The 57,671-nt window shown below is 35.6% G+C and carries 54 protein-coding genes (1 of these 54 only partly in view); 25 read left to right on the top strand and 29 right to left on the bottom strand.

Going from position 1 to position 57,671, the window contains the following annotated elements; all coding sequences use genetic code 11:
- Positions 1 to 134: 134 nt before the first annotated feature.
- From E1750_RS16155 to E1750_RS16135, 5 genes are all read right to left on the bottom strand, one after another.
- Complete coding sequence (locus E1750_RS16155) at positions 135 to 2,234, bottom strand: VapE domain-containing protein (protein ID WP_133277762.1); 2,100 nt, start codon at positions 2,232 to 2,234, stop codon at positions 135 to 137.
- Between the two features lie 97 nt (positions 2,235 to 2,331).
- Positions 2,332 to 2,613 carry a helix-turn-helix domain-containing protein gene (locus tag E1750_RS16150; protein WP_011964270.1) on the bottom strand — a complete coding sequence of 94 codons (282 nt, stop codon included), beginning with the start codon at positions 2,611 to 2,613 and terminating at the stop codon, positions 2,332 to 2,334.
- An 89-nt stretch (positions 2,614 to 2,702) separates the two neighbouring features.
- On the bottom strand, positions 2,703 to 3,611 hold the full coding sequence (locus tag E1750_RS16145) for a hypothetical protein (protein ID WP_133277761.1): 909 nt from the start codon (positions 3,609 to 3,611) through the stop codon (positions 2,703 to 2,705).
- A gap of 249 nt (positions 3,612 to 3,860) precedes the next feature.
- Positions 3,861 to 5,078, bottom strand: a complete 1,218-nt coding sequence (locus E1750_RS16140) for a site-specific integrase (RefSeq protein ID WP_133277760.1) — start codon at positions 5,076 to 5,078, stop codon at positions 3,861 to 3,863.
- A 298-nt stretch (positions 5,079 to 5,376) separates the two neighbouring features.
- Positions 5,377 to 6,489, bottom strand: a complete 1,113-nt coding sequence (locus E1750_RS16135; protein WP_133277759.1) for a lactonase family protein — start codon at positions 6,487 to 6,489, stop codon at positions 5,377 to 5,379.
- Between the two features lie 139 nt (positions 6,490 to 6,628).
- Here E1750_RS16135 and E1750_RS16130 point away from each other — a divergent pair, with 139 nt between their 5' ends.
- From E1750_RS16130 to E1750_RS16115, 4 genes are all read left to right on the top strand, one after another.
- Positions 6,629 to 8,557: a vWA domain-containing protein gene (locus tag E1750_RS16130; protein WP_133277758.1), complete on the top strand. Its 1,929-nt coding sequence runs from the start codon at positions 6,629 to 6,631 to the stop codon at positions 8,555 to 8,557.
- A gap of 200 nt (positions 8,558 to 8,757) precedes the next feature.
- Positions 8,758 to 10,011: a dihydroorotase gene (locus tag E1750_RS16125; RefSeq protein ID WP_133277757.1), complete on the top strand. Its 1,254-nt coding sequence runs from the start codon at positions 8,758 to 8,760 to the stop codon at positions 10,009 to 10,011.
- Positions 10,012 to 10,126: 115 nt separating this feature from the next.
- Entirely contained in the window at positions 10,127 to 10,456 is a 330-nt protein-coding gene (locus tag E1750_RS16120) for a hypothetical protein (protein ID WP_133277756.1), read from the top strand.
- A gap of 3 nt (positions 10,457 to 10,459) precedes the next feature.
- On the top strand, positions 10,460 to 11,101 hold the full coding sequence (locus E1750_RS16115) for an alpha/beta hydrolase (RefSeq protein WP_133277755.1): 642 nt from the start codon (positions 10,460 to 10,462) through the stop codon (positions 11,099 to 11,101).
- 245 nt (positions 11,102 to 11,346) lie between these two features.
- Here the strand turns inward: E1750_RS16115 and E1750_RS16110 are convergent, their stop codons facing one another.
- The 3 genes from E1750_RS16110 to E1750_RS16100 are packed head-to-tail and all read right to left on the bottom strand — an operon-like array spanning position 11,347 to position 14,115.
- Entirely contained in the window at positions 11,347 to 12,006 is a 660-nt protein-coding gene (locus tag E1750_RS16110; RefSeq protein ID WP_133277754.1) for a tetratricopeptide repeat protein, read from the bottom strand.
- A gap of 30 nt (positions 12,007 to 12,036) precedes the next feature.
- Positions 12,037 to 13,155, bottom strand: coding sequence for a GTP cyclohydrolase (locus E1750_RS16105; protein WP_133277753.1), 1,119 nt, complete (start codon positions 13,153 to 13,155; stop codon positions 12,037 to 12,039).
- Between the two features lie 24 nt (positions 13,156 to 13,179).
- Positions 13,180 to 14,115, bottom strand: a complete 936-nt coding sequence (locus tag E1750_RS16100) for a transporter (protein ID WP_133277752.1) — start codon at positions 14,113 to 14,115, stop codon at positions 13,180 to 13,182.
- Between the two features lie 123 nt (positions 14,116 to 14,238).
- Between E1750_RS16100 and E1750_RS16095 the strand changes: the two genes are divergently transcribed.
- Genes E1750_RS16095 through E1750_RS16075 form a run of 6 tightly spaced genes read left to right on the top strand, consistent with a single transcriptional unit; the run spans position 14,239 to position 20,496 of the window.
- Complete coding sequence (locus E1750_RS16095) at positions 14,239 to 14,520, top strand: DUF4834 family protein (protein WP_133278172.1); 282 nt, start codon at positions 14,239 to 14,241, stop codon at positions 14,518 to 14,520.
- Between the two features lie 44 nt (positions 14,521 to 14,564).
- Complete coding sequence (locus E1750_RS16090; protein WP_133277751.1) at positions 14,565 to 16,979, top strand: YfhO family protein; 2,415 nt, start codon at positions 14,565 to 14,567, stop codon at positions 16,977 to 16,979.
- A 42-nt stretch (positions 16,980 to 17,021) separates the two neighbouring features.
- Positions 17,022 to 17,183, top strand: a complete 162-nt coding sequence (locus E1750_RS17805) for a hypothetical protein (RefSeq protein WP_165698067.1) — start codon at positions 17,022 to 17,024, stop codon at positions 17,181 to 17,183.
- Positions 17,183 to 17,650 carry a DUF6036 family nucleotidyltransferase gene (locus E1750_RS16085; protein ID WP_133277750.1) on the top strand — a complete coding sequence of 156 codons (468 nt, stop codon included), beginning with the start codon at positions 17,183 to 17,185 and terminating at the stop codon, positions 17,648 to 17,650. Before E1750_RS17805 ends, E1750_RS16085 begins: the two co-directional genes overlap by 1 nt.
- Positions 17,647 to 18,984 (top strand): glycosyltransferase family 4 protein, encoded by a 1,338-nt coding sequence (locus E1750_RS16080; protein WP_133277749.1) that lies wholly within the window; start codon positions 17,647 to 17,649, stop codon positions 18,982 to 18,984. Before E1750_RS16085 ends, E1750_RS16080 begins: the two co-directional genes overlap by 4 nt.
- A 15-nt stretch (positions 18,985 to 18,999) precedes the next feature.
- Positions 19,000 to 20,496, top strand: a complete 1,497-nt coding sequence (locus E1750_RS16075; RefSeq protein WP_133277748.1) for a lipopolysaccharide biosynthesis protein — start codon at positions 19,000 to 19,002, stop codon at positions 20,494 to 20,496.
- Between the two features lie 238 nt (positions 20,497 to 20,734).
- Here E1750_RS16075 and E1750_RS16070 read toward each other — a convergent pair whose 3' ends face one another.
- The 3 genes from E1750_RS16070 to E1750_RS16060 all read right to left on the bottom strand — a co-directional run bounded on the left by E1750_RS16070 (position 20,735) and on the right by E1750_RS16060 (position 26,936).
- Positions 20,735 to 23,143 carry an alpha-ketoacid dehydrogenase subunit alpha/beta gene (locus E1750_RS16070; RefSeq protein ID WP_133277747.1) on the bottom strand — a complete coding sequence of 803 codons (2,409 nt, stop codon included), beginning with the start codon at positions 23,141 to 23,143 and terminating at the stop codon, positions 20,735 to 20,737.
- A gap of 194 nt (positions 23,144 to 23,337) precedes the next feature.
- Positions 23,338 to 26,166, bottom strand: a complete 2,829-nt coding sequence (locus E1750_RS16065) for a gluzincin family metallopeptidase (protein ID WP_317126129.1) — start codon at positions 26,164 to 26,166, stop codon at positions 23,338 to 23,340.
- A 41-nt stretch (positions 26,167 to 26,207) separates the two neighbouring features.
- Positions 26,208 to 26,936, bottom strand: coding sequence for an LOG family protein (locus E1750_RS16060; protein ID WP_133277746.1), 729 nt, complete (start codon positions 26,934 to 26,936; stop codon positions 26,208 to 26,210).
- 715 nt (positions 26,937 to 27,651) lie between these two features.
- On the opposite strand from E1750_RS16060, the gene E1750_RS16055 reads away from it, so the two are divergent.
- On the top strand, positions 27,652 to 28,260 hold the full coding sequence (locus tag E1750_RS16055; RefSeq protein WP_133277745.1) for an ankyrin repeat domain-containing protein: 609 nt from the start codon (positions 27,652 to 27,654) through the stop codon (positions 28,258 to 28,260).
- A gap of 101 nt (positions 28,261 to 28,361) precedes the next feature.
- On the opposite strand, the gene uvrA (E1750_RS16050) is transcribed toward E1750_RS16055, so the two are convergent.
- Complete coding sequence (uvrA, locus tag E1750_RS16050) at positions 28,362 to 31,199, bottom strand: excinuclease ABC subunit UvrA (protein ID WP_133277744.1); 2,838 nt, start codon at positions 31,197 to 31,199, stop codon at positions 28,362 to 28,364.
- Positions 31,200 to 31,327: 128 nt separating this feature from the next.
- On the opposite strand from uvrA (E1750_RS16050), the gene E1750_RS16045 reads away from it, so the two are divergent.
- The 3 genes from E1750_RS16045 to E1750_RS16035 are packed head-to-tail and all read left to right on the top strand — an operon-like array spanning position 31,328 to position 32,978.
- Positions 31,328 to 31,789 (top strand): helix-turn-helix transcriptional regulator, encoded by a 462-nt coding sequence (locus E1750_RS16045; protein WP_133277743.1) that lies wholly within the window; start codon positions 31,328 to 31,330, stop codon positions 31,787 to 31,789.
- A 6-nt stretch (positions 31,790 to 31,795) separates the two neighbouring features.
- Positions 31,796 to 32,437: a nucleotidyl transferase AbiEii/AbiGii toxin family protein gene (locus E1750_RS16040; RefSeq protein WP_227873910.1), complete on the top strand. Its 642-nt coding sequence runs from the start codon at positions 31,796 to 31,798 to the stop codon at positions 32,435 to 32,437.
- Between the two features lie 19 nt (positions 32,438 to 32,456).
- Entirely contained in the window at positions 32,457 to 32,978 is a 522-nt protein-coding gene (locus E1750_RS16035) for a hypothetical protein (protein WP_133277742.1), read from the top strand.
- A gap of 71 nt (positions 32,979 to 33,049) precedes the next feature.
- Here E1750_RS16035 and E1750_RS16030 read toward each other — a convergent pair whose 3' ends face one another.
- The 3 genes from E1750_RS16030 to uvrA (E1750_RS16020) all read right to left on the bottom strand — a co-directional run bounded on the left by E1750_RS16030 (position 33,050) and on the right by uvrA (E1750_RS16020) (position 37,532).
- Positions 33,050 to 34,009: a Fic family protein gene (locus E1750_RS16030; RefSeq protein WP_133277741.1), complete on the bottom strand. Its 960-nt coding sequence runs from the start codon at positions 34,007 to 34,009 to the stop codon at positions 33,050 to 33,052.
- A gap of 56 nt (positions 34,010 to 34,065) precedes the next feature.
- On the bottom strand, positions 34,066 to 34,605 hold the full coding sequence (locus E1750_RS16025) for a hypothetical protein (RefSeq protein WP_133277740.1): 540 nt from the start codon (positions 34,603 to 34,605) through the stop codon (positions 34,066 to 34,068).
- A 128-nt stretch (positions 34,606 to 34,733) separates the two neighbouring features.
- Positions 34,734 to 37,532: an excinuclease ABC subunit UvrA gene (gene uvrA, locus E1750_RS16020; protein WP_133277739.1), complete on the bottom strand. Its 2,799-nt coding sequence runs from the start codon at positions 37,530 to 37,532 to the stop codon at positions 34,734 to 34,736.
- A 319-nt stretch (positions 37,533 to 37,851) separates the two neighbouring features.
- Here uvrA (E1750_RS16020) and E1750_RS16015 point away from each other — a divergent pair, with 319 nt between their 5' ends.
- A complete protein-coding gene (locus tag E1750_RS16015; RefSeq protein WP_133277738.1) occupies positions 37,852 to 38,436 on the top strand; it encodes an RNA polymerase sigma factor in 585 nt (194 codons plus the stop codon).
- 209 nt (positions 38,437 to 38,645) lie between these two features.
- On the opposite strand, the gene E1750_RS16010 is transcribed toward E1750_RS16015, so the two are convergent.
- The gene (locus E1750_RS16010; protein ID WP_133277737.1) at positions 38,646 to 39,305 is read right to left on the bottom strand and encodes an endonuclease III domain-containing protein; all 660 of its coding nucleotides are present in this window, start codon (positions 39,303 to 39,305) and stop codon (positions 38,646 to 38,648) included.
- A 92-nt stretch (positions 39,306 to 39,397) separates the two neighbouring features.
- Here E1750_RS16010 and bcp point away from each other — a divergent pair, with 92 nt between their 5' ends.
- Positions 39,398 to 39,850 carry a thioredoxin-dependent thiol peroxidase gene (gene bcp / locus E1750_RS16005; RefSeq protein WP_133277736.1) on the top strand — a complete coding sequence of 151 codons (453 nt, stop codon included), beginning with the start codon at positions 39,398 to 39,400 and terminating at the stop codon, positions 39,848 to 39,850.
- Between the two features lie 76 nt (positions 39,851 to 39,926).
- Here bcp and E1750_RS16000 read toward each other — a convergent pair whose 3' ends face one another.
- Complete coding sequence (locus E1750_RS16000; protein WP_133277735.1) at positions 39,927 to 41,393, bottom strand: TonB-dependent receptor; 1,467 nt, start codon at positions 41,391 to 41,393, stop codon at positions 39,927 to 39,929.
- Positions 41,394 to 41,489: 96 nt separating this feature from the next.
- Between E1750_RS16000 and E1750_RS15995 the strand changes: the two genes are divergently transcribed.
- Both E1750_RS15995 and E1750_RS15990 read left to right on the top strand, forming a co-directional pair.
- Positions 41,490 to 42,257, top strand: a complete 768-nt coding sequence (locus E1750_RS15995; protein WP_133277734.1) for an MBL fold metallo-hydrolase — start codon at positions 41,490 to 41,492, stop codon at positions 42,255 to 42,257.
- Between the two features lie 8 nt (positions 42,258 to 42,265).
- On the top strand, positions 42,266 to 42,766 hold the full coding sequence (locus E1750_RS15990; protein ID WP_133277733.1) for a hypothetical protein: 501 nt from the start codon (positions 42,266 to 42,268) through the stop codon (positions 42,764 to 42,766).
- A 107-nt stretch (positions 42,767 to 42,873) separates the two neighbouring features.
- On the opposite strand, the gene E1750_RS15985 is transcribed toward E1750_RS15990, so the two are convergent.
- Positions 42,874 to 44,136: an aminotransferase class I/II-fold pyridoxal phosphate-dependent enzyme gene (locus E1750_RS15985; protein ID WP_133277732.1), complete on the bottom strand. Its 1,263-nt coding sequence runs from the start codon at positions 44,134 to 44,136 to the stop codon at positions 42,874 to 42,876.
- Positions 44,137 to 44,183: 47 nt separating this feature from the next.
- Positions 44,184 to 44,348: a hypothetical protein gene (locus E1750_RS17800; protein ID WP_165698066.1), complete on the bottom strand. Its 165-nt coding sequence runs from the start codon at positions 44,346 to 44,348 to the stop codon at positions 44,184 to 44,186.
- An 82-nt stretch (positions 44,349 to 44,430) separates the two neighbouring features.
- Here E1750_RS17800 and E1750_RS15980 point away from each other — a divergent pair, with 82 nt between their 5' ends.
- The 4 genes from E1750_RS15980 to E1750_RS15965 all read left to right on the top strand — a co-directional run bounded on the left by E1750_RS15980 (position 44,431) and on the right by E1750_RS15965 (position 49,149).
- Positions 44,431 to 45,258, top strand: coding sequence for an NYN domain-containing protein (locus tag E1750_RS15980; RefSeq protein ID WP_133277731.1), 828 nt, complete (start codon positions 44,431 to 44,433; stop codon positions 45,256 to 45,258).
- A 432-nt stretch (positions 45,259 to 45,690) separates the two neighbouring features.
- Positions 45,691 to 46,263, top strand: a complete 573-nt coding sequence (locus E1750_RS15975; protein WP_133277730.1) for a non-canonical purine NTP diphosphatase — start codon at positions 45,691 to 45,693, stop codon at positions 46,261 to 46,263.
- Between the two features lie 100 nt (positions 46,264 to 46,363).
- Positions 46,364 to 48,295 (top strand): DEAD/DEAH box helicase, encoded by a 1,932-nt coding sequence (locus tag E1750_RS15970; protein ID WP_133277729.1) that lies wholly within the window; start codon positions 46,364 to 46,366, stop codon positions 48,293 to 48,295.
- Positions 48,296 to 48,381: 86 nt separating this feature from the next.
- Positions 48,382 to 49,149 (top strand): carboxypeptidase-like regulatory domain-containing protein, encoded by a 768-nt coding sequence (locus E1750_RS15965; RefSeq protein ID WP_133277728.1) that lies wholly within the window; start codon positions 48,382 to 48,384, stop codon positions 49,147 to 49,149.
- Positions 49,150 to 49,165: 16 nt separating this feature from the next.
- On the opposite strand, the gene E1750_RS15960 is transcribed toward E1750_RS15965, so the two are convergent.
- From E1750_RS15960 to def, 7 genes are all read right to left on the bottom strand, one after another.
- Positions 49,166 to 49,552 carry a hypothetical protein gene (locus tag E1750_RS15960; protein WP_133277727.1) on the bottom strand — a complete coding sequence of 129 codons (387 nt, stop codon included), beginning with the start codon at positions 49,550 to 49,552 and terminating at the stop codon, positions 49,166 to 49,168.
- A gap of 132 nt (positions 49,553 to 49,684) precedes the next feature.
- Positions 49,685 to 50,353 carry a TrmH family RNA methyltransferase gene (locus E1750_RS15955; RefSeq protein WP_133277726.1) on the bottom strand — a complete coding sequence of 223 codons (669 nt, stop codon included), beginning with the start codon at positions 50,351 to 50,353 and terminating at the stop codon, positions 49,685 to 49,687.
- A 135-nt stretch (positions 50,354 to 50,488) separates the two neighbouring features.
- Positions 50,489 to 51,262: a nucleoside triphosphate pyrophosphohydrolase gene (mazG, locus tag E1750_RS15950; RefSeq protein WP_133277725.1), complete on the bottom strand. Its 774-nt coding sequence runs from the start codon at positions 51,260 to 51,262 to the stop codon at positions 50,489 to 50,491.
- Positions 51,262 to 51,582 carry a type II toxin-antitoxin system PemK/MazF family toxin gene (locus E1750_RS15945; RefSeq protein WP_133277724.1) on the bottom strand — a complete coding sequence of 107 codons (321 nt, stop codon included), beginning with the start codon at positions 51,580 to 51,582 and terminating at the stop codon, positions 51,262 to 51,264. Before E1750_RS15945 ends, mazG begins: the two co-directional genes overlap by 1 nt.
- A complete protein-coding gene (locus E1750_RS15940; protein WP_133277723.1) occupies positions 51,576 to 51,827 on the bottom strand; it encodes an AbrB/MazE/SpoVT family DNA-binding domain-containing protein in 252 nt (83 codons plus the stop codon). Before E1750_RS15940 ends, E1750_RS15945 begins: the two co-directional genes overlap by 7 nt.
- Positions 51,828 to 51,947: 120 nt before the next feature.
- Entirely contained in the window at positions 51,948 to 52,433 is a 486-nt protein-coding gene (locus tag E1750_RS15935) for a DUF5606 family protein (RefSeq protein WP_133277722.1), read from the bottom strand.
- Positions 52,434 to 52,496: 63 nt separating this feature from the next.
- Positions 52,497 to 53,084, bottom strand: a complete 588-nt coding sequence (gene def, locus E1750_RS15930) for a peptide deformylase (RefSeq protein ID WP_133277721.1) — start codon at positions 53,082 to 53,084, stop codon at positions 52,497 to 52,499.
- Positions 53,085 to 53,273: 189 nt separating this feature from the next.
- Between def and E1750_RS15925 the strand changes: the two genes are divergently transcribed.
- Positions 53,274 to 55,490, top strand: a complete 2,217-nt coding sequence (locus E1750_RS15925; RefSeq protein WP_133277720.1) for an FUSC family protein — start codon at positions 53,274 to 53,276, stop codon at positions 55,488 to 55,490.
- 2 nt (positions 55,491 to 55,492) lie between these two features.
- Here the strand turns inward: E1750_RS15925 and ruvX are convergent, their stop codons facing one another.
- From ruvX to E1750_RS15910, 3 genes are read right to left on the bottom strand one after another with little or no spacing between them, the layout of a single operon-like run.
- On the bottom strand, positions 55,493 to 55,909 hold the full coding sequence (gene ruvX, locus E1750_RS15920) for a Holliday junction resolvase RuvX (protein ID WP_133277719.1): 417 nt from the start codon (positions 55,907 to 55,909) through the stop codon (positions 55,493 to 55,495).
- A 1-nt stretch (position 55,910) separates the two neighbouring features.
- The gene (locus E1750_RS15915) at positions 55,911 to 56,192 is read right to left on the bottom strand and encodes a type II toxin-antitoxin system RelE/ParE family toxin (protein WP_133277718.1); all 282 of its coding nucleotides are present in this window, start codon (positions 56,190 to 56,192) and stop codon (positions 55,911 to 55,913) included.
- Positions 56,182 to 56,415: a hypothetical protein gene (locus E1750_RS15910; RefSeq protein WP_133277717.1), complete on the bottom strand. Its 234-nt coding sequence runs from the start codon at positions 56,413 to 56,415 to the stop codon at positions 56,182 to 56,184. The genes E1750_RS15915 and E1750_RS15910 overlap by 11 nt, the downstream gene beginning before the upstream one ends.
- A 98-nt stretch (positions 56,416 to 56,513) precedes the next feature.
- Here E1750_RS15910 and E1750_RS15905 point away from each other — a divergent pair, with 98 nt between their 5' ends.
- Together E1750_RS15905 and E1750_RS15900 are read left to right on the top strand one after the other, a co-directional pair.
- Positions 56,514 to 57,329, top strand: a complete 816-nt coding sequence (locus tag E1750_RS15905; protein WP_133277716.1) for a 2,3,4,5-tetrahydropyridine-2,6-dicarboxylate N-succinyltransferase — start codon at positions 56,514 to 56,516, stop codon at positions 57,327 to 57,329.
- Between the two features lie 150 nt (positions 57,330 to 57,479).
- On the top strand, positions 57,480 to 57,671 hold the beginning of the coding sequence (locus E1750_RS15900; RefSeq protein ID WP_133277715.1) for a glycosyltransferase family 9 protein. It continues 870 nt past the right edge of the window; 192 of the gene's 1,062 nt are visible here — the first part of the coding sequence; the start codon lies at positions 57,480 to 57,482; the stop codon falls past the right edge of the window.

Raw genomic sequence — 57,671 nt, 5'->3', positions numbered from 1 at the left:
AAAAATAAAAAAAATAAAAAATGTTTGTGTTGAAAAGTGGTTACACCCCTTACACCCTTTTTTTTGAACAAAGTTTTTCAGGATTAAATTGCAGAAAAAAAGTGGAAACTTTTGATTTCCACTTTGGTTTAAATTTACTTTTGTGTTTCGGATTTTTTGTTGGCTTCATCCACTTCTTCATAGGAAAACTCTCTTAACGCATACACTGGACTGCCTTTCCGCATTAGTTTTACGAAATTGTGTTTTTTCAGTGCCTTTCCAATTTTGTTTATTGTTCCATCATTTAAGTTAATCTTTGCCTTCTCCGCTAATTTAGCCCCAATTTGTGAGGCATTTAGAAATAATGTGGCAATATCTCTATCACAAGGTTCAAACCAGGTTAATAATAATTCTTCTTCTGGGCTGTGTATCTGGTATTGTTCGTTGTTTTCGGTGATGGATTTTATTTCTTCTTGGTCGAACCAAAATCTAAAACCACTTTTGAAAAGGAACAATGCTTGTGAAAATGCCATATTAATATCTACATTGTGTTGGTATTTGATGCCTTCTAATTCAAAACAAAGAAACCTTCTGCTACCTGTACTATCGTTCAAGAACTGTGCTGTATTGACACTTCCGGCAAACGATGCCCTTCGGGGCATTGTTTCGTTGTTGTGTCCGTAAGCTTTTCGCATTCGGATTTGAGTTTTTGTTATGATTTCTTTGAGTGATCCAATTTCAGAACGGTTTAAATTTTCGAGCTCGTCCAAATTAATCAACATACATTCTGAAAGCTGCACCAGAGTATCTTTGTTGTTAGGGTTTATGGTTCCAGAAAATAGATATTCTTTTAAAGGTTTCGGAACGAGTTTCTCCACCCACGTTGTTTTTCCTAAACCTTGTTTGCCACTGAAGACAATTACTGTATGATTTATTACTTTATCATCGAGAACACAACCCACCATAGCAACTAACCATTTTTTAAAACATTGCTGCCAAAGGTCTTGTTTTGTGGTAGTTATTGTATTCGCTAATTCGCTAATATAATCGGTCTTTTCATCATAGGTTGGTAAATTGAAAAAGTAATCTTCAAATGGATTGAACAGCACACAAAAATCAGAATACAATAAATTTCGTAATGAAGATAGGTTTGTTTTAATTCTACCTTTTAAACATTCCCTAAGCATTGAGTTTTCTATAAAATCATTCATCACATTCCATTTCTTTTTGCCGAAATATTGGAACTCTAATTTGCCTGAAACGATATTGTGCCGAAATACATATTTGTTTGATAAAAACAACTCTAAACGGTCAATTTGGGTTGGTTTTGGTTTGTCTTCGTCGTCTTCGTCTTCGGGAGTAGGTGTAGGTTGATGAGTTCCCTCGTTCCTCGGGATGACAATTTTGGACTTTTCATTTTTGCCAAACTCGTGACTATTTCCGTAAGCACTGTTGACAGCTTGTGTTACTTCTTTTTCATCATATCCAAAATCGGTTAAAATATACCCCAAAGCTTCGTTTAAAGCAACTCCTTTTCGGTTTAGGTTACAGGCGAGTTGATGTACAAAGACGTTGCGACTACCATTCACGAATTGCACTTTTTTTTCAGTAAATTTTATGCAATGATTGTAAATCGCTTCGGTGTTGTCGGTTGTCGGTTGTGAGTTGTCGGTTGGAGAAGCTTCGACAAGCTCCGTTTGACAAGATTGCTTCGGTTCGCATTCAAAGACGGTAGCGTTTTCGTTTAGATATAAATTTTCATCCCAGGAATAAAAACATAATCGAGTTACATCTTTGCCTGATTTGTCAATTTCCAGTTTTAAAATAGCCTCGTAATGTGCTTGTATCAATAGAAACGCTTCTTTGTGATTGGCTTTGTCTGAATTGATTTTAACTAGAATTTTTAATCCGTTACCTGATGGACTTATGAAACTGGCATAAGTGAATTCACTTTGATTGGCCAAATGCTTTGCATTTTGCAAATCGGCAGCACTTAATTTGTCTATATCGAGAATGATGCAATTTGAATATTCTGCTAAGAATTCCAATTTTCGTCCTCCAACAAACTTTCCCGAAGGTGTGAATGCTGGAAGTGATTTTTTGGCTTTATTGTAGGCTTCTATTTTGTTTTCGGCAAGTGATTTACGCAAGTAAATGATCCCCGGTCTGTACTTTCCTGTTTTGATTTCTTCTAAAATTGTTGAAATTGTTTTGTGTTCTACAACCTCGTTGAAGTTTTTAAAGACTGTTACCATTTTTTAGGTTTTAAAATTTATTTTCAAGATTAGAAGTTTCCCTTTTGTGATTGGCTTGCAATCACAACTTTCGCAAGTTCCGTTACACTCTTTCATTTTATCTTCCTTTGAAAGATTTGTTGTAATGTTCCGTTAGGAGCTTTTCAACATCAGAAAGTTTGTAATAGATTTTGTTTCCCACTTGACTAAATGAAATTTTACCTTCGTCTCTCCAGGTTTGGGCAGTACGTTTTGAAATTTTCATCAATAATAGGAATTCTTGATTGTCCAGAAAGGTTTCTTTCTTTGGGTCAGCCTTGATAGAAATTTGAGATTGAATAGTGTCTAATTTGCTCATTAGATCTGTGAACTGGTCTTTTGTGAAGATAATTGCATCCATTTTTAAATGTTTTAAATTGTTATGGTGCAAATGTGAGAAGTAGTAAAAAGTCTTTTAGTCCCCACTTGGTCTCCAGGGGACCATTTTGTTTAAAGCAATTTGTCGATGTCCAGTCTTTTATGGGTGTTCGGACGTTTATCCTCTTTGGAAGGTTTGAGGATTGTTTTGACTGTTAGGGGACTTATTTCTTTACCCTCCTTATCCAAGAAGGAATTTACAATCCAATCCGCTAGATCGTTTGTGTTTTCGTCAATATAAGGTTTGCCATCAATAAAAAGTTCGCGATTCAATTGGTAAAACATATCTACTAATTGGTTGAGATTTCCATTGAATTTTAGTTTTTTGTTTGGTATTGGACTGCTTAATTTTAGTTTTTGAGCTTCTTCAATTGCCGCTTGTATTTTTTGTAAGGCATAAATATTCTCTATTTCTTTGGTGCATTGTGCATCATAAAACGGTGTCTTTTGATTGATAAACTCAATATTAGCTTGTTGATATTCAAACATTTCTTTTGTTAACAACAATATTTTTTGATTGTCATCATTGATATTATCCAACTGCTTTTTTAACTCATAAAATGAAAAATGACGGTCTTCACTTTCTGCATTAATGAATTTTTTAGGAGTTTTTACTACTGGTTCTTTTACTCTGGAAGATTGCAGCTCTGTTCGTTTTTTCTCGATTAAAAAATACAATTTATTGTATCTACTCATTGCTGTTTTGGAGCTAAAAAAGGCTTCATTATTGGCTAATAATTTTTCGAGTTTACATATCCATATTTCCGGGTTCTTTACCTGGTTGAATTGATAATCTATAAATGCAGGAAATTGAGATTGTTTGAGTTCTAGAATTTTAGCAATTAAAGCATTGCAATAGTTTTGAATAGTAATTTTGTCCTCAACGATTATATCAAATAAAGGATTTTTGGCCAGAGCCGCAGGCACTGCCAATAATTCTACAAACGGAGCTGTTTGCATATTTTGATCCTTTGAATTCAAATTTTAATATGTTTTTTTTGGTTTTCATTTAGTATTGAAAGGTAATTAAAAGCGGTTTTAAATTGGTTGCTTTTTGGAAGTCCTAGTGTTTTCTACTAGAGTTCGTTTATCACTCGTTTCGAATGCTTTAAAAATTACTTGTTTACTTTGTCGTAAAGTTATAAAATAAAAAAAATCCTTGTTAAAGGATTTTAGTTGAAGTTATTAACAATCGTTTAAGGTCAATAAAATAGGCTATTGACACGTTTTTTAAAAAATATAGTTGTCAACTGCCTTGTCCAATTCTTCGCTGATGATTTTGGCATAAATCTGTGTAGTACTGATTTCTTTATGATCCATCAATTTAGAAACGTGCTCAATTCTCATTCCATTATTTAAAGCATTGGTGGCAAAGCTGTGACGGCTTAAATGAAATGAAAGCGAAAAGGGTAATTTCATTTCTTTTCCAATTTTTCTCAAATAGGTATTACAAAGTACATTTCCGCTTTCGATGATTTTATGCTTGGTTTCTTCGTTTTTGAAATACAATTCTTTGTTCTTGACAATCGGAAAAATAAAATCGTCTTCGAGTGCATTTTCTTTTTGATATTTGGCAAGGATATTCAGGGCAACACTACCCATTTTGAACTGATGCAAGCGAGAAGTTTTTCGGATTACCTTTTTGATTCGGCTTTCCTCAACGTTGAAGTGTTGGTGTTGTAAATCGACCACATCGCTAAAACGCAAACCACCAGCATAAATCGAAAATACAAACATATCACGAGCAATTTCCGAAATAGATCCTGGAGCGAAATTTAAGTTTAATAAACCTTGTATTTGTTCTTTGCTCAAAAAGGAACGAGAGCTGTTATTTCGTGTTAATTTGATTTTGCTGAACGGATACATATGTGGCGGAATAATATCCTCTTTAATCGCTTCTTTGAACATAATTGCCAAGATGATTATCTTTTGGCGTTGTGTGGTATTGGTATTTTTCTTCACATTACTTAAATGACTAATGTAGTCCATTAACACTGAAACAGTAATGTCATCGAAATAAATATCCCGAGTTCCTAAATACTCTTCAAATTTTTTGATATTTCCGTAATATGCTCTATGAGAACTTACAGCAAGGTTTCCTTTGATTTTTTCGCATCTTTTGTAAGCATAATCAAAAAAATTAGGCACTTCTTTTCCTTTGATGGCTTCCTTGATTTTGTTTATCGAAACGGATTTTACTTTGCGCTCCAGGTCGGCAAGCTGCCCTTCAGCATCTGCAATCTTTTGAGATAATGAAGCGTTCATTCTTGCGCTATTAGGATGATTCTTTTTTACCTTCTGTTTTGCCTCATCCCACTCGTTCTCTTTGAGCTTCACTCCAGCAGTGATAAATTTCGTTTTTCTGTCTTTTATAACTCGAATGTATAGAGGACTGTGACCTGTTTGGTCAGCTTGATGGGTTCTGAGGATTAATTTAATTGAAGCCATAAGATTTGGAATTTAGAAATGTTGTACTATCTTTACAAAATAATGCAAAGTGGTGAAAGCCTTGTAAACACTAGCATTTCATTCGGGTGCATCGTGTTACGAAGGTACAACATTAGGTACAACAAAACAAGTATTTCATTGCTTTTTGTTGCTTAAATTTGCTCTGATGATTTTAGTAAAGTCAATAAATACAATACTTTAAGTGCAAAGTAGGACTTGGAGTAAAAATGATTTGATAACCGCAGATTCGCAGATTTTCAATTGATTAAAAATCTGCGAATTTACGGTTAAAAAAAATTTAAATTTTCGTAAATACTAAGCAAACTGGAGAACACAACTCAATCTTTTTTCCAGTATTAGTAAGCATTCCTGTAGTTTTATCTCTTTTGAAAATTACAATTTCATTGGTGTATTGATGTCCTATCAGTAGAAAATTTCCTGTTGGATCAATATTGAAATTTCGAGGACCTTTTCCTAAAGTGCTGGTTCTTTGCACGAATTCTAATTTCCCTTTTTTCAAAATCTTGAATGCCGAAATATCATTGGCAGTTCCGCGATTGGTGGCGTATAAAAATTTTCCGTCAGGCGAAATATGAATGTCGGCCGCTCCAATATCTCCTTTGAAGTCAGCAGCAATCACGGTGGTTTCACTCACTTTTTCCAACATTCCTTTGGCATATGTTAAGGAAGATATTGTACCATCTAATTCTTGTAAAACATAAACGAATTTACCATCTTTACTGAAGATTAAATGTCGTGGACCGCTTCCGGGTTTCAGGTCAATACTACTTTTGAGGGTTAAAACTTCCGTCGTTGCATTTGGATTATAATCGTAGACATACACCTTGTCAGTCCCTAAATCATTGGCCAAAACATACTTTTTATCTGGCGAAAAATACACCATATGAGCGTGAGGCGCTTCTTGCCTTTTGGCATTAATGCTTTTTCCGGTGTGTTGCACCACTTGCTTCACTTCGCCAACACTTCCATCATTATTTTTAGCCAAAACCGAGATATTACCACTAGAATAATTGGCCGTAATTATAGTATTATCATCATTAATTACATAACAAGGATTTAAAGCGTTTACATTTTTAAAATTTACAAAATTCAACTTTCCGCTTTTCGAATCGAATCCAAACGCACTAACGGAACTTTTTTTATCGTTTTCGCTTACCGAATAGACAAATTTGTTGTCTTTGGAAACCGTTAAATAACTGGGATTTAAAATATTTTCAGTATTGCTTTTAAGACTAAAATCACCTGTATTGGAATCGAATTCGTAAACATAAATTCCTTTGCTATCGCAAGGTTTGGTGTAGGTTCCTACAATTAAATTGAATTTGTTTTCCTGTGCTTGCAATGTAGTGAAAGCAAAAATAAAAAGAAGTACTGCGTGAATATTTTTCATGATTTTATATTATTTCAAGTTTTTTTAGTGATTATCCTTTAATACCATTCTCCAAATATAATCTAAATTCCTTCAATTTCTGAAATCGAAATCTGAAATCTAAAATCAAAATACTATCTTTGACAAACTTAAAAGTAGAATGCAATTCAAACACCCGGAAATCCTCTATTTTCTTTTCTTGTTGGTTATTCCAATTCTGGTTCATTTATTTCAATTGCGACGATTCAAAAAGGAATATTTCACGAATGTCCGTTTCCTTACAGCCCTTTCCATACAAACCCGAAAGAGTTCCAAAATCAAAAAATGGTTGCTTCTAGCGACACGTTTACTATTGTTAACCTCCATTATTATTGCTTTTGCCCAACCTTTTTTCAAAGCCAAAGACACTAAAAACAGTTCGAACGAAATGTATATCGTTTTGGACAATTCCTTTTCGATGCAAGCCAAAGGTCAAAAAGGGGAATTGCTGAAAAGAGCCGTTCAGGAATTACTCGAAAACACACCCGAAAATCAAACTTTTTCCCTGATTACCAATTCCGAAACCTTTTGGAATACCGATATCAAATCCATTCGAACCGAATTACAAAACCTAAAATACAGTGCCCTTCCGTTCCAATTGGAAAGCGCAATGGCAAAAATTAAATCCCGGAAATCAGCTTTCAACAAAGATATTGTTGTGATTACGGATGCCGTTGGATTGGAACCCAAACAATTAAAAAGTATTGACAGCGATTTCAATACCTATTTCATTATTCCAGAAGCGGAACAACAAAATAATACTTCGATTGACAGCGTTTTTATTCATCAAACTCTGGATGATTTCTATGAAATTGGCTTGAAATTATCTGCTTTTGGCGAAAAAGGCAAGCAAATTCCAGTGGCTTTATACAATCAAAATAAGTTGATTGCAAAGACTTTGACGAAAATGGAAGCAAAGGAAAAAACCATTTATTTCACCATTCCGAAAAAAGATTTCCACGGTTACGCTTCCATTACTGACAACGGACTGGAATATGACAACAACTTGTATTTCAATATTTCGAAACCTAAAAAAAACAACATCATCAGCATTGGACAACCCGAAAAATCGAACTTTTTATCCCGAATTTACACCAATGACGAATTCACTTTCAACAATTTTGCGATTGAAACTTTGGATTATAATGCGCTCGAAAAACAAAATACCATTGTCTTAAACGAACTCGATGAAATTCCGCAAGCCTTGCAAACCACTTTGAAATCCTTTGTGGAAAAAGGCGGAAATTTGGTTCTTATTCCATCGGCGAAAGCTTCAACTACGAACCTCAATACCTTTTTGAAAATCTTTGGAAACATCCAATTCAAATCTTTGGAAAACAAGGAAAAACTGGTCACTAAAATCAACTTTAATCATCCTTTGTTTAGCGGTGTTTTCGAAAATAAAATCAATAATTTCCAGTATCCAAAAACAAAAACGTCCTTTGGAATTATAGGTTCCAATCCCGCGGCTTTGTATTACGAAGACCAAACTGCATTTTTGACTTCCATCAACAATCCTACTTCTTCCGTTTATATTTTCACAGCTCCAATTGATCTAGAAAACTCCAATTTTCAACAATCGCCTTTGATTGTTCCTACGTTTTACAAAATGGGAATCAACAATCAAAATGATGGTGTAATAGCCTTGAGCATTGGCAATAACAACCCATTTTTGGTTGACGCCACTTTATCCAAAGATGAAATTTTGAAAGTCAAAAACGAGACTGAAACCTTTATTCCGGTGCAGCAAATTCTGAACGACAAATTAAAATTGACATTTAATGATTTTCCGGAACAAGCTGGTAATTTTGAAATTTACAATCAAAATGAACGTTTACAAAACATCAGTTTTAACTACAATAGAACCGAAAGTGATTTGGCTCAAGCCAATAACGAAGCACTTTCCGATTATAAAACCATCGATTCTATCGACACCGTTTTCAATAGCCTACAAACCGACCGAACTGACAATCAAATTTGGAAATGGTTTGTTATATTTGCATTGCTTTTTCTGCTAACCGAAATGGCAATTATACGATTCGTAAAGTAAAAACGTTAGATGCAATTAAAATAAAATTAAACACATAGAAACATAGAAAAAAAGAATGAGATAGCCCAATTCTTGGGTTCGCATAGCTATGATTTTCTCAAATAAAGTGAATCGTCTTTTATAATTATTTTAAAACTATGTTTCTATGCGTTTAAAAACAGAACGTGAATTACATCTCAGGTTTCAAATAAATAAATATTATGAACACAATCATCCGGGAAGCCAAAATTATCGATTCCGAAAGTCCTTTTCACAACCAAACCGTTGATATTTTAATTGTTGATGGCAGCATCAAAAAAATGGGAACTTCGCTTCCCAACACAGTTAATGCCGAGGAAGTAAAGCTCGACAATTTGCACGTTTCACAAGGTTGGTTTGACAGCAGTGTTTCGCTTGGCGAACCTGGTTTTGAAGACCGCGAAACCATTGCAAACGGTTTGAATGTTGCCGCAAAAAGTGGCTTCACGGCTATTGCTTTGCAACCCAACTCCTACCCGATTATCGACAATCAATCGCAAGTAAATTTTGTAAAAAGCAAAGCCAATGGTTTTGCAACGGAACTTTTCCCAATTGGTGCTTTGACCAAAGAAAGCGAAGGAAAAGATATGGCGGAATTGTTCGATATGAAAAATGCGGGCGCTATAGCTTTTGGCGATTACAACAAGAGTTTAGAAAATGCCAATTTGCTAAAAATAGCTTTGCAATATGTTCAGGATTTTGACGGATTGGTTATTGCTTTTGCCCAAGATTCGAACATCAAAGGCAATGGTGTTGCCAATGAAGGCATTGTTTCAACAAGATTGGGATTGAAAGGAATTCCAGATTTAGCGGAAGAATTGCAAATTGCCAGAAACTTGTTTTTACTCGAATATACGGGCGGAAAACTACATATTCCAACCATTTCTACTGCAAAATCGGTACAATTAATCAAAGAAGCCAAAGCCAAAGGATTAAAAGTGACTTGCAGCGTTGCCGTGCATCATTTGGTTTTAACCGATGAAAAACTGGAAAATTTCGATACCCGATGCAAAGTTTCTCCTCCGTTGCGAACAGAAACTGATAGACAAGCCTTGCTTGCCGGAATTTTAGACAATACGATTGACATCATTACAACCGACCATAATCCGATTGACATTGAACACAAAAAAATGGAATTTGATTTGGCCAAAAACGGAACAATCGGTTTGGAAAGTGCTTTTGGAGCCTTATCAACCGTTCTGCCTTTGGAAAAAGTAATTGAAAAATTGACTTCTGGAAAAACTACTTTTGGCGTCGAAAAACAAACCATTTCCAAAGGAAAAATCGCTAACTTTAGTTTGTTCAATCCTGAAGGAAAAAGCATTTTTACAAACGAAAATATTTTATCCAAATCTAAAAACTCGGCTTTTCTTGGAACAGAACTAAAAGGGAAAGTATATGGAATATTCAATCAAGGAAAATTAGTTTTAGGATAAAATTCAAACACAAAGTGCACAAAGAAGGCACAAAGAACACTATTATTAAACTTATATAAAGAAACACTTTGTGAACTTCGTGTAAAAGCTTTGTGAACTTTGTGGTTAAACAAAAATGGAAAACAACAACATCGAAGAGGGAAAAAACGTTGCAATTGTGAGTTACATTACCATTATTGGTGCGATTGCCGCTATTTTTATGAACCAAGACAAGAAAAATACGTTTGCTGCTTTTCATATTCGTCAGGCATTGGGCATATTTATTTCGTTTTTTTTAATCGGATACTTTATAGGCTATTTTGATAGTTGGATGATATCTTCTGCTTTTTATGTTTTTTATTTTATTCTATGGGTTTATGGGTTTCTTGGAGCATTACAAGGTCAGATGAAACTGATTCCTTTATTGGGAGAACAATTCCAAAAAATATTTAAAAATATCGAATAAAATATGAAATTATCACTCGAATATCTCGTAAAAGAACCCAAAATAAAACTGGACAAAAATCCGCTTTTACTCCTAATTCACGGTTACGGAAGCAACGAACAAGATTTATTTTCATTCGCCGCGGAACTTCCAGGCGAGTATTATATTGTTTCGGCGCGCGCTCCCTACGATATTCAATACGGAAGTTATGCTTGGTATGCCATCAACTTTGATGCCGATGAAAACAAATTTTCTGATAATGAGCAAGCTAAAACTTCGAGAGATTTAATTGCTAAATTCATTGATGAATTAGAAGCAAATTATCCAATTGATGCTAAAAATGTGACTTTAATTGGCTTTAGCCAAGGAGCTATTTTGAGTTATGCCGTGGCACTTTCGCATCCCGAAAAAGTGCAAAGAGTTGTGGCAATGAGTGGATATATTAATCCAGAGATCTTAGAAGAAAATCATCTGAAAAACTCCTTTTCGAATCTTAAAATATTCACTTCTCACGGAACGGTAGACCAAGTAATTCCTGTGGAATGGGGCCGAAAGGCAAAACCTTTTTTGGAGAATTTAGGCATCAATTCAACCTACAAAGAATACCCAATTGGTCACGGTGTTTCGCCACAAAATTTTTATGATTTCAAGCATTGGCTACTTTAATAAATTTAGCAGTGTTCCTTTCCGATAGCTATCGGAATTAGTAATCAGTTTGACTAGAAACAGAAAAACCTTTCGTTGATTTGAAAGATTTTTTTTGCAGTTATACCCAACCTAATTTTTTTAAATCCAATCTGGCGAGTCCGTTTGTAAGCTGTAATCATCTCTACTTTCATCTTAGCTGATCTTAAGTACTAAATAATAGCCTGTAGTTTAACTTTTTTGTAGACTTTTTGGTATTGGTTTTTTTATTTCTTCAAAAACTGATCTAGTGGAACTAGCTTATTTTTTCCTGCGTTGAACATTTTATCTGAAAGTGCTTGGGCATCTGTTATCATATTTTTTGTCAGTCCGCTTGTTTTCGTAATATTTTGTTTGGCAGTATTCTCTGGTGATGGGTCAATTTGAATGGAAAGTAAAAGTAGTGCTACTCCAGCAGTTTTGTTCACTTTTACGCCATCGCCACGAATATAAAGCATTCCCAAATTACCAATAGCCAAGCCATCATTTTGTACCGCAGCTTTACGATACCAATAATTGGCTTTTGCAAAGTTAACGGGTGCTCCTTTACCATTTTCATAAAGAACTCCTAAGTTGTATTGGGCTGCAGAACTTCCCGCTGTAGATGCTTTTGTATACCAAGCCAAGGCTTCTTTTTCATTTTTTTTTACGCCTATTCCATTTTCATACATCAATGCTAGATTGTACTGAGAGTTCAGGTGTCCTTCTTTGGCTCCCAATAAGAATTTTTGATAGGCTTGGGGTAAGTTATTGGCTTCGTACGCCGCAAGACCTGCATTAAAATTCTTGTTGTTGTCTTTGGCTTGCCCTATTGCGCTTGAAGTTACTATAATAAAGACAAAAAAACAAAGGAATAAATGGAATAATTGGTGGTTGATTTTTTTCAAAATAGTGGTTGTATTTTTTTTGCAATTTTTTTAAAGCTTCTTCATAAACGTCTTCCTTCTACAATGAATTCGCGGATCGAAGTTTTTCCATAGATTATGAATGGCGTGATTCTCTTCCAATTCAGGAGTTCGGATGCAATTGACGATTCCTTTTTCACTGAAGGTTTTGAAATATTCATCAAAAATAATGGCCGTAACGCCTTTACTTTGATATTCAGGATGAACTCCAATTAGATAAAAAACAACGTCTTTACTGTCTTTTCTGGCTTTGAGCAAATGATAAAATCCAAAAGGAAATAGTTTGCCTTGAGCTTTCTGCAATGCTTCTGAAAAACTAGGCATTACGATACTGAAAGCGACAATATCATTGTTTTTATCCATTACAAATTTGATGTATTCCGGATTGATAAAACTGATGTATTTCTTCTTGAAATAGTCTTTTTGAACGTCGGTTATGGCCACAAACGATGATAAATTAGCATAAGAACTATTAAACAAATCAAACATTTTGTCCACATACGGCATAATGTCTTTGGTTTTGGTAAAATTCAAACTCGTCAGTTCGTATCGCTTTTTGATGAGTGCTTGTGCTTTCAAAAAGAATTCAGGTTTTACATTCGAAAACGGAAAAATACTTTCGATGTATTCTTTCTCTTTTACAAATCCGAGTTGTTCTAAATGGGCCGCAAAATACGGATGATTGTACCAAGTAATCATGGTGCCCATTTCGTCGAAACCTTCGGTAAGAACTCCTACTTTGTCTAAGTTGGAGAAACCCATTGGCCCTTCTATGTGATCCAAATTGTTTTTTCTTCCTAATTCATACGCTTTTTCGAGTAAAGCTTTGGTCACTTCGATGTCGTCAATTACATCGAACCAACCGAAACGCACTTTCTTTTTGTGTTGGTTGTTGACTTCGCCCCAATTGATAATGGCGGCAATTCGTCCCACGATTTCATTGTTTTGATAAGCCAAATAAAAATAAGCTTCGGCACTTTCGAATGCAGGATTTTTGGTTTTGTCGAAGGATGCCAATTCATCGGCGATGATAGGCGGAACCCAGTATTTATTGTTTTTGTATAAGGAGAAAGGAAATTTGACAAATTCAGTCATTTCCTTTTTGGTAATAGCTTCTTTTATGGTAATCATTATAGTTTTATTGGGGTTGTAAAATTATCCTTTTTTAGTTTTCTTCGCTCTTCTTTGGGCCTTTTTATCCGAATCTCCCGTATCTACTTTCATTCGTACTTCTTTGTAACCCGCATCATAACGCCAAGAAAATCCAATTCCACCATAAAGTATCGAGGGAGTGTCTTTCAAACTAGTGCTTATCGAAGCATCAACTTGCAAATCATCGTGAATCAGATAAGCAGCTCCGCCACGAACTATGGTATCACTATAAAAATCACTCTTATAGCCTTGATTTTCGACAAAACCCGACCATTTTCGGCTGAACCCTTTGGTCAGCGTAATCCCGTAACCATAACTTGGATAATCAGTCCCAATGTAATCGGCAATAATATTGGTCACAAAAACCCAACTGCCATCACCAAAATGATTTTGGGTAATCAAGGCAACTTTGGGAGAAATGGCTGCATCTGGAGAAAAATAATACGGATTGTCTGCTAGGAAAAAATTGGCTCCGGCAAAGACCGAAACGGCAGGGATAAATTGATGCCAATTGAAGGCGTGATTGGCTTTCCAGCTATAGACATTGACGTTTTTTTCGTAGTTTTTGAAAGGATCATAAATCAGATATTTCGCTCCCAAAATGGTTTGTTTGAACGCTGATTTCTCAGGAAATGCAATGGCAGGGTTAAAGAATTCGTATTGGTATTGTACATCGGCAATGAATTCCAATCGTTCTAAAAACATACCATATCGCAACGTCAAATCGATTCCGAAACCGCTGGCATCATAATTTAGAATACTGTGATTTTCTTGGATGCCGTAAATTCCAGATTCAACTTGAATCACCGATTTCCCAACTGAGTATGCCGACATGGTTTCGCCAGGTCTATTCGAATTGATTTGGTCCGTGTGTTGGCCATAATGGAGTAAAGGAAGGATGAAAATTGCTGCAAATAGTAAGCTTTTGATTTTGTACATATCATTATATTTGGTTTGAAAGGGATAACGCATTTCAAATGTACATTATTTTATTATTTATTTAAGAATGATATTTTAATTTTGAACGATGGAATTGTTAATTTTGCTGAAAAATTTTTGATTATGCAAGAGGCTTCTTTTTCAGGATTTATTAGAACATTATTTTACATTATAGCTTTTTATTATATCTTTCGGTTTTTGGTGCGTTTGTTTTTTCCCATTGTAGTCAAAAAAGTAGTGGAAAAAGCGGGCGAAAATTTCCAAAAACAATACCAACAGGCTCAGGGAAATTCTTGGCAAAAAACGTCTAATAACGACGAAATCATAATCGATACAGCCAATGCCAAGAAAACTCGCGAAACCAAAAAAGTGGGGGAATATGTTGATTACGAAGAAATCGATTAAGCCCTGGAACACAAAACCATAAACCATAAACTCCAACCGATTACATGAAGCAACTTCAAAAGTTCTATCCGCACGCTCTTGTCCTACTTGGATTTGTATTAATTTCTCTCATTTATTTTTATCCTGTATTGCAAGGAAAACAAATTTCTCAATCGGACATTGTTCAATTTACCGGAATGGCAAAAGAGCAAAATGATTTTAGAGCTTCAGATCATCAGGAGCCGTATTGGACCAACTCCGCTTTTGGAGGGATGCCAACCTATCAATTGGGAGCCAAATATCCGCATGATTATGTTGGAATGTTAGATGATGCCATTCGATTTTTACCTCGTCCAGCCGATTATTTATTCTTGTATTTTCTTAGTTTTTACGGATTGCTTTTGGTTTTGAAAGTAGATCCGCTCAAAGCTTTTTTCGGTGCGCTAGCCTTTGGGTTTTCTACTTATTTAATCATTATTCTTGGCGTGGGGCATAATGCCAAAGCCCATGCCATTGGTTATATGCCTCTAGTTATCGCGGGTATTATTATGGTTTTTCAAAAGAAATACATTTGGGGTGGACTATTGACTATGTTCGCAGTTGCATTAGAAATCAATGCCAACCACTTTCAAATGACCTATTATTTGTTGATTTTGGTATTAATACTTTCGGGTTATTTTCTGTACAAATTGATCAAAGAAAAAGATTTCAAATCACTTTTATTAGCTACAGGAACATTCATTGTTGCCGGAATTTTTGGTATCGGAGCTAATGCTACTAGTCTTTTGGCAACAGCTGAATATGCTGATTTTAGTATGCGGAGCAAAAGTGAATTAACGTTCAATGCTGATGGATCAAAAAATGAAACCACATCGGCTATGAACTATGATTATATCACGGCTTATAGTTATGGTATTGCCGAAAGTTTTAATCTTATTGCGCCAAGGCTTTTTGGAGGTTCTGGTAATGAACCACTTGGAACTGATAGCAAAACCTATGAGTTTTTGCTTAGCGAAAAAGTACCAGAGGCTCAAGCCGCAGAGTATGTTTCAAGCGGAATGCCCACATATTGGGGAGATCAGCCAGGTGTTTCTGCGCCAGCATATATTGGTGCAGTAGTTTTTTTTCTAGCTGTTTTGGCTTTATTTACAGATAAACGAAAGATAAAATACGCTTTTTTAGGTGGATCAGTAGCCTCTTTACTACTTTCTTGGGGGAAAAACTTTCCGCTTTTGACTGATTTTTTCATTGATTTTGTGCCAGTTTATGATAAATTTAGAGCAGTTTCGTCTATTCAAGTGATTCTTGAATTGTGTATTCCCGTTCTGGCTATTATGGGATTGCATTCTTTTTTCAAATTAGAAAAAGAATTTAGATGGAAAGCTTTGTGGCAATCAGGAGCTGTGAGTCTTGGAATAGTTTTACTTTTATTTTTATGCAAAGGTTTTTTCGATTTTTCTGGAGCTAATGATAGCTATTATTTAGAGAATTATGGTCCACAATTTATTGAAGCGCTCAAATCGGACAGGATGACACTTTATTCCGCAGACTTGCTGCGTTCAGGTTTCTTTATACTAATTTCGGCTGGTGTTTTATGGTTGTTTATAAAAAACAGATTAGCACAAAATACTGCGATAATTTTAGTAGGATTCTTGATGGTTTCGGATTTGTTTTTTGTGGATAAAAAATATGTTGACAGTAAAGATTTTGTCAGTAGCAGAGAAGTCGAAGTGCCTTTTGTAGAAACACCTGCCGATTTTACCATTTTGCAAGACACCAGTAATTTCCGTGTTTTTGATATTGCAGGGCATCTAACGGGCAGAACTCCTTATTTTCATAAATCTATTGGTGGCTATAGTGCTGTGAATCCTAGAAGGATGGAGCAATTATTTAATTATCAAATTTCCAAAAACAATATTGAAATTTTGAATATGCTGAATGTCAAATATGTTATTCAGACCGATTCAACTAATGCTGCGTTTCCAGTTCAAAACCCAAATGCTAATGGAAATGCGTGGTTTGTGAAAAATATAAAATTTGTTCAAACTGCTGACGAAGAAATGAAAGCTTTAGATAAATTAGATACTAAAAATGTGGCAGTTATAAATAGTAAGGAATTTGAAATTAATAATAAGGCTTTCGCCAAAGATAGCTTGGCAGCAATAACTTTAGAATCGTACAAACCAAATCATCTCAAATATACTTCGAATAATACCAATGAAGGTTTAGCTGTTTTTTCAGAAATGTATTATAAAAACGGTTGGAAAGCTACTATCGATGGGAAAGAAATAGGGATTTTAAGAGCAAATTATGCTTTGCGAGCATTACAAATTCCCGCTGGAAAACACACTATTGAATTCAAATTTGAGCCGCAAGTGGTAAAAACGGGCAGTACCATTGCGCTAGTTAGTTCGATTGGAATGTTGTTACTATTTATTGGAGGAATTTATTTTGAGCGAAGAAAAAAGATACAAGAGTAAAGAGAATAGACTAAATGACTTTCTAAAATTGTATATTTGAATATGGAATCACAAAACAAAATAAAAAACATATCTCAAAAAGAAGTGATTACCAAAACTTCTGATTTACAAAAGTTGTATTCTGAAAGGATAGAACGTTTTATGTCGTTGGTTGAACTTTCTTATGCCTTGAAAAATGCCCCTAGAATTATTCAGAAAAAATAATGCTTCAAGAAATTTTTAATATTTGGAAAGTATTCAACGAAATGAATGTTCGTTATTTAACCATTGGTGGTTTGGCCGTAAATATCTATGGTTATACCCGAAATACAGGGGATATTGATATTCTTATAGAAGATACTATCGAAAATAGAAAAAATCTACGTTTGGCTTTTGCTTCGATTGGAATTGGTGATTTTCCTCAAATTGAAACTATGCAATTTGTTGCAGGATTTACAGATTTCACCATTTCTTATGATTTAAGATTGGATGTGATGACTTCAGTTAAAGGATTAGAGAATGAAAATTTTAAAGATCTATTTCAAAATGCAACAATTGTAATTTTACAAGAAGTACCTGTTTATTTTATAGATTATGAAAATTTAATCATTGCCAAAAAATCAGCAAATCGCCCGAAAGATTTATTAGATATTGAAGAGCTTGAAAAAATTAACAAAGATCGTCAAAGATGAAATCAAATCTTGTGGACAATTTAGAGATTCCCCCTTCGGGGGCTAGGGGGCTAAAACTTCTTATCATTACTTATTATTGGCCTCCAGCTGGTGGACCAGGTGTGCAACGTTGGTTGAAATTTGTCAAATATTTACCTGATTTTGGCGTTCAGCCGATTGTTTTTATTCCGGAGAATCCAACCTATCCTATTGTTGACGAGAATTTGATACACGAGGTTTCCAACAAAGTGATTATTCTTAAACATAAGATTTTTGAACCCTATCAATTGGCTTCGTTTCTTTCGAAAAATAAAACCAAGAAAATCAGTTCTGGAATTATTCCAAACCAGAAAAAACAATCCTTTTTAGATAAAGCTTTTCTTTGGATTCGCGGCAACTTGTTTATTCCTGATGCCCGTGTTTTTTGGGTAAAACCTTCGGTGGAATTTTTAGAAAATTACATCAAAGAGAATGAGATTGACACGATTGTCACTTCGGGACCGCCGCACAGTTTGCATCTTATTGGATTGGAATTGAAACAGAAATTGAATCTAAAATGGTTTGCTGATTTTCGTGATCCGTGGACCACAATTGGCTACCACAAATCCTTGCGGTTGTCGAATTATGCAGCCAAAAAACACAAATCATTAGAATATAAAGTACTGAATTCTGCCGATACCATTATCGTCACCAGCAATACTACCAAAACCGAGTTTCAAGCCATTACCACCAAGCCAATCGAAGTGATTACCAACGGTTATGATACCGAAAATGTTGCCAAACAAACATTAGATACAAAATTTACTTTGGCACACATTGGTTCTTTCCTTTCCGAAAGAAATCCGAAATTGCTTTGGGAAGGTTTGGTCGAATTAATCCATGAAGTTCCAGATTTTAAAACCCATTTGGAGATTAAATTGATTGGAGCAGTAAGTCAGGAAGTTTTAGAAACCATTTCTCAATTCGATTTGAATCCGTATTTGAATAATTTGGGATATGTTTCGCATTCCGAAGCGATTGCGCATCAAAGGAAGTCACAAGTTTTATTGCTTATCGAAATCAATTCCGAAGATACCAAAAGTATTATCCCCGGAAAATTGTTCGAATATATGGTTTCGGGCAGGCCTATAGTGGCCATTGGTCCAAAGGGTTCCGACTTTGCCGAAATTATTACCACTACCAACACGGGCGTATTTTTTGATTATTCCGAGAAAATGAAACTAAAAAGTGTACTTTTGGGCTATTATAATCAATATTTGGAAGGAAGACTACAATCGAATGCTGTTGGTTTGCAACAGTATTCCCGAAAAAGTTTGACCAAAAAACTGGTGCAACTTCTAACCTCTAACCTCTAATTTTTTACCTTATTAATGGGAATAGTATTAAATCAGTCCTTTAAAAACACCATAATCACCTACATCGGTTTTGCGATTGGTGGTATCAACACCATTTATTTGTATCCTGTTTTTCTTGGCGCCACCTATTATGCTTTATCGAATTATATTCTTTCGAGTGCCAATGTTATTATGCCCATTTTTGCCATTGGGATGCAAAACACCTTAGTCAAATTCTATTCGCAATACAAAACTAATGAGGAAAGATCTCGGTTTTTATCTTTCACGGTCTTGTTTCCTTTTTTGGCTATCATCCCCGTGTTGATGATAGGGTTTTACTTTTTTGACGAAATTTTGTTGTTTTTATCTAAAAAGAATTTAATAGTAAAAAAATTCATTTGGCTTATTCCGTTTATCGGATTATGTATGGCCTATTTCGAAATTTTTTATGCTTGGCTGCGCGTACACATGCATTCTGTTTTTGGCAATTTTATCAAAGAAGTAGGCCTACGATCGGCTTCCCTATTTTTGTTAATCGGAGTATATTACAATTGGATAACTGTCGAAGGCTTTGTCTATGCCACAGCTGTTGTTTATTTTTTGGCTTTAGTAATAACAATGTTTTATGCTTTTAGTATTCAAAAACCTAAATTTCAGTTTGAAATACCAGAAAACACTAAGGATATTTTGACCTATACCTTCTACATTATCTTATCCGGAAGTGTAGCTAATCTGCTTTTGGATGGCGATAAAATGATTTTAAATCAATATATGAAAATCGAAAATATTGCTTACTATGCGATACCTACGTATATTGCTTTGGTCATCTCGGTTCCAAGTCGTTCGATGCATCAAATCGTTTATCCTATTACAGCAAAGTTAATGCACGAGAATAAACATGATGAAATGAATACCTTATATAAGAAAACCTCTATCAATTTGCAAATGGTGGGCGGTTATGTAATGTTAGGTATTTTTGTAAATATCAATAAATTATACGAACTTATCCTTAATGGACTTAAAACGGAGGACGAAAAATTACTGTATCTCAGCGGTATTCCAGTTGTGTTTATGATAGGATTGTCAAAATATTTCGACTTGATTTTGGGAAATAACAATGCCATTATTTTTAATACGAAATATTATCGAATGGTACTGTTTTTAGGAGTCCTTTTGGTGATTTTAACCATCGGTTTGAATATGATTTTCATACCCATTTATGGCATTATGGGTTCTGCTTTTGCTACCTTATTGTCGATTACGTTATATAGTTTAGCCAAATTACTTTTTGTGGTAAAAAAATTAGATCTATATCCATTTACCAAGCAAACGCTGCATTCATTGGCCTTGACCTTGGTCATTTTTGTGGCTTTTTACGTTTGGGATTTTCCTTTCAATCCGATAATTTCAATTGTGTTGAAATCGATTCTATTGACCCTGGTTTATGTTTATCTTAATTACAAATTTGTAATTTCTATCGAAATCAATCAGGTTATCAATAAGTATATGAAGAAAATGAAATTGATGAAGTAATATATAGAATTCAAATTGCAACTTGTTGATTAGCGACTTTTGATAGGCGAGCGATACCGAAAAGTTGATGAATTTCAGAATTTTTCCTCTGGTTGACTGCCAACAAAAGAAGTAATCACAGCACCTAAGTATCCTCGTTTGTCATTCTGCAGGAATCCCAAAGCTCGTGAGTCGAGATTCCTACGGAATGATAAAAGGCAGAAATTTCAATATCTTTTAATTTTTTGAAAACTTTTCCCTAATACAAATTAGGGTATTTCGTCGGATTTGACTCATTCATCATCCCATACACTTTTTCGAAAATATCTTCAATCGAAGGCTTCGAAAAATAGTCACCATCCGTTCCATAAGCTGGTCTATGCGCTTTGGCTGTAAGGGTTTGTGGTTTGCTGTCTAAATAGTTGTACCCATTTTGGTTTTCGATAATTTCTTGCAAAATGTAAGCCGTTGCTCCGCCGGGAACGTCTTCGTCGATTATTAATAGTCGATTTGTTTTGGCAATACTTTTTACAATATCGTGTTGAACATCGAATGGGAGCAAAGATTGAACGTCTATAATTTCGCAATTGATACCCACTTCCATCAGCTCTTTCGCTGCTGATTCTACCAAGCGTAGGGTCGAACCGTACGAAACTAAGGTGATATCAGTTCCTACTTTTATAGTTTCAACTTCGCCAATTGGAGTTTTGAATTCGCCATAGTTCAAAGGCATTTTTTCTTTTAGTCGATAGCCATTGAGGCATTCGATGACAAGCGCAGGTTCGTCGCATTCTAGCAATGAGTTGTAAAAACCAGCCGCTTTGGTCATATTTCTAGGTACCAAGATATGAATTCCACGAAGCGCATTGATTAACATTCCCATCGGTGAACCTGAATGCCATATTCCTTCCAATCGGTGTCCGCGAGTTCTAATAATTAAGGGCGCTTTTTGCTTTCCAACGGTGCGATATTGCAAGGTTGCCAAATCGTCACTCAAAATTTGGACTCCGTAGAGTAAATAATCTAAATATTGAATTTCGGCGATGGGGCGCAGGCCTCGCAATGCCATTCCAATTCCTTGCCCAATTATGGATGCTTCGCGAATGCCAACATCGGCAACACGGGTCTCGCCAAATTTTTCTTGTAATCCAACTAATCCTTGGTTTACATCGCCAATGCTTCCAGCGTCTTCTCCAAAAATCAATACTTCAGGGTATTTTGTAAAAAGGACATTGAAATTATCACGCAAAATCATTCGCCCATCGGTATCTTCCTTGGCATTGTTTTCATATTCAGGCAATACTTCTGTCACTGAAAACACATTCAAATTGGATTCAGAAAATAGTTTATTGCTAAACTTCGGTTGGTTAAGTTGGATATAATTTAGTATCCACGACGACAGTTCTTGATGTCCATTCTCGTTAATCATCAATCGCAACGCTTTTCGTGCCGTACTGATAACTTCCTTTTTCAAAGGAGATTTTATTTGAGCTAAATTGGTTTTAAGCTTTAGAATTGCTTCTTGATTTTTGCTCGAAGCTGCGATTTTTTCTAATACTTGAATGAGGTCTTTTTGCTCCTCAATAATAGGATTAATGAAGGCGCTCCAAGCTTGATTTTTAGCTTCAAGAACTTCCTTTTTCGTTTCGGCGTCAATCGCTTCAATTTCCTCGGGTGAAGCAATATTGATCGCAATCATCCATAATTTCATTTGCCTGATACAATCAAAATCTCGTTCCCATTGCAATCTGTTGGCATCTTTATAGCGTTCGTGAGAACCCGAACTGGAATGGCCTTGCGGTTGGGTTAATTGGCTTACGTGAATTAAAACCGGAACGTGTTGTTCCCGAGCCAAATCAGCCGCATTTTCATAGGTTTCAATCAAACTAGGGTAGTCCCAACCTTTTACTTTCAGTATTTCGAACCCTTTACTGTTTTCATCTCTTTGATATCCTTTCAGGATTTCAGAAATGTTTTCTTTGGTGGTTTGGTATTTGGCGTGAACCGAAATACCATATTCATCATCCCAAACACTCAAAACGATGGGAACTTGAAGAACGCCAGCAGCATTTATTGTTTCAAAAAATAAGCCTTCAGAAGTACTAGCATTTCCAATGGTTCCCCATGAAATCTCGTTTCCTCCAACAGAAAAATTAGATCGATCCGCTAGTTCTGGAATACTTCGGTAGATGTTTGATGCTTGCGCAAGCCCTAACATTCTAGGCATTTGCGAGGCGGTAGGAGAAATATCGGCGCTGGAATTCTTTTGTTTGGTCAAATCTTTCCAACTTCCATCTTCATTTAAACTATGGGTCACAAAATGACCGCCCATTTGCCTTCCTGCTGACATCGGTTCTTGAGCAATATCGGTATGACCATACAGTCCCGCAAAGAACTGTTGCATAGTCAATTCGCCGATGGCCATCATAAAAGTTTGATCACGATAATAGCCTGAACGAAAATCACCATCTTTGAAAAATTTAGCCATAGCTAATTGTGGGACTTCTTTTCCGTCGCCAAAAATGCCAAATTTAGCTTTTCCGGTGAGCACTTCTTTCCGACCCAATAGGCTACATTCTCTGCTGGTTATAGCAATTTTGTAGTCTTTTAAAACTTCCGTTTTGAAGTCTTCAAAAGTTAAGGCTGAATTGTTTTTTTCTTTTATCATAATACACGAAGTATAACTTTGGTGCAAACTTACTCAAAAAGGAACTATTTTCATAATACATTATAAGAAATAGAATTAAATTTTTTATAAATTAAATTATGATTTTTTAATTTTTGTTGTAAAATGTATATTTTTAAATCGATTTCTTTATTAATACTGCAATTAGTCAGCAGACTTTAGACAGTGATTTTCAGCTAAAACCATTTTCTTGTAAAGAGTTGAATGAATTTATCTGGATTGAGAGTGATGACAAATCTTATTTTTTCGTTATAATGAGGTTGTGAAATTTCCCATCCCTTGCTGGAATATATCGGAAAAAATAATTCGAAGTAATCTGTCAAGAGATTGAATCGGATACCCGTGTCAAATAGAAATTTTTCCTTTTGATTGCTGTTCTTAACAAAACCAATATCTCCATAGGCTTCGATCCAATTCCAAATCGAATAACTCCCGTTGAGTGTTGTTATCCATTGATTGCCGTAGGCCGGTTCAAGTTTTGATTTGAAACCGCCTTCAGCTAATATAAATTCTTGACTGACGAGTCCCGTCTCCGAGGATCTGCCCAAATAAGCATAATCAAAAAGGTAATCGGTGGGTCGGTCTAAAGCAAAACTATAAAAATCCGAATTGCTTTTGTTATATGTAAATGCTCCTGCATACATCCGCAGATTGAGTTGGCGGTTGTCCTCGAACAATTTTCGATATTGTATTTCAGTTGAAATTTTACCAAATTCACCCGAAAACTGAACGTCCCCAACGAAGCTAATATGATTCGTCAATTCAGTTCTGGTGTTGATGTATTTTAAATCGAAAACTGAATAATCTTGCAGCGAACTATCAATAACAATATCACTTTTTTCGCGATTGATAATGACTTGGCGCATCAGCAAAAATTGCTTGCGGTTATCTCGATAATCTTCGCTTCGGATTTGCATTAAAACCATTGGATTTATTTTCAAATAACTGGCATCTGGCGCATAATGAAAATAATTAGCACTAACGGAATATCGGACATTAAAGAACGTACTATTTCTATAATCCTTGTTAATCATAAAAATGGCGGAACCGGTCAATGATTCGGATTTTATCGAATAGGTCGGATTGATATCATAGACAAAAGGACGATTTAAAATGGCTCTATTATGAAATCGTACTCCTGGCGAAAGGCCATCATAAACATTGTAGGTTAAAATCGGCGCATAAATAATTTGGTTGTAGTAAGGATCTTCTAAATCTTTAATAAAAGCAAATTTCACCGGGCGATTATTAGGGTAAAAGCCTTCTAATTTCTTCCAATTATTTCGCAAATTAAATTCCGGAACTTCATTTTTATAATTGATAACAATTTTGTTTGCCTGTTTTCGCTCCAAGGTATAAATACTGTCGTTCAATTTGGGTTCTATCCATTTCTTGAAGACGATGCTGTCATTTTTCAAGCCATAAACCGAAATGGGTACCGCAATTTTAGTTTTATTTTTCAAAGAAAATGAAATGCTGTCAGTCGTTTTCGAAACATTGGCAAATTTATAATCAATAATTTCTCTGGAGTTGATAATCGTTTTAAAAAACCAATCAATGTCTTTTTTTGTATTCGATTTCAAAAGGGTTTCAAAATCATTTTGGGCACCCATTTTTTCGGCATTCAGCGCATTAAATTGACGAATACTAGTAGAAACTGAGTTATTCCCCAAATAGTTATCCAAATAAATTAAACTCAAACCCGCCCTATATTTACTTGCTATCTGTTCGTTGAATTTAATCAAAGTGTTTTTAGAGTTTCCTAGTGGTTGATCCAAATTTTTTCGAGCCATTAGCAAATAAAAATAGCTGTATTGCTCATTGAATTCTAAATTTAAAAGATGAAAGCCTTTGAATAATTTAAAATCCGAAATACGACCCGTCATTTTGCAATCTGGATAATATTCCTCGATGTAGCGCATCATGGTATAAACCTGAATCCCATCATAAATCCAATTGTCTTTTCTCGGGTCTAACTTCAAATTATTTTTTAAATAATTATTCAAATAGGTTTTCAAAAATTTAATTTCAAAAAGAAAATCATCCGGAAAAGGAACCAAAAAAGTCGGCATCTGGTTCAATCCATAAAACGGATTACGGTCATAATCGGCTTGCGCCACGGTGATTTTTTCGGTATGAGGTTTTCCGATTAAGTCACTGGTAAAGGTGACGATGCGGTCGATAGCAATCGCTTTCTGAATTTCGTCCGCTTTATAGCCTCTTAAATTGGTCAAAACTTCCACCGTATTATTTTTGAAACTACGAAAACTAGTATCGGGCTCGACAAAAACACTGAAGTCAGTTCTGGTATTTCCTTGGAGTTTGTGAATGGTAAAACGGTCAGTCTGCGTAGTAGAGATTTCGTTTAAATCGCTTGTTAATTGGATGTTTTTTGGGATTCGCACTAAAACATCAAAATTTGAAACGGCATTGGTAATATCGTCTAAATTTAAATTGTTGTACCTTATAAAGGAATGATTCTCATAGCGCGCAGCGGCTAGAAACCAGTTTTTTAGGTACATTCCACCCCGCTCGGAGTAGCCATAATTGGTGAATTTATCGCTAGGAACTTTTACAATGTAATCCAAATGCAATACTATTTTTTCATTTGGAGCCAGCTTTTGCTTTAATTTCACAACAATCAAATCCGGATTTCTTTCAGTTCTTTCCCAAGAAAGAGGAACAGCAGCATTGTTAGTGATGTTTTTTATTTGAGTGCTCCCCCGCTCTTTATCGGCGGCCAAATGAAATCCTCTGTAAAATTCGTCCGAAAAACGCTTTCCCAAAGGTGAAGTTTTCGTTGAGTAGGCATTGTTCCAATCATTCAAAACAATCGAAGTCAAGCTGTCCTCAGATTGATTAAAATATTCAATCTCCTGAAGTACGGTCAGCGTTTTATGGTCTATATTGACTTCTACATCAATTAGAGAATGATGTTGCCCATACTGTTTCGTTGAGCCAAAGAAAACTAAAAGTAGTAAGAGGTATTTTGGAATTGATTTCAAAGGTAGACCATCTAGTTGTGAACTTATTTATAGAAAACGGTTTAGAAGTTAGGAGATAAATCGTATTTTTTGTAAAATTTATCCAGAACATCTAGGACTTCATCTTCCGTATCGACAATTTTAAACAAGTCTAGGTCTTCAGGATTAATGGTATGTTCTTGTTCCAGTAAAACCGTCTTAATCCAATCGATCAATCCGGACCAAAAAGCACTTCCCACTAAAATAATCGGAAATTTACCAATTTTTTTGGTTTGAATTAAAGTCAAGGCTTCAAACATTTCGTCCAAGGTTCCAAATCCACCAGGCATAACCACAAACCCCTGTGAATATTTGACAAACATCACTTTTCGAACAAAAAAATAATCGAAATTCAGGTTTTTATCACTATCAATAAAGGGGTTAAAATGTTGTTCAAACGGCAATTCGATATTCAAGCCCACCGAAGTGCCTCCGCCGTAGTGCGCTCCTTTATTTCCCGCTTCCATAATGCCAGGACCGCCACCTGTTATGATGCCATAGCCAGCTTTGCTGATTTTGTACGCAATTTTTTCAGCCAAAAGATAATATTGATTATTGGGTTTAGTTCTAGCTGAACCAAATATGGTCACACAAGGTCCAATCCGAGCCATCGATTCATAACCATTGACAAACTCAGACATAATTTTGAAAATTCCCCAACTGTCATTGGTACGAATCTCATTCCAAGTTTTTCTTTTCAGTTTATCCTGAATGGCTTTTTCTTCATCGTTACCAAAATCTTCTAATTTCATAATCTTTATTTTTAAACTTTTACAATTGTCATCTGATCTACCGTCTAAAAACTGACTTGATCCTCCTCAAGAAAGCTTCAATTTAGACTTCAGTGCTAAAGTAATTCTTTTTTGAAAAAATGCGAAGCAATACTTTTTATAATTTTTATAATGTCGCCAAAAGATTTCTACTGAGGATGACTAAAACTGATTTCTAGGCAATACTTTGGTGTTTTGAGGGTATTGTATTTAATAAATTTGACCGTAGCACTATTCCAATTTTAATACTTGACCAACAATAATTAACTTCATTTCCAAAAAAAATTCATTTTATTATTGAATTATTAGTAAATCAGGTTTTATAAAAACATTTTTTACTAAAAACACCACTAATTAACATAAACACATTATTTAATTCAATTAGATACACCGCTATAGAATGATTACTTTCTAAAAATAAGCAATCGAATGCGTAATGAATAAAAATTGATTTTAAGAAGAAATATTTCCTATTTTTCTTGGAATATCGTCTTTATAAATTGTACATTTGATAAATAAATGGCAATATTGACTGTCTGTTTTATGATATATTTAAAATTAATCATTTTTATTGATATTTTAATAATAAGGCAAGCAAATTAAGTCAATCAGATGCAGACCGTTCTTAAACCTAATTTACTCACAAACAATCTTAAAAACAAAAACAACAATAATTAACAATTTAAATCTAATTACAATGAAAAATTTTATCATTTATTTAGGAATTACCTTATTTGCATTTTCTACTATTTCCGTTGCTTCCAATACTACCGTTAGTGGAAATCAAAAAAAACTAAATGTATTTTCCGAAACTCCATCTATTTTAGCCGTTGCCATTAGCAAAGGGGAAATAGAAACAGTGAAGCAAATTATAGAAAGTGGCACGAAAGTGAATAAGAAAATAAACGGACTAACCCCCCTGATGTATGCTGCGCGCTATAACAAAGTAGAAATTATTGAATACTTATTGCTAAAAGGTGCCGATCGTGACATTAAAGATGGCCAAGGATTTACTGCTCTGAAATATGCAGAATTGTCTAATGCTTACGATGCAATCGCCGTTTTGAAAACAGCAGCAGTCAACCAACAATTGAAAATTACATCAATTGATGACTCTGGTTTTCTATATCCTGAACCAATTTTAGTCACAAAACCAAGCAAAACAATTGAAAAAATAATTGCAGAGGAAGAACAAATAATCGAAAGTGCCGGTTTCAATGAATTTCTGCCACTAAATTTTGCAGAAATCAATAAAAAATCATCGGTAAAAAACAATAGTAATGCGCTAGATGTCGTAACCTTGTAACTTTTTGCTTTACACAAAAACTATAGAAAAAGACTTCGCTAAAGTCTATTTCATCATCAAAAAAGCATCATTATAGTTAGATAATGATGCTTTTTTTGATGCTAAAACTGAACCAACTCCTTCTTTAAAAACTGAGCGGTATAACTTTTTTTGTTTTTGGTAACTTCTTCCGGAGTTCCTTTGGCAACTACTTCACCACCACCTTTTCCACCTTCAGGACCAATGTCGATGATGTAATCGGCTAGTTTGATTACGTCCATATTGTGCTCGATAATTAAGATGGTATTGCCTTTATCGACCAATTTATTAATCACTTCCATCAACACCCGAATATCTTCAAAATGCAATCCAGTTGTAGGTTCATCGAGAATATAAAACGTATTTCCGGTATCTTTTTTAGATAATTCTCCCGCTAGTTTGATGCGCTGTGCTTCGCCTCCCGAAAGTGTGGTACTTTGTTGACCCAATGTAATATATCCCAAACCAACATCTTGTAAGGTTTTGACTTTTCGATAAATCTTCGGAATGTTTTCAAAGAAAGGAACGGCTTCGTCAATCGTCATATTCAACACATCCGAAATGGATTTTCCTTTATAGCGAATCTCCAAAGTTTCTCTGTTGAAACGCTTTCCTTGACAGCTTTCACATTCTACATAAACATCGGGCAAAAAGTTCATTTCTATCGTTCGAACTCCAGAACCTTCGCAGGTTTCGCAACGTCCACCTTTCACATTAAAACTAAAACGTCCTGCTTTGTAACCCCGAATCATACTCTCGGAAGTCATCGTAAACAGATTTCTAATTTCGGTAAAAACCTCAGTATAGGTCGCAGGATTTGAGCGTGGCGTTCTTCCAATAGGGCTTTGGTCTATATCAATCACTTTATCAATATGTTCCAAACCTTCAATTTTTTTGTACGGTTTCGGTTTTTTGACACCATTAAAATAATAAGCGTTTAAAATCGGGTAAAGGGTTTCATTAATCAATGTCGATTTTCCGCTGCCCGAAACTCCAGTTACGCAAATCATTTTGCCCAAAGGCAATTCTACCGCAACATTTTTCAAGTTATTTCCAGTGGCACCCGTCAGTTTCAGGAAATTCCCATTGCCTTCACGGCGTTTTTTTGGAATTTCTAATTTCATTTTACCATTCAAATATTGAGCCGTAATGGTATTTGATTGTAGTGTTTCTGCTGGAGTTCCAATGCTAATAATTTCGCCACCATATTTCCCCGCTTTTGGACCAATATCGATCACATAATCGGCCTGCTCAATCATATCTTTATCGTGCTCCACGACGATTACCGAGTTGCCAATGTCGCGCAATTGCTCTAAGGAATGAATCAATTTAGCATTGTCTCTTTGGTGTAATCCAATGCTTGGCTCGTCCAAAATATACAAAACACCCACCAATTGAGAGCCAATTTGTGTCGCCAATCGGATGCGCTGTGCCTCGCCGCCCGAAAGCGATTTGGAACTTCGGCTTAAAGCCAAATAATCCAAACCAACATTCATCAAAAAGTTTAATCGATCCTTGATTTCTTTGATTACTTCGGTCGCGATGATTTTTTGTTTGTCGGATAAATGATTGTCCAAATCCAGAAACCAAGCGGTCACATCGGAAATATCCATAGTACACAATTCCGATAAATTTTTGTCTTTTATTTTGAAAAACAAAGCTTCTTTTTTCAATCGGGAACCATCGCAAACAGGACAATTCACTTCGTCCATAAATTCCTTTGCCCAGCGTTTGATCGAAGTAGATCCGCTTTCGTCATATTGGTTTTTGATGAAATGTGCGATTCCTTCAAACTCAATTTTATATTCTTTGGTTACGCCTAAAACTTTCGATTCGACAGAGAATTTTTCTTTGCCGCCATTCAAAATCATTTCCATTGCTTCTTCGGAAATCGTCGAAATGGAGTCGGTCAATTTGAAACCAAATTTCTCGCCAATGATTTCCAATTGCTTGAACATCCAACTGCTTTTATATTCGCCCAAAGGAGCAAAACCACCTTTGTTTATGGAAAGTTTAGGATTAGGAATTATCTTTTTGATATTGATTTCATTTACCGTTCCCAAGCCTTTGCAATGGTCGCAAGCCCCTTTTGGGGAATTAAAGGAAAATAAATTAGGTTCCGGATTTTGATACGAAATACCCGTTGTTGGACACATTAAATTCCGACTAAAAAACCGAATTTCATTGGTATCTTGGTCTAAAATCATCAACACATTTTCGCCTTGATACATCGCGGTTTTAATGCTTTCGGTCAGGCGTTTTTTGTTGTCAGGCGTATCCTCAATCACCATTCTATCAATCACGATTTCGATGTCGTGGGTTTTGTACCGGTCGAGTTTCATTCCAGTGGTAATGTCTTTGATGTCGCCATTAATACGGACTTTCAAAAAGCCTTGTTTGGCAATTTGCTGGAATAATTCGGCATAATGACCTTTTCGGGCGCGAATGATTGGGGCTAGAATATTGATTCGTTTTCCGGCAAAATCTTGGGTAATCAATTCTTTGATTTGCGCATCGTCGTAGGAAACCATTTTTTCTCCCGTGTTGTAACTGTAAGCATCAGCCGCACGAGCATACAACAAACGTAGGAAATCATAAATTTCGGTAATGGTGCCAACAGTTGAGCGCGGACTTTTACTCGTAGTTTTCTGTTCAATGGCGATAACAGGGGATAGTCCGTCAATTTTATCGACATCGGGACGTTCCAAGCCACCTAGAAATTGTCGGGCATAGGCCGAAAAAGTTTCTACGTAACGGCGTTGCCCTTCGGCATAAATGGTGTCGAAAGCCAAAGATGATTTTCCCGAACCCGAAAGTCCGGTTATGACCACGAGTTTTTCTCTTGGAATTTTAACGTCTATATTTTTTAGATTGTGCACTCTCGCACCCAATACTTCAATGTTGTTATCGTTTTCTAGCATAAATTTTGGCAAAAGAGCAAAGTTACAACAATTGAATTCGATTTGCTATAATAGCTCATTAAAGCGGGTAAGAATGTAGATTAATTTATTTCCTATATTATGTAAACAAAATTGTTTACATTTGTGATATGCAAACTACACTAGACATTATAAAGGGAGTGCATCCCGGAAAATTCTTGGAGCGAGAATTGTTGAAACGCAACATCAACAAAAGGCAATTTGCTATGGCTATTGGCGAACATCCTCAAACATTGGGCGCAATTATAAAAGGCAACCGCAGAATGAATGTAGAATTATCACTTAAAATAGAAGAAAAACTGCGCTTAGAAGAAGGTTTTTTGATGACACTACAAGTTTTCTATGATGTAAAACAAGCCAAGAAAAAAAATCAGCAGACACCCGATATTTCAAAATTAAGAAAAGGTTTATTTTGGGATACTACTTTCGATAAAATAGATTGGGAACAAATGAAAGTAGCCGTTGTTAAGCGTGTTTTTTCAAGAGGAACCGAAGAGGAGAAAGAGGAAATCAGCCGTTTTTATGGGAAAGAAGTTGTAGAGAAAATCAAATTATTGAAACATCAATTGTAGCATATTTTGAAAAATTTGCATTGGAATACGGTTTCACCTTTATTGCAAGAAATTCTGCTCGATTTGATGCGAGAAGAAATTTTTTCGTCTTTTCGACTCGTTGGAGGAACAGCTTTGAGCCTGCAAATTGGACATAGGATGTCGGTTGATATCGATTTATTTACAGATGCCGAATATCGTTCGATTGATTTTAAGAGCGTCAAAAAATTTCTTCAAAACAAATACACCTATTTTAATACAAGTTCGACTGATATTGTTGCGTTTGGAACTTATTTCGAAGTAGGCAATTCTAAAAACGATTTCGTAAAAATTGATTTATACTACACCGATGATTTTGTTTTTGAAGAATTGGTTGTGGACACAGTTCGAATGGCATCTCTTGAGGAAATTATTGCTATGAAACTCGATGTTGTTTTGCGTGGAGGAAGGAAAAAAGACTTTTGGGATTTGCATTATTTTTTAGAAAAAATAACCTTTAATGAAATGATTTCTTATTTTCAAAAACGTTATCCATACAATGATGATTTTAGTAAAATTAGACCAATGATTGTCGATTTTACAGCTGCCGATTTAGATTTTGAGCCCAATTGTCTGCTTTCTAAAAACTGGGAATTCATTAAAATGGATTTTATTGAAAAGATTTTGTAAACATTAAAAATAAATAAATATGAATATTTTAGGAATAGGCTCACGTCTCAAGCACCAGGATTTTGGACTTGGAGTGGTAACTAATGTAACTTCCAAACATTATTGGATTACTTTTATCGAAAGCGGATTGGAAACAATCGATATTGACAGCGATTTTGAAATTATAGAAGCTGTTGAAGGCGAAGTGGACTCCGTTAGCTTTTATGATGTCGAAAAATCTTTGAAAAAAATTCTAGAAAAATGGAGCGATGTTTCCCAAATTGTCCCCATTGCCGACAAATGGAAAGGCGGTAAAATAATTTTGGAGCCCGGTACAAACACGCAAAACAAAGAAGTTCCGATAGATACTTTTTTTCATAAAATCACGATGGTTCGTGATCGAATTCGTGTAATGGAACAAAAAATTAATGCAAGTACTCTTGAGGAAGCGGATAAAATCGATTTGCAACAGTACATCACCCGAATTTATGGAAGTTTGACCACTTTCAATGTCTTGTTCAAAAACTCGAACGACTATTTTGTGGGTGAGAAAAGCAAGTAAAAGAGTGTTCAGCCTGCCGGTCGGCAGACAGGTATGCGGTAGTTAGTGTTCAGTCGATTTCCAACTGAACACTAAAAAACTCTTTTTCTCTGTCTGTTTTCAATATAATCCTCAATGGCTTCTTTGGTAGTGTACCAATTTCGGCCTTCTTTGTAGGCGTCAATTTTGCCGGTACGCGCCAGTAAACTGATGTATTCTTGACCATAAGGACTATTTGGTTCACTCACAATATCCGAAATTTTTTGAAAATCAGTATTGCTGTCAGGCATCGCATTCAAATAAATATTAAGGCTGCGTTCCAAGGCTTGACACATCAAAAGCATTAGTTTTTGATAATTGCCATTATTGGCTTGATTGAGCGCTTCGTAGTATTTTTTTCGATCGTTTTTGAGGATAATGGCGGGCGGAAAACCACAACGCATCAATAATAAATTCATACTCAACCGAACCGTTCTTCCGTTACCGTCAAAAAAAGGATGGATCCAAACCAATTTATGATGAAAAATGGTTGCCAATTCAATATCGTTCAATTCCATAGGATTGGTATTGACAAAATCAATCAATTCATCCAACAAATCGGAAACTTTATTGGCGTTTGGGGGAACAAAATTAGCGCCTGAAATGCGAACACCACCGTTTCTAATTCGCCCTGCAAAATCTTCTTCAATAGAACGCAAGACTAAGCCGTGCAATGACAAAATATCAATACTTCGCAAAACATAATTATCGTTGATTATCGAAAATAAATAATCAATGGCTTTGTCGTGATTGTGTGCCTCGAAATGTTCTCGTAGTGATTTTCCTTTTATGGTAATGCCTTCCTGAAGTACCATTTGCGTTTCTCTTAAACTCAAAGTGTTTCCCTCGATACTATTCGAATTATAGGTCCATTCTATTGATAAACTTTCTCTGATTTTATTCAAAGCTATGTTTGGCAAAGGTCTGCTGGCTTGCAAATCTTGCTTTTTTTGGTACAATCGCTCAAAGGTTGATTGAAATTCTGTTCGATATCCTAAGTCTATTTTCGACATAATCCGACAAAGATACAAAAAATATCGGGTAATTTAATTTTTTATACTATCCGATATTAATTTTTTTTATTTGCAGGTAAATTTTTATTGTATTCAGCTTCAATTTGATTAATTTCTTTTACAAGACCTTTATTAATTAGCTGTTTCACCCCACCAGAAGGATAGTAATCATAGGGATAAGGATGTAATTCATAGAATAAAGTAACTTGTCTTTCGCCTTGAAATAAAATTACGGCGTAGCCTATAAATTTTTTAGATTTATCTATCTTTATAAATCGATAGGCAATGACTTTTGACTCATTCGAATAATTTCCCGCTTTAAGCTTTGCAATGAAGGCATTACTTACTTTATCAATTGTTATTAATCGGTGCAATTGATTAAGCTCTGGGGAATTCCTCCACGCTTCTTTCGAAGAAGATACCGAATTTTGAACATCAGTTAATACGTTATAATAATTAGATTCTTGAATTACATCTACTCTTTTAACTGTAAGTTTGTCATTTGAAATGTTTTTGATTATCGCTTTTTTATCGATTTTGTGTGTGCATGCCACTGCAATAAAGGTCAGTAAAACATAAAATATTTTTTTTATCATCGGTTTATTTCTGGTTTAATTAAAGGGTTCTGTATAGCGTTTTAAATGGTTTTTGGTTAGCTCAATAATACTAAAAAAAAGTTGAACTCAGACAAACTTTTTTAAACTTAAAAATTGATTCACAAACATTAAAGTTTTTCTTTCAAATACTTCGCTGTAACCGACTTTTTGTTTTTTATGACATCTTCAGGCGTTCCTTCGGCGAGTAATTGCCCTCCGTTTTCGCCACCTTCTGGTCCCAAGTCAATAATCCAGTCGGCACATTTTATTAAATCCAAATTGTGTTCAATGACCAATATGGAATGTCCTTTATCAATCAGCGCTTCAAATGAAGCCAAAAGTTTCTTGATGTCGTGAAAATGCAATCCTGTTGTAGGTTCATCAAATACAAAAAGTGCTTTTTCTTTTGTAGCACCTTTCACCAGAAATGAAGCCAGTTTGATACGTTGCGCCTCACCACCAGAAAGGGTTGATGATGATTGTCCCAACTGAACATAACCCAAACCGACATCTTGTAGAGGTTGCAATTTTTGAATTATCTTGGTTTGCTTGTTGGCTGTAAAAAAAGAAATCGAATCATCAACAGTCATCGTCAGAACATCGTGAATGTTCTTGCCTTCGAAAGTAACTTCTAAAACTTCTTTTTTGAATCGTTTGCCATTACAAGTTTCGCAATGCAATTGCACATCGGCCATAAAAACCATTTCAACATTGATGGTTCCTTCGCCTTTGCAGGTTTCACATCTTCCGCCATCTACGTTAAACGAAAAATGTTTGGCTTGATATCCGCGAATTTTTGACAGTTTTTCTTTGGCAAACAAATCCCGAATATCGTCATACGCTTTGATATAGGTAACAGGATTCGATCGAGAACTTCTTCCGATTGGGTTTTGATCGACGTACTCAATGTGCTGGATTTTGTGATAATAACCCCTCATTTCAGAGAATTGTCCTGCTTTATCGCCCACACCGTCCAACTTTTTCTGCATCGCTGGAAATAGAATTTTTTTGACCAAAGTACTTTTTCCACTTCCTGAAACTCCCGTAATAACCGTCAAACATTCTAAAGGAAATTTGACGTCTATGTTTTGTAAATTGTTCTCTCTTGCTCCAAGAATTTCAATGTAATTGCTCCATTTTCTGCGGATTCTAGGCGTTTTTATTTCCAGCTCGCCATTCAAATATTTGGCTGTAAGAGAAGTCGATTTCAAGATTTCGTCGAATGTTCCCTGAGCAACCAATTCGCCGCCAAAAGTTCCGGCTTCGGGTCCGATATCAATGATCATATCGGCGGCTTTCATAATATCTTCATCGTGCTCTACAACAATGACCGTATTTCCTAAATCACGTAAGGATTCCAAAACTTTAATCAATCGTTCGGTATCTTTTGGATGCAAACCGATGCTGGGTTCGTCTAAAATATACATCGAACCTACCAAACTACTTCCCAATGAAGTCGCCAAATTAATACGTTGTGATTCACCGCCCGAAAGTGTCGCCGAGTTTCTATTTAAAGTCAAATAATCCAATCCGACTTCGGTCAAAAACGACAATCTATTGTTGATTTCTACTAATAAGCGCTTGGCAATTTGATTTTCATACACATTCAAATCGATGTTTTTGAAAAAAGTAACCAAATGTTTAATTGGCAAATCAACCAAATCTGAAACGGTTTTGCCATTTATTTTTACGTAAGAAGCTTCTATCCTAAGTCGTTTTCCTTTGCAAGAGTGGCATTTGGTTTTGCCACGATAGCGCGAAAGCATCACCCGATTTTGGATTTTATAATTCTTTTCTTCCAATTCTTTGAAGAAAGCATTCAACCCTTGAAAAAATTTATTTCCTGTCCAAATTAATTCCTTTTGCGATTCAGAAAGTTCGAAAAAAGGTTTATGAATCGGGAAATCAAACTTGTAGGCACTATTAACCAATTCATCCCTAAACCAGCCCATACTCTCGCCACGCCAAGGATAAATGGCATTTTCAAAAATAGATAATGAAGTATTGGGAATGACCAATTCTTCGTCAATTCCGATAATATTTCCGTAGCCTTCGCAAACCGGACAAGCGCCATACGGATTATTAAAACTGAACAAATGAACGTTTGGTTCTAAAAAAGTAATCCCGTCGAGTTCGAAATTATTGCTGTACGAAAAGCGTTGGTGCGAATTTAATTCCTGTAAATAGCAGATGCCTTTGCCTTCGTAAAAAGCAGTTTGAACCGCATCGGCAAGTCGATTGTAAAATTCCTCCTCGGCTGAAGTTTCAGCATTGACCACGATTCGGTCTACAATAAGTAAAATATCTTTGTCATCTAGCGAATGTGCATCAAGTTCATCCAAACGAACGGTTTCATTATTGACTAATATTCTGGAAAATCCCTGATTGAGTAAGGCTTTCAGTTTGTCTTCTAATGCGCGACCGTGTTCCAAATGAATTGGAGCGAGCAGCAACCATCTGCTGTCGGTTTTGATGTTTTTAACCTCCGAAATAACATCTGAAACTGTATTTTTTTTGACTTCCTGTCCAGAAATAGGCGAAAACGTTCTACCAACTCTGGCAAACAATAATTTAATGTAGTCGTAAATTTCTGTTGAAGTTCCTACGGTAGAACGGGCATTGGTTGTGTTTACTTTTTGCTCGATGGCAATTGCGGGCGCAATTCCTTTGATGTATTCCACTTTTGGTTTGTCTAATCTTCCTAAGAATTGTCTTGCATACGAGGATAAACTTTCCACATAACGGCGCTGCCCTTCGGCATACAAAGTATCAAAGGCTAAACTGGATTTCCCGGAACCCGAAAGCCCAGTAATCACCACTAATTTATTTCTAGGAATGGCAACATCCACATTTTTGAGGTTGTGAACTTGAGCTCCTTTGATAATGATATTTTTCTTAGGATCTAATTTTGAAAGGTCAATTTGCATATAAAAGCCGAATTTTTACAAAAGTAATCAATTTTAAAATGAGAAATGGCATAGAACAAATCACAAAAAAGAAACTATTTGAGTTCGATTTTCCTACCGTTTTTGTTTGTTTCTGCACTTTATTTTTGCCTTAAAACAGCGGTTTCTCATCAGTCTAATTTTTTTGTGTTAATTTTTTTATATTTTTTTCTTGCATTTTAAGATAATTATTAGTTAAATTTGACCAATATATTAACACGAACAAACCCTTAGCCTATACAAAGAATTACTTTTTAGAAAAATTGCTCCAATTTTCATTTAAAAACTAAAAGGTATTACTATGGCTAATCTACAAATCCCTGATTCTTTATTGGTTCACAATTATGTTGCAGGCGACGAAAACGCTCTAACAATATTGATCAATAGACATCAATCCAAAATTTTCGGTTTTATATATTCAAAAATCTCGGACAGAGATATTTCGAATGATATATTTCAAGATACTTTTATTAAAGTAATTAAAACTTTAAAATCCAATTCCTACAACGAGGAAGGTAAGTTTTTACCTTGGGTGATGCGAATTGCACACAATCTTATTATTGATCATTTTCGAAAAAACAAAAAAATGCCTATGTTTAGAGAAACCGAAGAATTCTCTATTTTTTCGATTATGACCGATGATTCGCTAAGTGTTGAAGGCAAAATCATTCAAGAACAAGTAGAAATGGACCTCCGAAAACTCATCGAAGAGCTTCCTGCCGATCAAAAAGAAGTGTTAATCATGCGAATGTATCAGGATTTGAGTTTTAAGGAAATCTCAGATTTGACAGGCGTTAGCATCAATACGGCACTGGGTCGTATGCGGTATGCCTTGATGAATATGCGGAAAGTTATCGAAAAACATCAAATTATTTTAACGAATTGATACTATAAAATAAATTTTTGCGTTAGACTAGTATAAAAAAACTACTATATGGCAAAAATTTACTCAAAAAAAACATTAGTTACTAATTCAATGAAACCCAAAAAAGAGACTATTTCTTTTTTATTAAATTACTCAAAAGCGCTAAGCATACTAAATGTAAATAATAAAAGTTTCGAAATTATAGCTAATTAAGAAAATGTCCCGATAACTTATCGGGACATTTTTTTATAATACTCTGCTAAAACTGATTTTTTTCCAACTGTTTTAGTGATGATATCTTTGTCCATATCCCAACCTCGTGCGGGAGAGTATTCTCGACCATACCAAATTATTTGAAGGTGTAAATCGTTCCAGATTTCTTTGGGAAAAAGTCTTTTAGCATCTTTTTCAGTCTGCACCACGTTTTTACCATTCGATAAATTCCACCGATACATCAATCGGTGAATGTGCGTATCCACCGGAAAAGCTGGAACTCCAAAGGCTTGCGACATCACCACACTAGCGGTTTTATGGCCCACAGCCGGCAACTCTTCCAGCAATTCGAAACTTTGAGGCACTTTTCCATCGTGTTTTTCAATCAAAATTTGTGATAAACCGTGAATTCCTTTCGATTTCATAGGTGACAAACCGCAGGGGCGAATGATTTCCTTGATTTGTTCCACCGACATTTTAACCATATCATAGGGATTGTCAGCCCTAGCAAAAAGCAGTGGCGTAATCTGATTTACTCGAACATCCGTGCACTGCGCCGAGAGCAAAACTGCAATCAGCAACGTATAAGGATCTTTGTGGTTCAAAGGGATTGGAATCTCAGGATAAATCTCTTTTAACGTATTTATAACAAACGTTACACGCTCTTGTTTGGTCATTTTTCAGTAAATTTGAATCGTAAAGAAAGTCAATTTGAATTGCAATTGCAATAACCAAAATCAATTTTAAACTTCTAACCTCTAACTTAAAAATGACAACATTACAAAAAGGAGATCAAGCACCCCATTTTTCAGGAATTGACCAAGATGGAAACTCACACAAATTATCCGATTACAAAGGAAAAAAACTAGTCGTTTTCTTTTACCCAAAAGCCAATACACCAGGCTGTACCGCTGAAGCTTGCGATTTGAGAGACAATTTCGAACGTTTTCAGGCACACAATTATGCTCTTTTGGGTGTTAGCGCGGATGCCGCCAAAGCCCAAGCCAAATTCAAAGAAAAGTACGATTTCCCCTTTCCTCTATTGGCAGACGAAGATAAATCTGTAATTCAGGCGTTCGGAGTTTGGGGCCCCAAAAAATTTATGGGAAAAGAGTACGACGGCATTCACCGAACCACTTTTGTGATTGACGAAAACGGGATCATCGAAGAAGTAATTTCAGAAGTAAAAACCAAAGCACACGCCGCTCAGATTTTGAAATAGAAAATATATTAGAAACAAAAAAGCCAAGTAAATCATTATTTCTTGGCTTTTTTTATTGGGTTATATTTGGTGCATTTTAATTATTTTTTTCTAGAAGCACATTGGGGTTGTATCCGAAGAGTTTCTTTTTCTTAATGATTTTAGCCACACCTACGGGCAGCATTGTTTCCCAACCGGGCTTACATTCACCAATCATTTTCAGGACTTCACGCGAAAATACCGATAAGTTTTTAGGATTATAATTCTCAATATCCACTACTTTTCCGTTGAATTTAAAGAATTTATACAATTCTTTCATTCGAGGATGAACTTTCAATGTTTCAGAATCCATCATTTCGCCATCTTCGCCAATCATAGGGTATAAATACACTTTCATGTCACGGTAGAATAATTTTCCGAAAGCTTCGAGGATTCCACCGCTCAAATGACGGTAGTATTTTTCATCAAAAATATCAATCAAATTATTAACACCCATAGCCAATCCCATCCGTGCTTTGGTGTATTTTGCAAAATATTCTACTACTTTATAATATTCTTGAAAATTAGAAATCATTACGGTCTGCCCCAAGGAACAGAGCAATTCAGCCCGATCCATAAAGTCTTTTTCATCAATTTCTCCATCCGAACGCAGGTTCGACAGTGTGATTTCAAATATGACTAAGGTATTGTCAGGATCTACTTTATGTTCGTTTTTGAACATTTTTAATGATTCCTCATACATATCCATATTTACCTTGGTCACTGGACGGAAACTTCCTCTGATGGCTAGGATATTTTTTTTGTATAAAATCGCTGCTGGCAAAATGTTTTTGGCTTCTGGATCAAAAATTACGGCATCAGTCATTCCATTTTTTACCAATTGCAAACTCATTAATCGGTTGTCTACATTGGCAAATCGTGGCCCAGAAAAGTTGATGGTATCGATTTCTAATTGGTCTTTATCAAGATGATCATACAAATAACGCAACAAATGTTTAGGGTTATTGTATTTATAAAATGCACCATAAATAAGATTCACACCAAGTATTCCGAGGGTTTCTTGTTGCAATCGAACATCGGTTTCCTTGAATCGAATGTGCAGAATAATTTCGTTGTATTCTTCCTCCGGCTCCAATTGATATTTGATGCCTACCCAACCATGTCCTTTGAATTGTTTTGCGAAATCAATGGTAGCGACAGTATTGGCAAAACTGAAAAATATTTTATTGGGATGTTTTTTTCGGCTCAACCTTTTTTCAATCAAACCGGCCTCGTGCGAAAGGATTTTTTTCAGACGACTTTCGGTTACATAACGCCCGTCATCTTCGACCCCATAAATGGCATCACTAAAATCTTTGTCATAAGCCGACATCGCTTTCGCTATGGTTCCCGATGAACCTCCAGCTCTAAAAAAATGCCTTACGGTTTCTTGACCAGCTCCAATTTCAGAAAAAGTACCGTAGATATTTTCATTCAAATTGATTCGAAGGGCTTTATCTTTTATAGAAGGAATTTGTTCGATGACCCTGTCACCTTTTAACTTAATTTCGGTGTCTCTTTTCATAAAGAAATCGCTGTTTTGGTGCAAAGTTAGTAAATAATGTTACAAATTATAGAGATTTATTGCTATTTTTGTATAATAATTAACAACTGTTTTTGGATGAATGTTTATTTTTTAGGAACTGGCACATCACAAGGAATTCCTGTGATAGGAAGTATGCATTCAGTTTGTCAAAGTACTGATTTCAAAGACAAAAGACTTCGGGTAGCTGTTTGGATTCATTGGGAACAGTATTCGTTTGTTATAGATTGTGGGCCCGATTTTAGACAACAAATGCTTCGATCAAATTGTCAAAAAGTAGATGGCATCCTTTTTACTCACGAACATTCAGACCACACCGCAGGATTAGACGACATTCGTCCCTTTTTTTTTAAGCAGGGTGACATACCCATTTATGGTCATCAGCGCGTGATCGAAAATCTCAAAAAACGATTCGATTACATCTTTGAAACTGAAAATAAATATCCCGGAGCACCCTCGGTAAAACCCATTGAAGTAATTAATAATCAACCATTTGCGATAGGAAACAAAATGGCGGTTCCCATCAATGTGATGCACGGCAAACTGCAAGTTTTTGGATATCGATTAGGTGATTTTGCTTATCTGACCGATGTGAAAACAATCGACCAAGCTGAAATCGCAAAATTAAAAAATCTAAAAGTACTTGTTATAAATGCTTTGCGCGAAGAACCACACCATTCTCATTTTAACTTACAAGAGGCCTTGGATTTTATTGCATTAGTACAACCCGAAAAAGCCTATCTTACTCACATTAGCCATATTCTAGGTTTTCACGAGGAGGTACAACAAAAACTGCCAAAAAACGTTTATTTGGCTTACGATAACTTAGAAATTTCTATCAAATAAATATTAAAATGAAAAAATCCTTATTGCTTTACCTTTTTATAATTATTGTACTCTTGAACGTTTTTACCTATATGTATTTCAGCAAAGAACTGTCTTTTGAAAAAGATAAAAGTGCAAAAATGGAAGCCAAGTATAAAAAAGAGATAGCGCTTGCCAATGCTAAACTGGTTGATGCCAATTATTTTTCTTTAGAAAAAAACGAAAATGCACAAAATTATTTCAACCCCGAGAATGCCACTAAAACGATTCAAGTCGAAAAACTGATTCCTTTTGTAACCGAAAAATTGATGGATTTGAATGCCAATCCAAAGGGAAATCCTTTTGTGGGACAAGATCAAATTGGGGCCAATAAGTTCATCATCAATAAAGTAAAAGTCCTGAATCACCGCTGGATTATTGCCGATTTCAGTGATGGGGAATACTGGGGTGAGGTTTTGATAAAGTATTTTGTCAATGAGGATGAAACAGTTTCTTTCGAAACATTTGAATCTTTGTTGTACCAGAAATAATATTTAGATTTCAGATTACTTATAAAAAAAACGAAAACTCCTTGAAATATCAAGACGTTTCCGTTTTTTTATATAGATGTTTAACATTCTTAATCTGAAATCTGCAATTAAGCGTCCAAATCAACCGTAGTTCTGCTCGCGATTTCTTTGTAAGTACCGTTTACTAATTTCTCACGAATAGCCTCAAAAGCGCTAAGTGTTTCAGCGATATCTTCTAGAGTATGGGAGGCTGTAGGAATCACACGCAATAAAATCATTCCTTTTGGGATAACCGGATAGATTACAATCGACAAGAAAATACCGTAGTTTTCTCGCAAGTCATTCACCATTACCATCGCTTCTGGCACACTTCCTTCTAAATAAACTGGTGTTACACAAGTATTGGTATCGCCAATATTAAATCCTTTGCTTCGTAAACCATTTTGCAAGGCGTTTACATTTTCCCAAAGTTTATCTTTCAATGCTGGATTATCACGCAACAATTGCAAACGTTTCAACGAACCAATCGTTTGAATCATCGGCAAAGCTTTGGCAAACATCTGAGAACGCAAATTGTATTTCAAATAATCGATAATGTCTTTATCTGCCGCTAAAAAAGCACCAATATTGGCCATCGATTTAGCAAAAGTCGAAAAGTAAACATCAATTCCATCCTGGCAACCTTGCTCCTCGCCTGCTCCAGCACCTGTTTTACCAAGTGTACCAAAACCGTGTGCATCATCAACCAAAAGACGGAAATTGTATTTCTTTTTCATTTCCACAATTTCTTTCAACTTTCCTTGTTGACCGCGCATTCCAAAAACACCTTCGGTAATAAAAAGGATTCCTCCTCCTTGTTCTGTAGCCAATTTGGTAGCACGTTGCAAGTTTTTCTCCATACTTTCGATGTCGTTGTGCTTGTACGTAAAACGCTTTCCGCTGTGCAAACGAACACCGTCAATAATACAAGCGTGCGCATCTACATCGTACACAATCACATCATTTCTTGTGACCAAAGCGTCAATTGCTGACATAATTCCTTGGTATCCGAAATTCAACAAATAAGCCGATTCTTTCATTACAAAAGCAGCCAATTCCTGCTCTAATTGCTCGTGATATTTAGTATGACCGCTCATCATTCTAGCCCCCATTGGAGCAGCAGCACCAAAAGCAGCAGCGGCATCAGCATCAGCTTTACGCACTTCTGGATGATTGGCAAGACCCAAATAGTCATTCAAACTCCAATTCAAAACCTCTTTTCCTTGAAACTGCATTCTGGGCCCTAATTCTCCTTCTAATTTAGGAAACACAAAATATCCTTCTGCTTGTGAAGCCCATTTTCCTAGTGGGCCTTTATTATTTTGAATTCTTTCGAATAAATCTTTTACCATAATATAGTAGATTATTGTATTTTTTTTGAAGTTGCAAAATTAAATATTTAATCCGTCTTATCATAATCTTTTTTTGAAGCAATTTCCAGCTGTTCATTACAATCTTTTTTCATAAAATCTTTTTTTCCAAGGCCTTGCAGGAACTTCCTTCGGTCGTTCTGCAAGGCCGGGAAAAAAATAGCTTTTCTCAAAAAAAGGATTTCCATTTCCATCTGGGCTAGGCAGTCGATTTCATAATAATCTTTGTATATTTGACAAACCATCAACCCATAACAACAAACAATAAACCCTTATATGTCACAAGAAAAAGAACTAAAACTCGCCGTCCTTATTGATGCCGACAATGTCCCGTACAGCAATGTAAAAGGAATGATGGAAGAAATTGCCAAATACGGAACACCAACAACAAAACGTATCTATGCGGACTGGACCAAACCTAATGCCAACGGTTGGAAATCGGTTTTATTGGAACACGCTATAACTCCTATCCAACAATACAGTTACACTGTTGGGAAAAACTCTTCGGATTCTGCATTGATTATCGATGCGATGGATTTATTGTATTCTGACAAATTAGATGGTTTTTGCATTGTTTCTAGCGACAGCGATTTCACTCGGTTGGCCATTCGATTGCGGGAATCAGGAATGAAAGTGATTGGCATTGGCGAAAAGAAAACACCAAGTGCGTTTATTGCGGCTTGCGATCGATTCGTGTTCATAGAAGTATTGGACGGAGCGATCAAAAAGACTAGAGCTATCGCAAGCAGTCGAAATAAACCCCCGAAACAAGCGGCTGCTCCTGCTCCGAGTTCTAAAAAACCAGCAGAGCCGGCCAATAACGAAACGGCTCAACCAAAAGAAACCGCGAACAAAATCGACAATCAAACTATAGAACTCATCGAAGATACCTTAGACGCTATTGGTGATGAAGACGGTTGGGCGTTCCTGGGCGATGTTGGCAATCTCATTGTAAAGAAAAAACCAGAATTCGACCCGAGGAATTATGGTTTTTCAAAACTAACTCCAATGCTGAAATCACTTACCGATATTCTCGAAATAGACGAAAGAGAATCGGACAAAAAAGGTATCAAACACGTTTTTGTAAGGTTGCGTTATAGTTAATTTCACTCCTAGCATAAAAAAAGGAGAGCCTTTAACAGCTCTCCTAATTGTAGGTTTTGATTTATCATTATCTGACTTATAGGTTCCCATAGCCGACTCTTGAGATACTTTTTCTAATTAATTAAAATTTATGATATTATATTCTCAATTAATTAATCAAAACCACATTCAAATATAATAATTTATTTCTCGTAAAACTATAGAAATCATAACTTTAACTATATATTAACTTAGTTCAATAAAGATGTAAAAATGTATGTATTAATTCCTTAAAAACAACCAATTAATCACCACAAAAACAAGTCAGAAGCTGTTTTAAAACAAAACCAAAAAAGTTTTGCCAATCGGCAATTTACATCAATTTGAACATCTAAAAATCAGTGCAATCTGAGGCAAAAAAAACACTATTTTTATCCCATCAAAAAGCATCCAATGAAACTCGTTTTTGCCACCAATAATAAAAATAAAATCCTTGAAGTCCAACAGCTACTTCCTGCCTCAATTGAAATCATAAGCCTCGAAAGTATTGGTTGCTTTGAAGAAATACCTGAAACGGCAGCTACCATCGAAGAAAATGCCATTATGAAAGCCAATTATGTTACCCGCAACTACGGCTACGACTGCTTTGCCGATGATACCGGACTTGAAGTAGCAGTATTAAACGGAGCTCCAGGAGTTTATTCAGCTCGCTATGCAGGCGAACATCGCAATTCCGATGATAATATGAATAAATTACTGCAAGCCTTGCAAGAGGCAACCAATAGAAAAGCCCAATTCAAAACCGTAATTGCCTTAAACCTCAACGGCAAACAACATCTTTTTACAGGAATCGCTAGCGGCGAAATCACTTTAGAAAAATCAGGAAATCAAGGTTTTGGCTATGATCCCATTTTCAAACCAGAGGGTTTCGATGCTACTTTTGCGCAACTTTCGCTCGCTGAAAAAGGCGCTATCAGCCATCGTGGCAAGGCAACAGCGCAATTGATCGCCTTCTTGAAAAACTAACTGATTGATTGTCAAATATTAATAAAAAGCCAAATCTGAAAAACCCATTAGATATTCTCGTTTATTCAACGTACCTTTGCGCCAAATTTTAAAAACATATATGAATAAATTTGAACAATTAGGATTGAGTGAATCGCTACAGCGTGCGATTATCGATCTAGGATTTGAGAATCCGACCGAAGTACAGGAGAAAGCGATTCCCCTATTATTGGAACAAGACACAGATTTAGTTGCGTTGGCTCAGACAGGGACAGGGAAAACGGCAGCTTTTGGTTTTCCAGTCATTCAAAAAATTGATGCCAACAACAGAAATACACAGGCGTTAATTTTATCACCTACCCGCGAACTATGTTTGCAAATTACAAACGAACTTAAAAACTACTCAAAATACGAAAAAGGTATCAATGTAGTGGCTGTTTACGGTGGTGCGAGTATTACAGAACAGGCGAGAGACATCAAAAGAGGTGCGCAAATTATTGTGGCTACTCCAGGTAGAATGCAGGACATGATTAACAGAGGATTGGTAAACATTACTCAAATTAATTATTGCATCCTTGACGAAGCAGACGAAATGTTGAACATGGGATTTTACGAAGATATCGTAAACATCCTTTCGACAACGCCGGACGAAAAAAGCACTTGGTTATTCTCGGCTACTATGCCACAAGAAGTAGCCCGAATTGCAAAACAATTTATGCAAAACCCATTAGAAATCACCGTTGGAACTAAGAACTCAGGTTCTGCAACTGTTTCACACGAATTCTATTTGGTTAACGCACGTGATCGTTACGAAGCATTAAAAAGATTGGCCGATGCTAATCCAGACATTTTCTCGGTAGTTTTTTGTAGAACCAAACGCGATACGCAAGCGGTTGCCGAAAAATTAATTGAAGATGGGTACAGCGCTGCCGCTTTGCACGGAGATTTATCTCAGGCACAACGTGACGGTGTAATGAAATCTTTCCGTGGTCGCCAAATCCAAATGCTTGTAGCTACGGATGTTGCTGCTCGTGGAATTGACGTTGATAACATTACTCACGTAGTAAACTATCAGTTACCTGACGAAATCGAAACCTACAATCACCGTTCAGGACGTACAGGTCGTGCCGGAAAATTGGGAACTTCGATTGTTATTGTTACCAAAAGTGAAATCCGCAAGATCTCAGCTATCGAACGAATCATCAAACAGAAATTCGAAGAAAAAACAATTCCATCTGGAATCGAAATCTGCGAAATACAATTGTTGCACTTAGCAACCAAAATTAAAGATACTGAGGTAGATCATGAAATTGACAACTATCTTCCAGCTATCAACAATGTACTGGAAGGTTTATCGAAAGAAGAATTGATTAAGAAAATGGTATCTGTAGAATTTAACCGTTTTATTAATTACTACAAGAAAACTAGAGATATTTCTTCTCAATCTGCAGGTTCTGACAGAAGAGAACGCGATGATAGAGACGGTGGTTCAAGAGAAAACAACAATGGTGGTGCTACAAGATACTTTGTAAACATTGGTTCCAGAGACAATTTCGATTGGATGTCTTTGAAAGATTACTTGAAAGAAACATTAGACTTAGGTCGCGATGATGTGTTCAAAGTAGATGTAAAAGAAGGTTTCTCTTTCTTCAACACCGATCCAGAGCACACCGATAAAGTAATGGAAATATTGAACAACGTACAATTAGAAGGACGTCGTATCAATGTTGAAATTTCTAAAAACGATGGTGGCGGAAGACGTGATCACAACGGAAGAAATTCTGGTGGTTTTGGCGGTGGAAGAAGCTCTGCTCCGAGAAGAGAAGGGAATTTTGCTCCAAGACGCGAAGGCGGATTCAGAAGCGATCGTGGCTCAGCTCCAAGAGAAGGCGGTTTTGGTGGAAGAAGCGAATCTAGAAGCGCTTCGGCTCCTAGAACTAGCGGATTCTCAGACCGATCTCCAAGACGTGATGGCGGTTCATCAGAAAGACCGGTAAGACGTTCTGAAAATTTTGGTGACGCTCCTAGAGAAAGAAGACCAAGAAGAAGTTAACATCTTTTGTTAATTTTCTTATAATTATATTTAAACTACAAAATATTTAATCCCGTTTTACTACTTTTAAAGTTTTAAATCTGTTTATGAAATATTTTGTAGTTTTTCTTTTTTTAATACTTTCCTCAGCAACTTTTTCGCAAGTTATTGAACCCGCACAAACCGTAACTGGGACCGTAATCAATGAAATTACAAAATTTCCTTTACCTAATGTAAATATCATTAATATCAACAAAGTTAGAGGGACTACTACAGATGAAAAAGGTAATTTTGAGTTAGCAGTTTCAGTAAACGACACCCTGCACATCACATTAATCGGTTTTCAATCCTTGAGAATTAGAGTAACCAATGACTGGTTAAAAAATAAAACCACCAAAATCCAGCTTACCGAAAAAGCCTATGCACTAGAAGAAGTAGTTGTGGGACGCTATAATTTAACTGGCTATATCGAGGTTGATTCGAAGTTGATTCCTGTAAAAGAAAATTACCGCTACAGTATTTCAGGTTTGACGGAAGGCTACGAAGCAGGCGAATATTCGCCTAATGCTTTCGGAAAAGTAATGGGATCTATTTTCAATCCGGCGGATGCATTGTATAACTTTTTTGGAAAAAAGCCAACCGAACTCAAAAGGTTGAAAGAAATGAAGAAAGACGATACGGTCCGAAATCTATTAGAAACCAAATACGACCGCGAAACCATTGCCGTACTTTTGGGAGTTGACAAAAAGGAAATTGCCGAAATTCTCGAACGCTGTAATTATTCCGAATCTTTTGTAAAAACTGCCAACGACCTTCAAATTCTAGACGCCATAAGCGGATGTTATGAAGAATATAAGATTTTGAAAAAGAAGTAAAATGGATTAAAAACTATTAATCTATCTGTATTCCAATATCTTCTAATACATCGAAAAGATAGGTACTATGGCTTGGGTCGTAGTTTTCAACACCGCTAATATACCATTTCGCTATGACAGACAATTGAAAAGGTGTGTAATCATCTGTTTCTTCAATACTAAGCCCTAGCAAACCAGCAAGAAGAAAATCTTCTAAAATTTTAATGGTCACAATTCTTGTTGGAATTCCTTTCGAAATCTGACCATTCATTTCCTCGTAATCCATCCTTCCTGAATTGAAACCAGAAATATAACCCAAACTGGATTTTTCATTATCCATTTGCACCTTAGGATTTTGACCATTGGCATAACCTTCAAGATAGTCTTGACGATACGATGAACCAAAAATATTTTTAATTGCCATGTAATGATGAAGTTAGAATTTCAGTACAAACGTAGAAACAATACCTTAGATAAAATATTAAAATCGTTTAAAGGACAAAAAACTCTTTAATTTACAACTGCGATGTAGTTTATCGATAAAAAAAAGAGCAAATCATTGCTCTTTTTCTAATTCAGAATAATACCTTTCCTCAATTCTTTTGATATCTTTTATGGATTTTTTAGTCCAAGAAAATCGCTTTTCTAGCATTTCTTCCTCGGACAATTGCCAATTAATTTCAGAATTTCGCAATCGATTAGACAAGTTCTGAATAATAATTGCTGCCGAAACAGAAATATTCAAACTTTCGGTAAACCCAACCATTGGTATTTTAAGAAAACCATCTGCTTTTTGTAAAATCTCATCCGACAACCCTTCTTTTTCAGTTCCAAAAAACAAGGCGCTAGGCTTCGTAATATCGAAATCTTCGAGCATACAATCATTTTCGTGCGGCGTGGTAGCAATGATTTGGTAACCATTATTTTTCAAGGAATTTATACAATTTGAAACACTATCAAATTGGATTATATCCACCCATTTTTGTGCTCCCATCGCAATTTCTTTGTCAATTCTTTTGCCAAAACGCTGCTCAATGACGTTTAATTCTTGAATGCCAAAAACCTCACAACTGCGCATTACAGCGCTAGCGTTATGCATTTGAAACACATCTTCGACCACAACTGTAAAATGTTTGGTTCTGTTTTCTAATACTTTTAAAAACTTAGCTTTCCGATTTTCGGTAAGGATATTTTCAAGATAAGAGAGATAATCTATATCAATCATATTGCGCAATCATTTTGGGTGAAAATACTAAAAAAGCAATTTAAACTACCATTTTCGGACAATCGTTTTTCCTGTTGAAAATAAATTTACAAAATATTCACAACTTTTTTTTATATAAAAACTAATCGTAACTAATCATATTTTTTTGGCTTCATTCCAGAAAACATCCATTTCTGCCAAAGTCATATCCATCAAAGGTTTACCTAATTCTTCCGCCTTGCTTTCTAAATATTGAAATCGTTTAATGAATTTTTTGTTGGTTCGTTCCAAAGCATCTTCGGGATTAATGTTTAAAAACCGGGCATAATTAATCATCGAAAACAAAACATCACCAAATTCAGATTCCATTTTGTCTTGATTTCCGGCGTCGACCTCAACCTGAAGTTCTGCTAATTCTTCCTGCACTTTGTCCCAAACCTGATGCGGTTCTTCCCAATCGAAACCTACTCCTTTTACTTTGTCCTGAATTCGACTGGCTTTTACTAACGCCGGTAAACTTCGTGGAACCCCTTCGAGAACTGATTTTTTGCCTTCTTTGAGTTTGAGTTTTTCCCAGTTTTGTTTGACTTCTTCTTCATCTTTTACCACAACATCACTATAAATATGAGGATGACGGTGAATGAGTTTTTCACAAATCTCATTACATACATCCGCCATATCAAAATCATTGGTTTCGCTTCCAATTTTAGCATAAAAAACAATGTGCAACAATAAATCGCCTAACTCCTTTTTGATTTCGTTCAAATCATTGTCCAAAATAGCATCGCCCAATTCGTAAGTTTCTTCAATAGTCAAATGGCGTAAACTTTGGAGTGTTTGCTTTTTGTCCCAAGGGCATTTTTCGCGCAAATCGTCCATAATATTCAATAATCGTTCGAATGCTTGGAGTTGAGTTTGTTTGGAGTTCATTAGTTTACTAAATATTCTTTTAATATATTTTTTACGCTTTCAATATCATTTATTGAGAGTGCAGCAATTTTTGCTTTCAACCTCATTTTATCAATGCATCGAATTTGATCAAAACAAATTTGACCACTTTTATTTTCTAAAACCACTCCCAATCGCATGGGGAAATTTCTAATTTTTGAAGTTATTGGTGCTATCAAAACGGTGTTCAAAAATTGATTGGATTCATTAGGAGAAATAACCACACAAGGCCTTATTTTGTTGATTTCACTACCTAATGTCGGATCAAGAATTACCCAATAAATTTGATATTGTTTTACCATTGCCAATCATTTTCTTGTTCATCTTCAAAAAAATCAGGAATCAACGAACTGGGTTGTCCATTTTTTTCGATCTCAGCCTTTATCAAATCTTCCCATCCTTCGCGGACTTTTCTTGATGGACTAATTACCAGTTTTCCTTCACTTATTTCTAAATCGACTATATTTTCAAAACCTGCGATTTTCAACAGTTTAGATGGAATTATTATTCCCTTTGAATTCCCAATAGTAATGATATTTGTTTCCATAAGTCATTTTTTAATAAGAACAAAGTTATAACAATAATTTTTAAAATCTAGGTTTTCAAACAAAAAAATCCCGTCAGGAAAACATCGTGACAGGATTAAAATAAATATTTGAAAGCTAAATTATGCTTTCTTGGCTTTTGCTTTTTTCGCTGGAGCTTTTTCGGCAGTAACTTCTTCTACCACTTTTTCTTTAATTTCTTCAGCATTCTCTATTGTAGGCTCTTCTTTAGAAACCATTCCTTTGGATTGAAGTAAGTTGTACCAATTCAACACTTTTTTAATATCGGAAGGATACACTCTTTCAGAATCATATTCTGGAAGAATTTCAGAAAAATAAGCTACCAATGTGGCATTATCTTCTTTGTGTGAAATGGCTGGCCCTTCATTTTCTTTGATAGCGATGTTTCGCATCACTTCGGTCAATGGTTTTTCTTCGTTGATGGTGTAAATAGAAATTTCGGATAATAAACTCACGTTTACTTTCAAACTAACCGATATTTTTTTTCCATCGATTAAAGATTCTGCTAAAAATCCGGTGCGAGTTTGAACTTTTAATGCATATAAACCTGGTTTACCAGAAATTGATAATATTTTTTCTAAATTCATTTTATAAATTGTTTGGTGTTTATTGTTGGTTGTTTATCGTTGGTTTCCAGAATAAACAATTTCTTATCTACCTTTTTTGTTGCAAAATTTCATACGGTAATCGGGTCTTGCTTTGCCGTCCATAATGTTTTGCAGTTTCTTTTTGACCAATTGTCTTTTTAAGGTCGAAATCAAATCGGTGAACAAAATTCCTTCGATATGATCGTATTCGTGTTGAATTACACGAGCAATTAGGCCATCAAAAACTTCGGTTTTTAGATTAAAATCTTCGTCACAATACTCGATGGTAATTCTTTCGTTGCGATATACTTCTTCCCGCACATCGGGAATGCTGAGACAACCTTCGTTAAAACTCCAGATTTCACCATCTTCTTTCAACATTTTGGCGTTGATAAAAGTTCTTTTGAAGCCGTTTAATTGTTTTTGCTCTTCAGTAGGTAAATCCTCATCATCGCTAAATGGCGTCGTATCGATTACAAAAAGACGAATGTTCAAACCTACCTGTTGGGCTGCAAGTCCCACTCCATAAGCATTGTACATCGTCTCATACATATTTGCAATAGTTTCTTTCAAGTTGGGATATTCTGGAGTGATCTCCTCTCCTACTTTTCTTAAAACTGGATCGCCATATCCAACAATTGGTAAAATCATTACTATTGTATTAAAAATTATCTACTGCAAATTCAAAATCTTAAATAAAATTTCAGTGCGCAAAAATAGTAAAAAAATATGCATTCAATATAGCATTGAGTAATATTTTAAATTTACTTAAGAAATCCCAACCGTAAATTCTTAGAAAAGATTGTACAATCATTACCTTTGCCAGCAACCCTGAAAGTTATGATTGCTACACTAAAAGAAATTACCATTGGCAACAATCTCTATAACGCGCTCAAAGTGGGGTTGGCTGCCGTTATACCTGTCTTTATTTTCTCGTATCTGGGCCAAATTGAAATTGGAATCACTATTGCCCTTGGTGCCTTTTTTACCTTTCCGAGTGATACGCCAAGCAACTTACAACACAAAATAAAGGGATTGTTGATCACCGTTTTGATTTTAACTGTTGTTAATATTGTAATCAATTTAACTTATCCTTATCCATTTCTTTTTTATCCTGCTTTTGCCGCATTGGTATTTATATTGTCTATGTTGTCGGTTTATGGGCAACGCTCCACGATGGTCGCTTTTTCAGCGCTAATGATTTCCTGCATTTCACTTTCGCACATTCATACTGGCCTTGACATTCTATATCATTCAGGTCTTTTACTTTGTGGCGGATTGTTCTATTTTATAATTTCCATCATTTTTTATTATATCAATCCATACCGATATACCGAGTTACAGATTGTTGAATGCATTAACTTGACCTCAAAATATTTGAAATTGCGGGGCGATTTATGGGAATTGCATTCTGACCGAAAAGAAATCACACGTCAACAATTAGGTCTTCAAGTAGAATTGAATACGATTCACGAAAATTTGAGAGAAGTCCTGGTCCGAAACAGAACAGATTACGGTTCTTCACACCAAAACAGGAAAATGCTACTCGCTTTAATGTCTTTGGTAGAAATAATGGAACTGGCTATCGCTACATCGTTTGATCATAATAAGCTCCATCAGAAATTCGATGCCTATCCAAAAGTGCTGATTACCTACCAAAGTTTAGCTTATACATTAGCCAAGAATCTAAAATCATTATCCAAAAAAATCAGAAAAAGAAAGCGATTCATTCAAAAAAACACTTTATCCGAAAAATTATCGGCCTTTGAATTTGCAATAGAGGAATACAAAAATAATCTGAGCAAAAACGAAGATTCTGAAGGGGTGCACATGCTCCAAACAATGCTGCATTATGCAGGAAAACAAGTCGAAAAAATAAAAATACTAGAAAATGCCTATACTTCAACTGTCAAACTAAAAGATTTAAATGGTAGAGAAAAAGACATAGAAAAACTAGCCATCACGCCGTATTATCCTATCAGCACTTTAATCGAAAATCTCAGTTTTTCTTCAGTAGAATTCAGGCATTCGCTACGCATCACCGCTACTTTGTTACTTGGATTGATACTCGGAAAAGTCCTGCCGTTTGAAAATGTATACTGGATATTGCTCACAATCGTGGTGATCATGCGCCCGGGATATGGCTTAACTAAACAAAGAACCTTCAATCGTTTTATAGGCACTCTGCTTGGCGCCATACTCGGTTTTGCCATTTTATCAATCGAGCCCAGTCAACCAATTCTGGTGGCGCTAACGATCCTATTTATGATTTTGGGACTCACTTACAATCCGTCTAATTATAAAATTGGCAGTACCTTTATTACGATATATGTCCTTTTCCTTTTTGCGATTATACATCCAAATGATGGCAATATCATTATGTATCGGGTCTTGGATACTTTTGTCGGAGCAGTTTTAGCCATTTTGGCCAATCACTTTTTTTGGCCCTATTGGGAATCTTTAAACACAAACGAAAACATAAAAAAATCCATCGAAGCCAATAGAAATTATTTACTGCAGATTTCGATTTTATACAATGAAAAAAAAGGAATTACCGAAAACTATCGATGGGCAAGAAATCAGGCTTTCATAGAAATTGGCAACCTTATGGCCTCCTTCCAAAGAATGCTCGAAGAACCTAAATCGAAGCAATCCTACCTTCAACAAATCTATAAATTTAGTGTTGTAAATAATGCTATGCTTTCGGCTGCGGCTTCCCTAGGCACTTTTATTCAATCGCATAAAACCACAAAGGCTTCTGCCTCTTTCAACACAGTTTTTGACAAAATCATAAAAAATTTAAACCAATCCATTTTGCTTCTTCAAGACGAAAACATAGAAGTAACTTTCGAAAATAAGGAGGACACAAACGACAGCTTTAACGAATTAAAAAAAATACGTGAGAAGGAATTGTCTGAAGGTGCCGATACTACTAGTGATTCTTTTATCAATAAAATGCGTGAAGCCCAATTGGTCATCGAGCAATTAATTTGGCTTACCAACCTGTCTGAAAATATTTTAAAAACGACGAAAATACTGTTGAAATCGCAAGAATAGAATTACAATACTTTCCTTGATAAATAATCCTGAAGCATAATCGTAGCCGAAATTTCGTCAATAAGCGCCTTGTTTTGGCGTTGTTTTTTGCTCATTCCGTTATCAATCATCGATTGGAAGGCCATTTTTGAAGTAAAGCGTTCGTCTACGCGTATGACTTTCATCTCTGGAAAATGATTGGTAAAATGAGTCACAAATCCCTTGATAATAGAAGCACTTTCTGAAGGTTGTCCGTTCATTTGTTTAGGTTCGCCAATGAGGACCGCTTCTACCTTTTCTTTGGAAAAATAAGCTGCCAAAAAATCTATAGCTGTAGCCGAAGGAATGGTCGTCAATCCTGAAGCGATAATTTGCAATTCGTCGGTAACGGCGATTCCGGTGCGTTTTTGTCCGTAATCTATAGCGAGTATTCTTGGCATTTTATAAGGAGTTTCTGTGTTTCACGATACCGATAACATAAACTATTTCTTGTTTCACATCAACTTTAAGAATTGTTGTATATCCTTTAAAAACATAATCTCGATATAATTCGTCTTTAAAATAAATAGATTTTTTGAAATGAAATGGATTTACTACATCATTTTTTATTTTTATGATCAAATCATTTTTAAACTTCCTTGCCGCTAGTGGTTTGTCTTTAGAAATAAAAATGACAATATCTCCTAATTGATATTTAAATTTTTCCGTTAGTTTAATCTTCATATCGTGAAATAGTTTCTTCAAGAAATGAATCTAGTTCTTCAAAACTAACAAATTTGGCAGTTCCATTGTCAATTTCCGCTGCACAAGCTTCAAGTTCTCTTTTTTCTTCTTCAAAAGTTGACCTTTCAGGAACTATTTTCAATTCATCCGGAGAGAACGAACTCAATAATTCTAAAATCTTGGCTTTGATGTTAGGCTGAAATTCAATTCTAATGCTTTCCATAATGAAACGATTTAAAATACAAATATATAACATTTTCAATCAGATTTGACTTTTTGCTTTTGGCTAAAAATTCTATCTTTGCTCAAAATTTTATCAAAATGAACGAATTACAATCCCTTATAGAACAAGCTTGGGAAAACCGTGCTTTGTTGCAAGAAACAAAAACTACCGATGCCATTAGAGCGGTAATCGAATTATTAGATTCCGGAAAATTGCGTGTTGCCGAACCAGTTGGCGAAGGTTGGCAAGTTAACGAATGGGTAAAGAAAGCAGTAGTTTTGTATTTCCCAATCCAAAAAATGGAAACTTTAGAAGGTGGAATCTTCGAATACAACGACAAAATGTTGCTCAAAAGAGATTATGCCGAAAAAGGAGTACGTGTGGTTCCTGGAGCCTCTGCCCGATATGGTGCTTTTCTGGCTAGTGGCGTAATTATGATGCCAAGTTATGTCAACATTGGTGCTTATGTAGATTCTGGAACAATGGTCGATACTTGGGCAACTGTTGGAAGCTGTGCTCAAATTGGCAAGGATGTTCACCTTTCTGGCGGTGTAGGAATTGGTGGCGTTTTGGAACCATTACAAGCTGCTCCAGTAATTATAGAAGATGGTGCATTCATAGGTTCTCGTTGTATTATTGTCGAAGGCGTTCACGTTGGCAAAGAAGCTGTTCTTGGAGCGAATGTATGCTTGACTGCTTCCACAAAAATTATTGATGTAACTGGAGAAACTCCTGTTGAAAGAAAAGGATTTGTTCCTGCTCGTTCGGTTGTAATTCCAGGAAGTTATACTAAAAAGTTTGCCGCTGGAGATTACCAAGTGCCTTGCGCCTTGATTATCGGTACTCGTAAACCATCCACAGATTTGAAAACATCATTGAATAATGCGTTGCGCGAATATGATGTAGCAGTATAAATTTCAAATTCCAATCCCGATGCTTCGGGATAAAATTCCAAATTCCAATAATTATCTATTGGGATTTGGAATTTTTATTTTAAAACTAGACAAGAATATTGATTTTTTTTGCTTCAATTTGTGAGGTTAAAATTTGACTCCTTTTTCGAGATGAAAATACTAGTTATACAACAAAAAATGATTGGCGATGTGCTGGTAAGTAGCATCATTTGCAATAATTTACGCAAAGCCTATCCCGATGCCCAAATCGATTATTTGGTTTACGAATCGACTGTGCCAGTTCTTGAAGGTAATCCCAATATTGATAATGTACTACTTTTTCAGGACAGACATCGCAACAGT

Source organism: Flavobacterium nackdongense, from assembly GCF_004355225.1.
Classification (GTDB): Bacteria; Bacteroidota; Bacteroidia; order Flavobacteriales; family Flavobacteriaceae; genus Flavobacterium; species Flavobacterium nackdongense.
This window is presented reverse-complemented; position numbering and strand designations above follow the sequence as displayed.

What these genes read in the sequence shown, in the direction of transcription:
- E1750_RS17805 (WP_165698067.1), top strand. Translation starts at nt 17,022, where the DNA reads ATGGAATCACAAAACAAAATAAAAAACATATCTCAAAAAGAAGTGATT.
- E1750_RS16090 (WP_133277751.1), top strand. Translation starts at nt 14,565, where the DNA reads ATGAAGCAACTTCAAAAGTTCTATCCGCACGCTCTTGTCCTACTTGGA.
- E1750_RS16070 (WP_133277747.1), bottom strand. Translation starts at nt 23,143, where the DNA reads ATGATAAAAGAAAAAAACAATTCAGCCTTAACTTTTGAAGACTTCAAA.
- E1750_RS16130 (WP_133277758.1), top strand. Translation starts at nt 6,629, where the DNA reads ATGCAATTCAAACACCCGGAAATCCTCTATTTTCTTTTCTTGTTGGTT.
- E1750_RS16000 (WP_133277735.1), bottom strand. Translation starts at nt 41,393, where the DNA reads ATGAAAAGAGACACCGAAATTAAGTTAAAAGGTGACAGGGTCATCGAA.
- E1750_RS16155 (WP_133277762.1), bottom strand. Translation starts at nt 2,234, where the DNA reads ATGGTAACAGTCTTTAAAAACTTCAACGAGGTTGTAGAACACAAAACA.
- E1750_RS16095 (WP_133278172.1), top strand. Translation starts at nt 14,239, where the DNA reads ATGCAAGAGGCTTCTTTTTCAGGATTTATTAGAACATTATTTTACATT.
- mazG (WP_133277725.1), bottom strand. Translation starts at nt 51,262, where the DNA reads ATGAACTCCAAACAAACTCAACTCCAAGCATTCGAACGATTATTGAAT.
- E1750_RS16080 (WP_133277749.1), top strand. Translation starts at nt 17,647, where the DNA reads ATGAAATCAAATCTTGTGGACAATTTAGAGATTCCCCCTTCGGGGGCT.
- E1750_RS15910 (WP_133277717.1), bottom strand. Translation starts at nt 56,415, where the DNA reads ATGGAAAGCATTAGAATTGAATTTCAGCCTAACATCAAAGCCAAGATT.
- def (WP_133277721.1), bottom strand. Translation starts at nt 53,084, where the DNA reads ATGATTTTACCAATTGTTGGATATGGCGATCCAGTTTTAAGAAAAGTA.
- E1750_RS16115 (WP_133277755.1), top strand. Translation starts at nt 10,460, where the DNA reads ATGAAATTATCACTCGAATATCTCGTAAAAGAACCCAAAATAAAACTG.
- ruvX (WP_133277719.1), bottom strand. Translation starts at nt 55,909, where the DNA reads ATGCCAAGAATACTCGCTATAGATTACGGACAAAAACGCACCGGAATC.
- E1750_RS16030 (WP_133277741.1), bottom strand. Translation starts at nt 34,009, where the DNA reads ATGTCGAAAATAGACTTAGGATATCGAACAGAATTTCAATCAACCTTT.
- E1750_RS16015 (WP_133277738.1), top strand. Translation starts at nt 37,852, where the DNA reads ATGGCTAATCTACAAATCCCTGATTCTTTATTGGTTCACAATTATGTT.
- E1750_RS16010 (WP_133277737.1), bottom strand. Translation starts at nt 39,305, where the DNA reads ATGACCAAACAAGAGCGTGTAACGTTTGTTATAAATACGTTAAAAGAG.
- uvrA (WP_133277744.1), bottom strand. Translation starts at nt 31,199, where the DNA reads ATGCTAGAAAACGATAACAACATTGAAGTATTGGGTGCGAGAGTGCAC.
- E1750_RS15965 (WP_133277728.1), top strand. Translation starts at nt 48,382, where the DNA reads ATGAAATATTTTGTAGTTTTTCTTTTTTTAATACTTTCCTCAGCAACT.
- E1750_RS15990 (WP_133277733.1), top strand. Translation starts at nt 42,266, where the DNA reads ATGAAAAAATCCTTATTGCTTTACCTTTTTATAATTATTGTACTCTTG.
- E1750_RS16125 (WP_133277757.1), top strand. Translation starts at nt 8,758, where the DNA reads ATGAACACAATCATCCGGGAAGCCAAAATTATCGATTCCGAAAGTCCT.
- E1750_RS15945 (WP_133277724.1), bottom strand. Translation starts at nt 51,582, where the DNA reads ATGGTAAAACAATATCAAATTTATTGGGTAATTCTTGATCCGACATTA.
- E1750_RS15915 (WP_133277718.1), bottom strand. Translation starts at nt 56,192, where the DNA reads ATGAAGATTAAACTAACGGAAAAATTTAAATATCAATTAGGAGATATT.
- E1750_RS15975 (WP_133277730.1), top strand. Translation starts at nt 45,691, where the DNA reads ATGAAACTCGTTTTTGCCACCAATAATAAAAATAAAATCCTTGAAGTC.
- E1750_RS15905 (WP_133277716.1), top strand. Translation starts at nt 56,514, where the DNA reads ATGAACGAATTACAATCCCTTATAGAACAAGCTTGGGAAAACCGTGCT.
- E1750_RS16025 (WP_133277740.1), bottom strand. Translation starts at nt 34,605, where the DNA reads ATGATAAAAAAAATATTTTATGTTTTACTGACCTTTATTGCAGTGGCA.
- E1750_RS16105 (WP_133277753.1), bottom strand. Translation starts at nt 13,155, where the DNA reads ATGATTACCATAAAAGAAGCTATTACCAAAAAGGAAATGACTGAATTT.
- E1750_RS15980 (WP_133277731.1), top strand. Translation starts at nt 44,431, where the DNA reads ATGTCACAAGAAAAAGAACTAAAACTCGCCGTCCTTATTGATGCCGAC.
- E1750_RS16060 (WP_133277746.1), bottom strand. Translation starts at nt 26,936, where the DNA reads ATGAAATTAGAAGATTTTGGTAACGATGAAGAAAAAGCCATTCAGGAT.
- E1750_RS15955 (WP_133277726.1), bottom strand. Translation starts at nt 50,353, where the DNA reads ATGATTGATATAGATTATCTCTCTTATCTTGAAAATATCCTTACCGAA.
- E1750_RS16045 (WP_133277743.1), top strand. Translation starts at nt 31,328, where the DNA reads ATGCAAACTACACTAGACATTATAAAGGGAGTGCATCCCGGAAAATTC.
- E1750_RS15940 (WP_133277723.1), bottom strand. Translation starts at nt 51,827, where the DNA reads ATGGAAACAAATATCATTACTATTGGGAATTCAAAGGGAATAATAATT.
- E1750_RS16140 (WP_133277760.1), bottom strand. Translation starts at nt 5,078, where the DNA reads ATGGCTTCAATTAAATTAATCCTCAGAACCCATCAAGCTGACCAAACA.
- E1750_RS15985 (WP_133277732.1), bottom strand. Translation starts at nt 44,136, where the DNA reads ATGGTAAAAGATTTATTCGAAAGAATTCAAAATAATAAAGGCCCACTA.
- E1750_RS16035 (WP_133277742.1), top strand. Translation starts at nt 32,457, where the DNA reads ATGAATATTTTAGGAATAGGCTCACGTCTCAAGCACCAGGATTTTGGA.
- E1750_RS15960 (WP_133277727.1), bottom strand. Translation starts at nt 49,552, where the DNA reads ATGGCAATTAAAAATATTTTTGGTTCATCGTATCGTCAAGACTATCTT.
- E1750_RS17800 (WP_165698066.1), bottom strand. Translation starts at nt 44,348, where the DNA reads ATGGAAATGGAAATCCTTTTTTTGAGAAAAGCTATTTTTTTCCCGGCC.
- E1750_RS16055 (WP_133277745.1), top strand. Translation starts at nt 27,652, where the DNA reads ATGAAAAATTTTATCATTTATTTAGGAATTACCTTATTTGCATTTTCT.
- E1750_RS16100 (WP_133277752.1), bottom strand. Translation starts at nt 14,115, where the DNA reads ATGTACAAAATCAAAAGCTTACTATTTGCAGCAATTTTCATCCTTCCT.
- E1750_RS15970 (WP_133277729.1), top strand. Translation starts at nt 46,364, where the DNA reads ATGAATAAATTTGAACAATTAGGATTGAGTGAATCGCTACAGCGTGCG.
- E1750_RS16135 (WP_133277759.1), bottom strand. Translation starts at nt 6,489, where the DNA reads ATGAAAAATATTCACGCAGTACTTCTTTTTATTTTTGCTTTCACTACA.
- E1750_RS16120 (WP_133277756.1), top strand. Translation starts at nt 10,127, where the DNA reads ATGGAAAACAACAACATCGAAGAGGGAAAAAACGTTGCAATTGTGAGT.
- uvrA (WP_133277739.1), bottom strand. Translation starts at nt 37,532, where the DNA reads ATGCAAATTGACCTTTCAAAATTAGATCCTAAGAAAAATATCATTATC.
- E1750_RS15995 (WP_133277734.1), top strand. Translation starts at nt 41,490, where the DNA reads ATGAATGTTTATTTTTTAGGAACTGGCACATCACAAGGAATTCCTGTG.
- E1750_RS16075 (WP_133277748.1), top strand. Translation starts at nt 19,000, where the DNA reads ATGGGAATAGTATTAAATCAGTCCTTTAAAAACACCATAATCACCTAC.
- E1750_RS16150 (WP_011964270.1), bottom strand. Translation starts at nt 2,613, where the DNA reads ATGGATGCAATTATCTTCACAAAAGACCAGTTCACAGATCTAATGAGC.
- E1750_RS15925 (WP_133277720.1), top strand. Translation starts at nt 53,274, where the DNA reads ATGATTGCTACACTAAAAGAAATTACCATTGGCAACAATCTCTATAAC.
- E1750_RS15935 (WP_133277722.1), bottom strand. Translation starts at nt 52,433, where the DNA reads ATGAATTTAGAAAAAATATTATCAATTTCTGGTAAACCAGGTTTATAT.
- E1750_RS16085 (WP_133277750.1), top strand. Translation starts at nt 17,183, where the DNA reads ATGCTTCAAGAAATTTTTAATATTTGGAAAGTATTCAACGAAATGAAT.
- bcp (WP_133277736.1), top strand. Translation starts at nt 39,398, where the DNA reads ATGACAACATTACAAAAAGGAGATCAAGCACCCCATTTTTCAGGAATT.